The following is a 54,199-nucleotide window of genomic DNA, read 5'->3' as shown; positions in this document are numbered from 1 at the left end:
ACCGTGCGCTACATGAGCGCGCTGGTCCTGTTCTCGATCGTGCTGCTGGTAGCGCTCGTTATCGTCCGCTCCAGGTATGGCCGTGTGCTGGTCGCCATTCGCGAAAACGAGGAGCGGACCAAGATGCTCGGCTACGACATTTTTTCCAACAAGCTCGCCGCGGTCGTCCTCTCCGGCACGATCTGCGCGGCTTCGGGCGCCGCCTACGCGCTGCTGTTCGGTTATGTCGGCTCGACCTTCGCCTCGGTGCAATATTCCATCCTGCCGCTGCTCTGGGTGCTGCTCGGCGGTGCTGCCACCACGCTCGGTCCGCTGATCGGCACGCTGTTCATGTACTATGTCGTCGACATCACCAGCGGCTACACCTCGGCCTATCTGCTGATCGTCGGCATCGCCCTCATCCTGCTGGTGCTGTTCTTTCCCAAGGGCATTCTCGGCACCGTCCGCCAGCGCTGGCTCGGATGGCTGCCATGATGCCGCTGCTGACGACCAAGGGCCTGTCCCGCAATTTCGGCGGCCTGCGCGCCGTCGACGGTGTCGACTTCGCGCTGATGCCGGGCGAGATCCGCGCCGTCATCGGCCCTAACGGCGCCGGCAAGACCACCTTCGTCAGCCTGGTCAGCGGCCGCATCCAGCCATCGTCGGGCATGATCGTCTTCGACGGCGCCGACATCACCAACCTGCCGGCCTACGCCAGAGTCCGCCTTGGCATTGCCTACACCTTCCAGATCACCAGCGTCTTTGCCAACCTCACCGCTTACGACAACGTTGCGCTGCCGGTGCAGCGCACGCTGACCGATGGCCGCTCGAAAGGCGCCGTGTATGCCGGCGCCATGGCGGCGCTTGAGCGCACCGGCCTTGCCGACCGCGCCCATATGCCGGCCGGTCAACTGTCCTATGGCCATCAGCGGCTGCTCGAGGTGGCGATGGGGCTGGCGCTGAAGCCGCGCCTGCTGATCCTCGACGAGCCGACGCAGGGGCTGGCCGACAGCGAGATCGACAATTTCATCGGGCTGGTGCGCGAGATCGCCAAAAGCGCCACCGTGCTTCTGATCGAGCACAACATGCCGGTGGTCATGCAGCTCGCCGACCGCATCACCGTCTTCAACGCCGGCAAGATCCTGGCCGAAGGCACGCCCGAGCAGGTCCGCGCCAATGCCGAGGTGCAGGACGCCTACCTGGGGACGGCCCCATGACTGAACCACGGTCTGAAGCTCTGACCATCTCCGGGCTCGACTGCTTCTATGGCGAGGTCCAGGTGCTCTACGGCCTCGACCTCATGCTGAACAAGGGCGAGGTGCTTTGCCTGTTCGGCCGCAACGGCGCCGGCAAGACGACGACGCTGAAGGCGATCATGGGCCTCGTTCCCTCACGCGCCGGCTCGATCAGGCTCGACGGCAAGGAGTTGACCGGCCTGCCGGCGCATGACGTGCCGAAGGCCGGCGTCGCCTATGTGCCGCAGGGCCGGCGGCTGTTCGCCGAGATGACGGTGGCGGAAAACATCGAGATCGGCCTGATAGCCCGCGGCAAGGGCAAGGCGACGCGCGAAAAAGTGCTCGACCTCTTCCCATTGCTGCGCCAGCGGCTGAGACAACGCTCCGGCACGCTATCGGGCGGCGAGCAGCAGATGCTGGCCATGGCGCGGGCCCTGTGTCTCGAACCGCAGGTGCTTCTGCTCGACGAGCCGACCGAAGGGCTGATGCCGTCGATGATCGCCAGGATCCGTGAGACGGTGTCGAAGCTGCGCGATCTTGGCGTCTCGACGATCCTGGTCGAGCAGCGGGTCGATGCGGTGCTGTCCGTCGCCGACCGGGTCTCGTTCATCGAGAACGGTCGCAACCGCGAGACCGTCGATGTCGAGGAGCTCCGCGCCGATCCGTCGGCGGTCCGCCGCTATGTCGGCGTGGGTTGATCAGCCAAAGAACAGAAAACCCGCGATCAGGAATATCGGGATCAGCACCGCGCCCGACCATGCCATGTAGCCGAAGAAGCCCGGCATCTTGACGCCGCGATGTCTGGCAATGGCGTACACCATGAAGTTCGGCGCATTGCCGATATAGGTGTTGGCGCCCATGAACACCGCCCCGGTCGAGATCGCCGCCAACGTCGAAGCGAAGGTGGTCATCAGATGCTGCGGATCGCCGCCGGCGAGCTCGAAGAACACCAGATAGGTCGGCGCATTGTCGAGGAAGGATGACAGCGCTCCGGTCATCCAGAAATAAGCGAGGTCGTTTGGCTCGCCAGTCGGCGAAGTAACAAGCGAGACCAGCGGCGCCAGCGCCCCGTCGGGGCCGGCCCTGAGAATGGCGATGACCGGCACGATGCAGATGAAGATGCCGGCAAACAGTTTCGCCACTTCGGCGATCGGCTCCCAGTGGAAGTTGTTCGCCTGCCGGTGGCTCTTGGGCGAGACGCCGAGGGAAAGGAAGGCAAGCGCCAGGATGACGGCGTCGCGCACGAGGTTCTGCAATTCAAGGCTCACGCCCTGCACGGAGAAAGCCACGCCCGGCTTCCAGGTCGCGGAAAGCAGGATCGCGCCGATCACTCCGGCCAGCAGCGGGAGGTTGGGCAGGCCTTGGATGCGCACCTTCGTATCCGGTGTCGGATCCTTGATCTTCGGCGCGCCTGCCTCGCGGCGATGCAGGACTATGTCCATAGCCAAGAAGGCGGCCAGCACCAGGCCGCCGACGAACAGTGTCTCCTGATAGAGGTTGGTGGTGGTCCAGAAGAAATCGACGCCGCGCAGGAAGCCGACGAACAGCGGCGGATCGCCGAGCGGCGTCAGCGAGCCGCCGATGTTGGACACCAGGAAAATGAAGAAGATGACGACATGGGCGTTGAAAGGCCGGTTGTCGTTGGCGCGCAGGATCGGCCGGATCAGGATCATCGAGGCGCCGGTCGTGCCGATGACCGAGGCGAGCATCGCCCCGATCAGCAGCAGTCCGGCATTCACCAGCGGCGTGCCATGGATGTTGCCGGCAACGAGGATGCCGCCCGAAATGGTGAACAGCGCAAACAGAAGAATGATGAACGACATGTATTCGGTGAGCAGGGCATGCAGCACCGCCTCCGTGGCCGAAGGCATGCCGAAGGCCACCGCCAGCGGCACGACCGCAAGGGCCGCCCAGAAGAAGGTGATCTTGCCGTAGTGATGCTCCCAGACATGGTGGAAAAGCAATGGCCCGGTGGCGATCGACAGAAGCAGGCCGGCAAAGGGCAGCGCCCACCACAGCGACATTGTTTCGCCCGGCAGTTCGTGGGCCTCGGCTGCAAGCGCCATTCCCGGAGACAAGGTTGCGACTGCCATCACAGCGCCCGCCGTCAAAGCCGCCGCAAACCGCATAATGCCCCCCTCTGGAATTGTGTCGAATGCGATTGGTGATGTTCAAGCCAGCGTCACGCCGGCATCGCGCATTCGGTTCAGCATCGTCTCGACGGAGCCATTGAGATCGATGCCGCGGCAGGCGTCGAGCCGCACCGTCGTCTTGAAACCCTGCTTGATCGCATCGAGCGCCGAAAAGGCGACACAGAAATCGGTCGCAAGACCAACCAGGGTCAGCGTGTCGATGCCGCGCTCCCTGAGATGGCCGGCAAGACCGGTCGGCGTCGTGTGGTCGTTCTCGAAGAAGGCCGAATAGCTGTCGATCTCCGGGCGGAAGCCCTTGCGGATCACCAGTTCGGCCTTGGTCCAGGCAAGGCCCGAATGGAAATCCGAACCCAGGCTGCCCTGGATGCAGTGGTCGGGCCACAGCGTCTGCTTGCCATAAGGCATGTCGATGGTCTCGAACGGCTGCTTGCCGGGATGACTGGAGGCAAAGCTCGAATGGCCGGCGGGATGCCAGTCCTGCGTCAGCACGACATGTTCGGTCCGCCGGATCAGGTCATTGACCAGCGGCACGATCTCGTCGCCGCCGGCCACCGGCAGCGCGCCGCCCGGGCAGAAATCGTTCTGCAGGTCGATGATGACAAGCGCTTCGTCGACCATGGAGCCTCCCTCTTGTTTGTCCCGGAGGCATGACCCGAACCGGAAGTCCGCCAAAACGTGGAATCCGGTGTTCGAACCCAGGCTCCACCGAAAAATGCCGCTAACGCGACCGGATGCAGAAACTTGACCAGATGGCCGGCTGCGTCAACCTCCAACGGCATAACAAATGCGTACCGTCGCGCCGATACGGGCGCCGACGCAAAACTCTGGCTTTGACAATTCCTGCCGGCTTGATATCATTTGCATACGAATGAATTTGACCGGTTTCGGATACCGGAAGAATCCGTCGGGAGTCCATTTCGGGAAGGCCCATTTTTTTGGGAAGGCAAGCGTGATCCGTTACGCGAAACCCACCACGGTCGACGAGGCGCTCGCTTTGCTTGGCGAGGCTCCGTGGCGCATCCTCGCCGGCGGCACCGATTTCTACCCGGCACAAGGAGCCAAGCCTTTCCGCGAAAATGTCCTCGACATAAACGGTCTGGCAACGCTGCGCGGCATTGACGAAACCGAGGACCATTGGCTCCTCGGCGCGCGCACGACCTGGACCGATCTTGTCCGTCATCCGCTGCCGGCGGCTTTCGATGCGCTGAAGCAGGCGGCGCGGGAAGTCGGCTCCGTGCAGATCCAGAACGTCGCCTCTGTCGCCGGCAATCTCTGTAATGCCTCGCCGGCCGCCGACGGCGTGCCGGCGCTGCTCGTTCTCGACGCCGAGGTCGAACTGCGCTCGATTGAGGCGACCCGCCATCTGCCGCTGCAAAAGTTCATCCTGGGAAACCGCCGCACGGAACTGCAGCCGGGTGAAATGGTCACCGCCATCCACGTTCCGAAAAACGCGGCCACCGGCATGTCGGCTTTTGTGAAGCTTGGCGCGCGCCGCTATCTCGTCATTTCCATCGCCATGGCGGCGGCCCGCTTGACCATTGAGGATGGCGTAGTCAGCAACGCCGCCGTCGCCGTCGGCTCCTGTTCGGCGGTCGCCAGGCGTCTCTCCGGTGTCGAAGCAGCTTTGCGCGGCCTCCCGGTCAACGACACTCTCGCCGCTGCGATTCAGTCAGCACCGATGGACGAGCTTTCGCCGATCGATGATGTGCGCGGCAGCGCCGAATACCGGCTGGACGCCGCGCGCGAGATTGTCGCCCGCGCCGTGCTCGGTGCCGCGGGTCACGCGCCAACGGAAAGGGTGGCATGAGCAAAGCTCAGACTGACATGACCGAAGCTCAGCCTGGCATGAGCAGGGCTCAGCCTAGCATGAGCATGGCTCAGCCCGGCATTAGCATGGAACGCGTCGACATCGCCTTCGAGGTCAACGGCATCGCCGTTTCTGTCTGCGTGCCGCCGGTTCGCCGTCTCTCTTCGGTGCTGCGCGACGAATTGCACCTGACCGGCACCAAGGTCGGCTGCGACGCCGGCGACTGCGGCGCTTGCACGGTGCTTGTCGATGGCGAACCGGTCTGCGCCTGCCTCATGTCAGCGGCTTCTGCCGCCGGCACCGTGGTGACCACGGTCGAGGGGCTCGCCAACGGCAGATTGTCGGCGCTGCAGGCCTCCTTCCTCGACCATGGCGCGGCGCAATGCGGCATCTGCACGCCCGGCCTGCTAATCGCGGCGACAGCTCTTCTGGACAGCAATCCCAATCCAACCGAGGCTGAAACACAGGATGCACTGGGCGGCGTCCTCTGCCGCTGCACCGGCTATCGAAAGATCATCGCGGCGGTGCTGGATGCTTCGCGGCATGCCGATGACCTCGATTTCCGTTTGCCTCGATCCGGCCACGCCGTCGGTTCCTCTCCGATCAGGCTCGACGGCCTGCCGAAAGTTACCGGCGGCGAAAAATTCGGCGGCGATTCCTTTCCGGCCGATGCACTGGCGGTGCTGGTGGTTCGCTCGCCGCATTATCACGTCCGCTTCGCCTTCGGCGATCTCGACGCCTGGGTGAAAGTCCATCCCGGCATCGTCGGCGTCTTCACCGCCGCTGACATTCCGGGAAAGAACTGCTTCGGCGTCATTGCGCCTTTTGCCGACCAGCCGGCGCTGGCTGAAAATTTTTCGCGCTTTCGTGGCGAGGCGGTGGCGCTGGTTGCCGGCGAGCGCGAGGCCATCCTCGATCTCGATCTTACGGATTTTCCTGTTCGTTGGACCGAGTTGCCGCATGTCCTGCAGTCTTGCGAGGCACAGGCCGGCGGCGTGCAGCTGATCCACGAGAACCGACCGGCAAACCTGCTCACATCAGGCTTTGTCGAGCGCGGTGACCCGGAGGCCGCCCTTGCCGGCGCTGCCTTCATCGTTTCGGGCGCCATCGACACGTCCTATGTCGAGCACGCTTACATCGAGCCTGAGGCCGGCTATGCCTATATGGACGACGGCACGCTCGTCGTCGTCGCCTGCACGCAGGCGCCCTACATGGACCGCGACGACGTGGCCAAGGTGCTTGGCCTTGCTGTCGACAAGGTGCGTATCGTGCCGACCGCCACCGGCGGCGGCTTCGGCTCCAAGCTTGACGTTTCGTTGCAGCCGCTGATCGGCCTGGTCGCGATGAAGACCGGGCGGCCGGCGGCACTCGCTTATACCCGTCATGAATCGATGATCTCGACCACCAAGCGTCATCCCGCCGAAATGAAGGCGACGATCGGCGCCGATGCCGATGGCCGCGTCACCGGCATGGTCTTCGCAGGCGATTTCAACACCGGCGCCTATGCGAGTTGGGGACCGACCGTCGCCAACCGCGTGCCGGTGCATGCCTCCGGTCCCTATGCGACGCCGAATTATCGGGCCGAGGGCCGCGCCATCCATACAAATGGCCCGATCTCCGGCGCCTTCCGCGGTTTCGGCGTGCCGCAGGCGACGATCATGCAGGAGACGCTCTATGACGAGCTGGCCGAAAAACTTGGGCTGGATCGGCTCGATTTTCGAGCGAAAAACTGTCTTCGTAACGGCTCCGAAACGGTTACTGGCCAGCGGTTGGAGGCGGGTGTCGGCATCGCCGAGTGCCTTGAAGCGTTGCGGCCGCATTGGACGCGCGCGCTTGCCGATGCCGATACATTCAATAGCGCCCATGTCAGCAGGAAACGCGGCGTCGGTGTCGCCTCCTGCTGGTATGGCTGCGGCAACACCTCGCTGCCCAATCCGTCGACCATCAGGGTCGGTATCTCCGCCTCTGGCGATGTCGTCCTGCATCAGGGTGCGGTCGATATCGGGCAAGGCTCGAACACGGTCATCACCCAGATCTGCGCCGATGCGCTTGGCTTGCCGCTCGAAAAATTCACACTGAAAAGCGCGGACACGGCGATCACACCGGATGCCGGCAAGACGTCCGCCTCGCGCCAGACCTTCGTGACCGGCAAGGCCGCCGAAAAGGCTGGCCGCGCCTTGCGCGAGACCATGCTGCGCTTCGCCAATGTGTCGGAGAAGGCGGCGATCGCTCTCGATGGCACAAGCCTGATCATCCGCGAGGGCGAAGCGACACGGCATATCGATTTGTCCACGCTGAAGGCCGATGCCGACGGCTTGGTCTTTCGTGCCGAGGAAAGCTATGACCCGCCGACCCTACCGCTCGACGCCAAGGGCCAGGGCAAGCCCTATGCCGTTTATGGCTACGGCGCGCAGATCGCCGAACTGGAGGTCGACCTCAAGCTCGGCACGGTCAAGCTGATCAAGATCACCGCCGCACATGATGTCGGCAAGGCGATCAATCCGCTGCTCGCCGAAGGCCAGATCGAGGGCGGCATCGCGCAAGGCATCGGCATGGCGCTGATGGAGGAGTACATCCCCGGCCGCACCGAGAACCTGCATGACTATTTGATCCCGACCATCGGTGACGTGCCGCCGATCGAGACCATCCTGATCGAAGTTCCGGATCCGGAAGGACCCTTTGGCGCCAAGGGCCTGGGCGAACATGTGCTGATCCCGACGGCTCCCGCGATCCTCAATGCCATCCGCCATGCCACCGGCGTCCTGGTCACCAAAATTCCGGCGACACCGACCCGCATCCGCGCCGCGATCCGGGAGAAGGAGGCGCGCCGATGAGCGAGCTTGCCGAACGCTTCGAGACGCATGATCCCGGCGAGAAGCAGGTGGCGGAGAAGATCCGCTGCGATGCCTGCCCGGTCATGTGCTACATAGCAGATGGCCGCACCGGCGCCTGTGATCGCTACGGCAATGTCGGCGGCAGGATCGTGCGGATGGATCCGCTGACCATCCTCGACCATGCGACCGAGACCGGTGGCGCGGTTGTTCCTTTCATCGCTGAAGGCGAGGCCTGGGACGGCGAACTGGTCAACACCGGCCGCCGCTTCGTCACCGCGATCGGCGCCGGCACCACCTATCCCGACTACAAGCCGGCGCCGTTCATCGTCAGCCAGGAGGTCGAAGGCGTCGATCTCGTCACCGTCGTCACCGAGGGCATCTTCTCCTACTGCGGCGTCAAGGTGAAGATCGATACCGACCGTCATATCGGCCCCGAAACGGCGACGGTCCGCGCGGCGGGCGAGGCGATCGGCCATGTCACCACAGGCGAATATGGTTCGCAGATGCTGTCGCTGGGCGGCGTGCATCATCTGACCGGCGGTTCCAAAGCTGAAGGCCGCGCCACCTGCGATGCGCTGCTCAATCTGTGCAACCGCAAGCCGGTCGAACTCACCATCGACGGCGGTGCTGCGGTCATCGTCGAAGCCGGCAAGCCGCCGGTCATCGACGGCAAGGTCGAACATCGCATGCGTGTCGGCTGCGGCTCGGCCACCATCGGCATGTTCGCCACCCAATGGCGCGGCCTGGTCGACGAGGTGGTGGTGGTCGACGACCACATCACCGGCGTCGTCTCCGAGCATCAGGCAGGCAAGGTGCTCGGCTGGCAGGACACGGGGATAAAAATCATCGGCCGCCGTTCGACGCCGGGCCGCTATTTCAAGGTGTCCGAGCCCGGCCTCGGCTGGGGCGGCACCAGCATTTCCGACCCGCTGTCGATTCTTGGCGAATGGAACGCGAAGAAAGGCGCGCGTCCCGGCCTGTCGCTGCTGATGGTCTCGACCACCGGCGAGCAGTTCGCTTACTACGAGCTCGACGACGCGTTGAAGCCGGTCCAGAAACCGTTCCCGGAGCGACTGCAGAAATCCGTCGGGCTGATCGAGGAAAATTGCGAGCCGGCGCTGTGCACCGTGCTGTTCGTCGGCGGTGCCGGCGGTTCGCTGCGCGCTGGCGTCACCGAGAACCCGGTCAATCTGACCCGCTCGGTGCAGGGCCTGACGACTTATGTCACCGTTGGCGGCGCGCCGGTCTATGTCTGGCCGGGCGGCGGCATCACGCTGATGGTCGATGTCACCCGCGTGCCGGAAGGCGCCTTCGGCTATGTGCCGACGCCGGCGCTGGTGGCGCCGATCGAGTTCACCCTGCGCCGCGACGACTATGTCAGGCTCGGTGGCTACGAAGCCGAGATCCGCAGCGTCGAGGATATTCTAGCCAAGGGCGGTGAGTACCTCAATCCGCGCCGCGGCACGGGCGCGCCGGCCAGTAATCCGTGGCCGCCGCTGGCGCAGTTGCGGCGTGCAGCGGGCAACGGGGACGGGTGATGAACGGGCCGCAGGTACATTGGCTTGAGGACGGCAGGCGGCTGCATCTCAATCATGGCCCGATCGACCTGATCATCGAGGCATTTGGCGATGCGGACGAATGCCGCGCCGCCTATGGCCAGGCGGTGGCGCGGTTTCAAACAGTCCTGCAGGAGCTCGTCGACGAACTGCCGGAACTGCGCCGCCCGTCCTCGTCGCGACCACGTGCTTTCGCTGGCCCGACGGCGCGACGTATGGAAGCAGCGATTGTTCCGCTGGCGAAACAATTCATCACGCCGATGGCTGCGGTCGCCGGTTCGGTAGCCGACGAAATGCTCGGCGCGCTGCTGGCCGGGCGCCGGCTCGATCGCGCCTACGTCAACAATGGCGGCGACAGCGCGATCCATCTCGGCAACGGCCGGTCCATGACCGTCGCCATTGCCGGGACGGGCCACGGACTGGCAGACCGGATCACCATCCGCGCCGAAGACGGGATCCGCGGCGCCGCGACAAGCGGCTGGCGCGGCCGTTCCTTTTCGCTCGGTATCGCCGACGCCGTCACGGTGCTGGCGCGGACGGGTGCTGAAGCCGATGCCGCCGCGACCCTGATCGCCAACGCCGTTGACCTGCCCGGTCATCCTGCCATCGAGCGCATGCCGGCGCGCGATCTGGCGCCGGACAGCGATCTTGGCGATCGTCTGGTCACCCAAGCCGTCGGTGTGCTTTCATCAGGCGAAATAGCCGCCGCGCTCGACAGCGGGCTCGCCGTCGCCGAAGATTTTCGACGACACGGCCTGATTGCCGCTTCAGCGCTGTTCCTTGCCGGTCAGGCACGGATCGCCGGTCCCATGGCGCTCATTGCGTCCAACGAGAAATCAAGGAAGGAAATTGCCCATGCCTGAGTTTGCGATCCGCAAGGTTGCGGTGCTGACCGAAGAGATATTTCACGAGGGCGGGCCGGTGGCGAAAGTGCCGCGCCGCCGCGCCGCCGCCCTGGCGGTGGTGAAGAACCCGTTCGCTGGCCACTACGTGGAAGACCTCCAGAGCGCCATGGACGACCTGAAGCCGCTCGGGCTGCTGCTCTCCGACAAGCTCATTGCCGCATTGGGCGGCGACGTGAAACAGATCGACGGCTACGGCAAGGGCGCCATCGTCGGTATCGCCGGCGAGCTGGAGCATGGCGCGCTGTGGCATGTGCCTGGCGGCTATGCCATGCGCGAGCGGCTCGGCGATGCCAAGGCGATCGTACCATCGGCAAAGAAGGTCGGCGTCTTCGGCGCGCGGCTCGACGTGCCGCTCGGGCACATCAACGCCGCCTATGTGCGCAGCCATTTCGATGCCATGGAGGTCGGCATCAGCGACGGGCCTCGTCCCGACGAAATCCTGTTCTGCCTCGCCATGACCTGCGGCCCGCGCGTGCACGACCGCATGGGCGGCCTCGCGGCAAAAGACATCAAGGCATGGGACGGGCTGCGGTGAGCGCCGAAGAGGTCAAGCTCAAGCTGGTCGAGGCCGAGGAGCCCGACGAAAACGATTACCGCTTGCAGGAGCAGGTCGGCTTCATCCTGCGCAAGGCGCACCAGCGTCATGTCTCGATCTTCGCCGCCCACATTGCCGACCTGACACCGCCGCAATTCGCCGCCCTGGCCAAATTGCACGATGTCGGCGAGACCTCGCAGAACCAGCTTGGCAGCCTGATCGCCATGGACGCGGCGACCGTGAAAGGTGTCATTGACCGGCTCAAGGCGCGCGGCCTGGTCGAGCTTTCCAAGCATGAGGTCGACAAAAGGCGCCTGCTGGTCAATCTGACCGCTGAAGGACGCAATGCCGTCGAGCGGCTGATCCCGATCGCCCGCGAGATCACCGAGGAAACGCTGGCGCCGCTTTCGGCCAAGGAGGCCGCGATTTTCATGAGGCTTTTGGCCAAGCTGGCGTGAGCGCGGCCTTGGTCAGCGCTGGCCCTCACCTGCCTGCCGGCATCCTCTCCCCGTAGAACGGGGAGAGGGGCGCCGTCATCGACGACTTCGTCTCAGAGCCCATTCTCCTTCAGGATCTGGGCGGCATTTTCCTTGGTGATCTTCTGCGTCGGCAGCGTGATGGTCTTTTCGACCTTCTCGCCGTTCAGAAACTTGATCGCCTGCCGCAGCCCTTCGGCACCAGGCGTCACATAGGTGAACGTCGCCGTCAGCTCACCATTGGCAACAAGCTGCACGCCTTCATTGGGCAGGCCGTCGATGCCGATGAACTTGATGTCCTTTTCGCGCCCGACATCCTTGGCGGCAAGATAGGCGCCGTAGGCCATCGGGTCGTTGTGACCATAGACGAGGTCGATCTTCTCGTTGTTGCGCAGTGCCGTGGCCATGATGTTGTAGGCCTGGTCCTGTTTCCAGTCGCCCGACTGCTGGTCGAGCAAATATTTGATGCCCGGCTCCTTGTCAGTGAATTCATGGAAGCCGTCATGGCGGTCATGTGCCGGCTGGGTGCCCATGCCGCCCCAGATCTCGACGACATTGCCTGATGCCTTGCCCTTGCCGCCGAGCAGCTCGACGGCGTATTCACCGGCAGCCCGGCCGATCAGCTTGTTGTCGCCGCCGACGAACTGCGTGTAGTCCTTGGTCTCGACGTTGCGGTCGAGCACGAAGACCGGGATCTTGGCGTCGATCGCCTGCTGCACGACGCCGGTCAACCCAGCGGATTCCTTCGGTGACACCAAGAGCGCATCGACTTCCTGACGGATCAGGTTCTCGACATCGGCGACCTGCTTTTCCGTCTTGTCCTCGCCGTCGGTGACGATCAGCTCGACTTCCGGATGCTTGGCGGCTTCGGCCAGGATGTCCTTGTTGAACTGCGCGCGCCAGGGCTCGATGGTCGTCACCTGCGAGAAGCCGATCTTCCACTTCTTGTCCTGCGCGTAGGCATTGCCGCTGGTCAAAAGCGCGGTCGTGGTCAGCAGTGCCGCGGTGACAGCGGCGAGCTTCAGCAATTCACGTCGTTTCATTTCTTGTTTCCTCCAAGATTTAGAGACGGGGTCTCTTTTGACGGCCGCTTTGCTGCGGTCGTTTCCTTGTGCGCCTGCCCGCCCCAGAGAGGCGCAAATACCAGGCGCAGATAGAAGAGAAGATCAACGGCATTGCGCTCTTGCACGAGCACGGTGCCGATGATGATCATCCCTTTCAGCACGAGCTGAAGGTTCGAATTGATATTGTGCAATTGCAGGATGTTCGAGAGCAGTCCGAAGATCAGTACGCCGCAGAATGTGCCGATGAGGCTGCCGCGCCCGCCCATCAGGCTGGTGCCGCCAATGACCACGGCGGCGATGGCATCGAGCTCCAGCCCGGCGCCGGCATCCGGCTTGCCTTGCCTGTATTGCGCGACATAGAGCACCGCCGCCACGCCGGCCAGCAGACCGGACATGGCGTACGTGGCGATCTTGACGCGGCCGGCGGCGATGCCGGACAGCCGTGCCGCCTCTTCGTTGCCACCGATGGCGTAGACATAGCGGCCGAACGGGGTGAAGCGCAGCACCGCGCCGTAGATCAGGATCGCTCCAAGGAAGAACAGGCCCGGCATCGGGATCACGCCGAAGACCAGCGAGCGCAGCATTTCGAAATCGGCGGTGGCGTTCGACCCGGTGTAGACCGGCAGCACCGCATTGTTCTGGCCGGCGGTCAGCCGGGCGATGCCGAGCGCCGTCACCATCATCGCCAGCGTGACGATGAAGGGTTGCAGCCGCCCGGCAACGATGATGAAGCCGTTGAGCGCGCCGAACAGCAGGCCGACGCAAGGCGCTACCAGCAACACGCCGATCACGCCGAACTTTGAGCCAACCTGCGGCAGCAGGAACCACAGCACGAGACTGCACAGGATCACCCCGACTATGCCGGGCGTGACCAGTCCACGAAAGCTATCCAGCCTGATGCTGTGCGTGGCCTGCGGACCGGCGCGGGATTTTTCGATGTTCAGGAAGAGGAAGCGGGTGACCAGAATGCCGAGGCAAAGGGCGACTACGGCAACTGTCGGCACGCCCAGCACCACCGCCGGCGTGACGCCCGGCACCGTAAGCAGCATGGCGCAGACCACGGTGCAGATCGCCATCAGCGAGCCGACGGAAAGGTCGATGCCGCCGGTGATGATCACTGCCGTCATGCCGGTGGCGATCAGGCCGGTGGTCGACACCTGGCGCAGCACATCGAGCAGATTGCCGTAGGACAGGAAGATGTTGTTGCCCTTGGAGCTGATCGGCGAGCCCAGCACGCCGATCAGGAAGATGGCGATCAGGCCCCAATAGAGCTTCGTCCGGGACAGGATGTTCAAGATGCTCATGCCGCAGGCCTCGTCATCGTCCGGCGCGGCGCCGCAAGCCGCATGATGGCCTCCTCGCTGGCTTGCGCACGAGAAAGGATTCCCGTCTGGCGACCATCGGCCATGACCAGGATGCGATCGGAAAGATGCAGCAGCTCCGGCAATTCCGAGCTGATGACGGCGATGGCGAGGCCGTCTCGCGCCAGCTTGAAGATGAGATCGTAAATCTCGCGCTTCGCGCCGACATCGATGCCGCGTGTCGGCTCGTCCAGCAACAGCACCCGCGGCCGCGTTGCCAGCCATTTGCCGATGACGACCTTCTGCTGGTTGCCGCCGGACAGTGTGCCGGCCGGCTGCTCGATGGACCCGCAGCGAATGCCGAGCGCCTTGACCGCGTGCCGCGCCAGGCCTTGCTCGGCGGCCCGCGAGCGAAGGCCGAACCGCGCCAGCGCGCCGACCAGCGGCAGCGCGACATTGTCAGTGATCGAGGCCTGAAGATGCAGGCCTTGCGTCTTGCGGTCCTCGGTCACCAGGGCGATGCCGAGCCGGCGGGCGTCGCGCGGCGAACGGATTTCCACCGGCTCGCCGTCGAGCCGGATTTCGCCGCCGGCACGGCCGCCGCTGGAACCGAAGATGGTCTCCAGGATTTCGGTGCGTCCCGAGCCCAGCAGCCCGCCTATCCCCAAAATTTCCCCGGCAGCAAGATCGAAGCCGACGCCGTCGAGCGCGGTGCGCCAGCCGTGGCGGTCTGGTTTCGACAGCGATAGGCCGCTTACGGAGAGGACGACTTTGCCGCTGGGGCCACGCTCTTCCTGGGAAGAGGCAAGCAGGCTTCGCCCGACCATCGCCGAAATGATGGTGTTTTCGTCGAGCTTTGCCATCGCCTCGGTCAGCACGTGGCGTCCATCGCGAAACACGGTGACCCGGCTGGCCAGCTGCATGACCTCGTCGATGCGGTGCGAGATGTAGACGATCGCCACGCCGCTGTCGGCAAGCTGACGGATGATCCGGAACAGCCTTTGGCATTCGGCCGGCGAAAGCGCCGAAGTCGGCTCGTCCATGATCAAGATGCGCGCCGACATCGACAGTGCCTTGGCGATCTCGACCAGCTGCTGCTCGCCGACGCGCAGGCTGCCGACCCGCGCTTCCGGGTTGAGCTCGATGCCGAGCCTCTGCAGCAGCGCACCGGCGGCATGGCTGCTTGCCTTGCGGTCGACGATAAGTCCGGCGATCAGCTTCTCGCGCCCCAGGAAGATGTTATCGGCAAGGCTGAGTTCGGGGACGAGATTGAGTTCCTGGTGGATGATGGCGATGCCGGCGTGCTCGGCGTCACGTACGCCGGCGAAACGGATCGGATTGGCATCGACGTTTACCGTTCCGTCGTAGTCCGTATAGATGCCGGAGAGAATCTTCATCAGCGTCGACTTGCCGGCGCCGTTTTCCCCCATCAGCGCATGGACCTCGCCGCGCCGCAGCTCGAAGCCGACATCGACAAGTGCGGCGATGCCGCCAAACATCTTGGAGATGTGCTCGGCGCTCAGAACGACAGCCGGGCCGGCGGCAGCCGCAACATCTCCGAACGTGCTGGAATTGCCAGGCTCCATGACAAGAACGGCCTCCCTTCCGTCGTCGTCGAACGTCCCAAACGCTAATCTAAACGTTTCGATCATGTCAAGCCGGTATCTGACGAGGCGGGATTGATGCATTTCAATTCTTGCGCAATTCTGCGAGATTCCGTAGGTATTGCAGCCAGAGGGCGGTGAAACGTTTCGAAAATGATGGCGTCAGGGCGAAAAAAACAGCGAAAGTCCACGGCCCCGACCATGCTGCACGTGGCTGAAGCTGCGCGTGTTTCGGTCGCCACCGTCTCGGCGCTGATCAACGGCACCGCGACCGTCAGTCCCGAGCTCAGCCAGCGCATCGAACAGGCGATCCGCGACATCGGCTACAAGCGCAACGCGATCGCCCGCAGCCTGAAGATGGGCACGACCCGCACCATCGGGCTTACCGTTCCCCACATCACCAATCCGTTCTTCACCGATGTCGTTTCGGTCATCCAGCAGGCATTCGACCGCGCCGGCTACGCGGTCATGCTGTGCTGCACGGACGAGGATCTGAACACGCAGGACGACCAGATCAGGCTGCTGCTCGACCGGATGGTCGACGGACTGATCGTTGCGCGCGTTGGCGACGGCGGGATCCTGAAGAGAATTGTCGACGACGCCAATGTCCCGGTGGTGCTGCTCGACCGGGTTTGCGAAGGCGTCGATACCGACACCGTCGTTCTCGACAACCAGCGCGCAGTGTTCGACGCGATCACCTATCTAATCGATCTCGGCCACAGGCGGATCGGCTACATCTCCGGCTCGTTCGACATCTCGCCCATGCATGATCGCATGACAGGGTATCGCGAGGCACTCCAGGCTGCCGGCCTGCCGATCGAGAGCGAGCTTGTCCGGTTCGGCAATTTCCATGAAGTCGACGGCTACAACGCGACGATGCAGCTGCTTTCGCTGCACGACCGCCCGAGCGCGATCTTCTCGGCCAATAATCCGATGGTGATTGGCACCATGAAGGCAATCCGCGACATCGGGCTATCCTGCCCCGAGGATATTTCGGTTGCCTGCTTCGATGACTTTCCGTGGTCGGACGTGTTCCAGCCGCAACTGACCACGGTCGCGCAGCCGGTGCAAGCGCTCGGCGAGCAGGCGGCCAATCTGCTGCTCGACCGGCTCGCCGGAAACAGGGACGCGCCGCCGCGCAAGCTGACGCTCAAGGGACGGCTGATGATCCGCAATTCATGCCGGCCAGTGGGGGCGCCCTTGGGGGCGATCGCACAAAGCGTCAGCGCGTGACACGCCTTTAGCAGCCTCGAAAAGAACGTCAGGCCGCTTCCGACAGCGATTTGTGGACGTCGGCCAGGATATCGAACGATCGCACCCGCGCTGTGTGGTCGAAAATCTGCGCGGTGACCATCAGCTCGTCGGCGCCGGTGCGTTGCACGAACGCCTCGATGCCTTGCCTGACCGTTTCCGGAGCGCCGACGACGGCGCAGGACAGCGCCTGGCCAAGCATGGTTTTGGCCATCGGATCGAGGTCGCGCTCATATCCCTCGACCGGCGGCGGCAACCGGCCGGGCTGGCCGGTGCGCAGATTGACGAAGGCCTGCTGCAGCGAGGTGAACAGCAGCCGCGCCTCGGCGTCGGAGGGCGCCGCGAACACGTTGAGACCGAGCATGACATAAGGCTTGTCGAGCTGCTTTGACGGTTGGAAGCGCGAGCGGTAGATCTCTAGCGCGTGGTCGAGTTCGGCCGGTGCGAAATGCGAGGCGAAGGCGTAGGGCAGGCCGAGCATGGCTGCGAGCTGTGCGCCATAGAGGCTCGAGCCCAGGATCCAGATCGGCACCTGCTCCCCCTCGCCGGGCACAGCTCGGATACGCTGACCGTCTTCGGCCGGCTGGAAATAGCCCATCAGCTCGACGACATCCTGCGGAAAACTGTCGGCGCCGGCCTCGAGGTTGCGGCGCAGCGCGCGCGCCGTGCCCATGTCGGTGCCCGGCGCCCGGCCGAGGCCGAGGTCGATGCGGCCGGGATGCAATGCGTTAAGCGTGCCGAACTGCTCGGCGATGACCAGTGGCGAATGGTTGGGCAGCATGATGCCGCCGGCGCCGACGCGTATCGTCCTGGTGCCGCCTGCAACGTGGGCAATGACGACAGAGGTGGCGGCGCTGGCGATGCCCGGCATGTTGTGATGCTCGGCCAGCCAGTAGCGTTTGTATCCCAGCCGCTCGGCATGGCGGGCGAGATCGAGCGAATTGGCGAGTGATTGCGAAGCGTTGCTGCCGTCGACGATCGGCGACAGGTCGAGAACGGAAAGAGCGGTCATGGGTGGGGATCCTGTGGACGGGAGGGATGTAGGAAGCGACCGCCACAGCCACAAATTCAAAAAATTGAACAGACGCCGCGCGTCCAGGCAGGCGCAAAGGACGCTCTGGAATTTTGAATTCGAGGGGTCGCTTCCGGAACTTATCCAGGTTCTCGGATCATGCGCCCGCCGCCTTCTCGGTTTCTGAAGTCTCTTCGTCCTCAACCGCCGTATGCTGCGCCGCCAGGAAATTGCCGACATGGCTGAGCCCGTCGAAATGATCGCAGAACACCTTGATGACGACCAGCAGCGGTACCGCTATCAGTGCGCCGACAAAACCCCACAGCCAGGACCAGAAGGCAATGGCGATGAGGATTGCCACTGCATTGATCTCGAGGCGGCGGCCAACCACCGTCGGCGTCACGAACTGTCCTTCGATGATGACGCACAAAATGACGAAGGCTGGCGCCAGCAGCGCATAGGAGATCGTCTCGAAGCTGATCAGCGCGATCACGGTAACCAGCGTGATCGTAATCAGCGCACCGATATAGGGCAGGAAATTGAGCAGAGCCGCTGCCGCGCCCCAGACCTGCGCGTTGGGCAGGCCGAGTGCCCACAGGCCGAGCCCGATGACCACGCCGAGACATGTATTGATGACCGTGATAGTAAGCAGATAGTGCGAGATCTCACGTTCGACGTCATGGACGACGCGCAGCGCCCGCTTCTTTTCGCTGAGGCTGGAGAAGGACTGGACAATCTTCTCATAGAACATCGTGCCGGAGGCGAGCAGGAACAGCGACAGGACGAAGACGATGGTGATGCTGGTGCCGGCCGACAGCAGATTGCCGGCGGCCTGTGAGAGAAGGCCCGATGGCGCCATGGCCACCCTCTGAACGCCGGGCTCCTGCGAGGTCTGCGTCAGTCCCTCTATCTGACGCGAAATCTCCACGATCCTTTCGAACGGACGGCGCAGTTGCGCCAGACGTTCCGCAAGCTGCTGGCCGATCGACGAGGTGTTATTGATGAGGTCGATGACCGGGCCGCTGAGCAAATACCCTGCGACCGCGATGACGCAGAACGACAGCAGCACCAGCAATGTCGCCGATATGGGATCGGGCATGCCATGCTTGCGCAGGAAGCGGACAATCGGCGTCAGCGTCAGTGCCAGCAGGAAAGCCAGAATGACCGGCATAAAGAAGGCACGGGCGAAGTAGAGCGCGTAGATCGCCATAAGGATGAAGATGCCAACGAGCAGCGAACGCATCAGATGGGTATCCGCACGCGCCTTGGCGCGCGAATCCGGGCTATCGGCAGCGCCTGCGCCCGAAGCGGCGGGTTCGGCTTTCATTCTGGCCCTCGGCGGCACACCGCGATTGGCGTAGACCGTGGGCGGAAACGCCTTTGCGGCTTCAAAGTTCCGTTAGAGCGACGGGCGTCCACTTGGACGCACAAAGTGCGCTCTAACACTTTGAATCTACGCATCGTGCTTTCCGAAAATCGGTTCCGATTTTCGGGCCGATGCGGTAGCCGGCGTTGACGACGACCTTGGCCCTACTACGACCTGGCCGACGAATCAGGCGGCCGGCGCTGCCACGGCAGGGATGGCCTTCGCCGTTTCCTTGCGCACGGTCGGCGCCACCTTGGTGCCGTAAAGTTCGATCGCCTTCATGACCTTGGCATGCGCCATGGTGCCGATCGCCATTTGCAGCAGGAAGCGATCGTTGCCGAATATCCTGTGCTGGGCAACGATCTTTTCGGCGACCTGTTCGGGATTGCCGACGAACAGCGCGCCGTTCGGGCCGCGCGACTGGTCGAAATGTGCCCTCGACGTCGGACCCCAGCCACGCTCGCGGCCGATGCGGTTCATCACCTCGGCCTGCGGCCCATAAAAATCGTCAGCCGCCTGGTCGGCGGTCTCGGCGATGAAGCCGTGCACGTTGAGGCTGGTGGCGAGAACAGCCGGATCGTTGCCCGCCCGTTTGGCCGCTTCCCTGTAAATATCGAACAGCGGCGCGAACCGCGCCGGCTCGCCGCCGATGATGGCCAGCGCCAGCGGCAGGCCGAGCGCGCCGGCCCGCGCGGCGGATTGCGGCGTGCCGCCGATCGCGATCCAGATCGGCAATCGGTCCTGGAACGGGCGGGGATAGACGCCGCGATCGTTGATCGGAGCGCGCAGCCTGCCCGACCAGGTCACCTTGACGCTGTCGCGGATGGCAAGCAGCAGGTCGAGCTTTTCGGCAAAGAGCTCGTCATAGTCTTCGAGATTGTAGCCGAACAGCGGAAAGGATTCGATGAACGAGCCGCGCCCGGCCATGATCTCGGCCCGGCCGCCGGATAGAAGGTCGAGTGTCGCAAACTGCTGGAAGACGCGAACCGGATCGTCGGAGGATAGCACGGTGACCGCGCTGGTCAGCTTTATGCGCCGGGTGCGTTCGGCCGCCGCGGCCAGGGCCACGACCGGCGCTGAAGCCGCATAATCGGGAAGGTGATGCTCGCCCAGCCCAAACACGTCGAGGCCGACCTGGTCGGCCAGCTCGATCTCCTCGATCAGGTTGCGCAGCCGTTCATGCGCACCGATGGCACCAGAGCCTGGTTCAAGGCTGACGTCGGCGAAGGTGTAGAGACCGAGTTCCATCATGTGTCATCCCCGTGTTTTGGCTTTCGCGCTACAGGTAGCGACCGGTCCGCTGCGTCGCCAGAGGGCCGGATGGTGAACAGTGCATGTCCGTTTCAGCCGATTCAGCCGAAAAGGCGTCTCCCGACTGCAACAGCGCAGAATTTCATGGCTGGCATACCGTTTTGGCGCTTGAACTCTTGGTTTTCACGCGTATGTAAGCCTCGCAAATTGACTCCAGGGAAGTGGACTTGGCTATCTATAGGGAAAAAGACGTTTTCGAGCGGCGCAATGCCGCAAACGAGGCAAAGAAGGCGCTTCTCGAGCGCTTCAAGGCAAAGCCGGCAGCAGACGATCCAGCGGTGCTGGCACGACAGGCCGAACGCAAGGCAATCCTCGAAGCTCGTGCAATACGCGAGGCCGAAAAGGCCAGGCGGAAGCAGGAAAAGCTGGCGCGCGAAGCGGCCGAGAAGGCCGAGCGCGAAGCTGCTGCCGAAGCAGCGCGTATTGCGGCGGAAGAAGCGGCGCAGGCGGAAGCGAAGATCCGGGAAGCCGAAGAGAACGAGCGCATCGCTCGTCTGCTTGCCGACGAGGCCGAGCGCAAGGCCAAGCGCGACGCGCGCTATGCGGCGCGCAAGCAGCGCACCGGCAGGACGCCTCCGGGCTTTTCCGCTCGCTAGCGCTCCTACAGCGCGACTCACGAATCAAATTCAGGGCCGCCTTGCAGCGGCCCTGAAGGCGTTTGTGCTGCGGCCTTGCAGCAAAACTAATGCATGTCGCCCAAAAGTGCGCAGCGGTTTTGGGACGACGACATGCATAAAAACAAGAACTTAAAGCGCGTCGCGTGAATCCTTCAGACGCTACGCGCTTTTAGGCCGCGAGTTTCAATCCCATGATGCCGCAGACGATGAGTGCGATGCAGCCCAGCCTGATCGCGGTCGCAGGCTCGCCGAGCAGCCAGATACCAAGCAGCGCCGTGCCGACGGTGCCGATGCCGGTCCACACCGCATAGGCCGTGCCGACCGGCAGCGTCTTCAGCGCCAGTCCGAGTAAGGCGAGACTGACGACCATCGAGACAACCGTCAGGACCGTCGGCAGCGGCTTCGAAAAGCCATCAGTGTATTTGAGGCCGATCGCCCAGCCGATCTCGAACAGGCCAGCGAAGAAGAGAAGAATCCACGACATCGGAACGCTCCATTGGATTGCGGGTCGTCCCGGTCTTTCGGAAAAGCGCGAAGTCGTCTTCGCTGCATCGATATAGAAATTGCGGGTGCCCAATCAACAGCAGCGCCGGCGGCATTTCAGCACCAACCGCTGAATGTCGATTGGCCCTGAAATGCCGCCGGTCATGACCTCGCGTCGAAACGCCCAGGCTTACCTGTCCTTGAGTTTGGTCGCCTTGACGGGCGGCGCTTTCAGGGTCGGGGCAGCGGCGGGTTTCTTCGCGTCCTTCTTCGGCTTGCGGGCTTCTTTACCCGCCTTCATCGCACCTTTAGCCATGATTCGTTTCCTCCGGTTGTGGCGAGCGAAATGAACCAAGAGAAACGCGCGACCGCAAGAGCCATAATCTGGCGCCAGCCGGCGGCCGTCGACCGGTTTCTAATTCGCTCGTAAACCGCGTTGGTCCGTGCGATGATCTTTTTGCACTGCAGCAGCCCGTGCGTTCGCCGGGTGGCGATCCGGCAGGCCGGTCAGGACGGACAATGCGAATCCATATCGGCTGCGAGATGAGCTTCGATTTTCCGCAGGAAACGCCGCTGATCGCGATGCTCAACGTTCACTATTCCCGCGCGTCCGATCTCGAGCGGCCGGATTTTCTGACCTCGAACCCACCGGTGCCGATCGAGAGCTACCGCGACAGTTTCGGCAATTGGTGCAACCGTCTTGTCGCCCCGCCCGGGCGCTTCACCTTCGGCACGGACGCGGTGATCCGCGATACCGGCACTTTCGAGATGGGCGATCTGATGGCGTGGCAGCACGAGGTGCGCGACCTGCCGTCCGACACGCTGCTGTTCCTGCTGCCAAGCCGCTATTGCGAGAGCGACGTGCTGGCGAGCGAGGCGTGGCGGCTGTTCGGCCACACACCGCTCGGCATTCCACGCGTGCAGGCGGTCTGCGATTTCGTCCACAACCACATCATCTTCAATTACGGCAATGCGCGGCCGACGCGCACCGCGGCCGAGGCCTATCGTGAGCAAAGCGGCGTCTGCCGCGACTTCGCCCATCTCGCCGTCGCCTTCTGCCGCGCCTTGAACATCCCAACGCGCTACTGCACCGGCTACATCAGTGACATCGGCCTGCCGAAACCGTGGTCGGACATGGATTTTGCCGCCTGGATGGAGGTCTATCTCGGCGGCCGCTGGCATGCCTTCGATCCGCGCAACAATGCGCCGCGCATCGGCCGTATCCTGATCGCCTCCGGCCGCGACGCTGCCGATGTGCCGCTGACCCATATTTTCGGGCCGGGCACGCTGGCCGGTTTCAAGGTCTGGACGGAAGAGATCGTCGACTAGGCAGTGTGGACCGTTATCCACACGGCATGGAGATCACTTCGTTGAAGTCTCAAATGCGGTCAGACGTTTAAAACCTAAAAAGCGGCGGGCTTGCTTCGGATGGTTAAGGCCAGAAGTGCCTCCGAAAGTCGTTTCTTCGCCCGCTCGACCCCGTTCTCGTCGATTGCCTCAACGTCGAGGAACAAGTCGAGGCCGGTCGCGTGCTCGCTGATGACCTGAGGGCGCTGGGCCAGTTCACCCAGGAGGCCCTCGACTTCGTAGGGGACAACCTCCCGGCTGATCCCCTTCATGGCAATCGGTGCTAACGGACGCGCCCGGACAAGGTCGCGGACGAGCGCGTAAGTCTCATAGCTGAGGCAGATGCCGCCGGGCTCGGCGATCGACTGCAGACGGGCCGCCAAGTTCGCTTCGGCTCCGATGATCGTGTAGTCCATCCGATCATCGGAACCGAAGTTCCCAACATTGCAATAGCCCGTGTTGATGCCCATGCGAACTCGGAAGGGCCGTTCAACGCCGCGGTCATGCCACACCCTATTCAACTGCTCCAGCCGACGCTGCATGTCGACAGCCATGCGCAAGCAGGCTCTCGCGTCTTCCTCGACGCCTTGCGTCTCGGGGTCGCCGAAGAACACAAGAAGCGCGTCGCCGATGAACTTGTCGATGGTGCCGCCGTGTTTGAGCGCGATCGTCGACATCTCGGTGAAGTACTCGTTGAGGAGAAGTGTCAAGTCCTCGGGCTGGAGCCGTTCCACGATCGCGGTGAAATCCTTGACGTCGGAGAAAAAGATCGTGAGCTTCTTGCGCTCGGTCGCGATGGTGACGTCCTTCTGGCCGCTGAAGATGCTTTTGTAAATTTGAGGCGAAAGGTATTTGGCGATCTTCAATGAAATCGCGGCCAGGAAGTCGTTTGCCTCGGAAAGCTCTTTATTGATGCCCTGAACCAAGGCGGACTGCCGACGCTGCAGGAGAATGAACGTCAGGCCCGCCGCCGCCGCGAAGCCGAAATATAGGAGCAGATATTTGAAAGCGAGGACGTTCGCAGCGATGGGCTGATTGACTGATATCTCCTGGATCCCTCGGACATCCCCTACCTTCCAGTCCGTCTTGGGGCTGTCCGGGTGTGAGTTATGGCAGGTCACGCAGACTTGTCCCATTACAACCGGGGCCGCCGCGCGGACGTGCCGGTCAAACAGCGAACCCGAGACTTCGATGATCGGCTCCCTCGGGTTGGCGCGCAAAGCAAAGATTGCATTCCGCTCGAATGCATCGAGCTGATGGGGGTCGCGACCTTTGAAAGGTAGATCCGAGACGAACCGATATTTGACGGACCCGTCGTGAGCGCTGATGCGCTTGCCGAGTTCGATCGAGAGGGTTGCTGGAATAGGGATCGCGCCTGGCACGTCCCGGTAGTTGTGCGTCGCGGTCACGGCGTCGTCTGCTTGCAGGACGCGTCCCACGACTTCGCTGCCGTAGAATCCGCGCATTTCGTCGATGATCCGGCTGATTTCTCTGGCTTGCGTGCGCAGCATCCGTTCCGATAAGTCTCGGAGGTCGAGCCAGGCTGCGATGGGCAGACCTATAAGGCCGATGACCACTGCCGCCACCAGGAGCGGTCCCATGGTGCGCTGCTGACGCGCAATCTGTTCACCCAGTCCAGCCATTGTGCAAGCGCCCGGCAGTCATTGGTATCTGAATTATAGCTCATTCCCGGCACGGTACCTAGCGTCAGTCTTGGCTCGATGAAACACGTCAGCCCCCGCGACGACGGACCGACCTTGATCGGTTGTTGCTAAGCCCCACCCTCACAGCGGATTTCGCATTCTGGCGCTAGACGGGCAGTGAATCAGTGAGGGGGATGTGGCGAAGTCGGTGTGGCCCGGATGCGCTCCGCGATAACGGCTCAGGGGGTCAGAAGTTCACCTCCGGCAAGCTTGAGACTTCTGCGGCCGGAGAGCGCGTCGGAAAGGAAAGTGTCCCGCGAAGCGTATCCTTCGGCGTCCGGCCAACTGCGGACTGTTCTCACGCTTGGAGAAGGAACGCTCAAAGCCACCGTCCGACTCTCTAGGGCTTTGGCCTATCGCTTTGAACGACTGGACGGCTCGTGCGTTGTGCTGCGTGTGGAGCTTCGGCGCATGGATCGATAGGCTCACAGCGCATAGAACGAGGCAGCACACCATGGCGGCGTATGGCGGTTCCGAAAAGTGATCTACGCGGCGCTCGCGCACCATACTATCTATCCAAACGGGCGCACCTCGCTCAAGCATTGCCGAACGGATTTTGGGAGGAATGAAGATGAAGATCCACGGCGAGTGCCATTGCGGCGCCATCACCTATGAGGCGGAAGTCGATCCGGAAAAGACCACTATCTGCCACTGCACCGATTGCCAGCAACTGACGGGCACGGCCTTCCGCGTGACCGTGCCGGCGCCGGAGGACCACTACCGGATCACCAAGGGCACGCCGAAGATCTACATCAAGACCGCACCGAGCGGCGCCAGGCGCGCCCAGGCTTTTTGCGGCGAGTGCGGTTCGCATCTCTATGCCACGTCGGTCGGCGACGGGCCGAAAGTCTACGGCATCAGGGTCGGTACGGCGCGGCAGCGCGAACAACTGATCCCGAGAAAACAGATCTGGCACCGCTCGGCGCTGCACTGGCTGCCGGAATTCGAAGGCACGACGATCGTGGAGGAGCAGTAGCCTCTCAGTCGTCGCCTTCGACCACCCTTAGCCTCAGCTGTCCGGTCTTGGAGTCGGCGACGCGTGCGCCTGCTTCGGTCCTCGCGCCGGTCCCATGTGTCGTCCCGGCAGATCCGGCGTCTTCCTCCGTCGGCTGCGCGCCGAACTCCAGCGCCTCGATCTTCTGGCCGCGCTTGGTCACCTTCGACGTCGAGACGAGAATATCGTCGATATCCTTGGCCGACTGGCCGAAATGGCTCTGCAGCTTGCGCACCCGCTCGTCGAGGCGCGAGACATCCTCCATCAGCCGGATGACTTCGCCCTGGATCAGATGCGCCTGCTCGCGCATGCGGGCGTCCTTGAGAATCGCCTGGATGACCTGTATCGACAGCATCAGCAGCGACGGCGAGACGATGACGATGCGGGCGCGGTGCGCCTTGTGGACAATCCCTTCGAAATTCTCGTGGATCTCGGCAAACACCGATTCCGACGGCACGAACATGAAGGCGGTGTCCTGCGTCTCGCCCTGGATCAGGTATTTTTCGGAAATATCGCGGACATGCACCTCGATATCGCGCCGAAACGCTTGTGCGGCGACCTTCTGCAAATCGGCGCCTTCGGCGGCACGGATGGCGTTCCAGGCTTCCAGCGGAAACTTAGCGTCGATGGCAAGTGCGGGCGCGCCGTTCGGCATCTTCACCAGGCAGTCGGGGCGGCTGCCATTCGACAAAGTCGCCTGGAATTCATAAGCGCCGTGCGGCAGGCCATCGGCGACGATCGCCTCCATGCGCGACTGGCCGAAGGCGCCGCGCGTCTGTTTGTTGGAGAGGATTGCCTGAAGTTGCACGACCTGGCTGGCGAGCGACTGAATGTTGCCTTGCGCGGTATCGATGACCGCCAGCCGCTCCTGCAGTTTGGCGAGGCTCTCATGCGTCGATTTCGTCTGCTCGGTCATGGTCTGGCCGAGACGGCCGGTCATCGCGTCGAGACGCTGGCCGATCGACTGTGTGAGTTCCGCCTGCCGCGCCCCGAACACTTCGGCGATTGCGCCCATGCGGCCCTGCATCTCGGCCTGGCTTTGCAAGATGCCGGCCATCCGCGCCTCGGCGTCACGGGCGTGGTCGGCGGCCTCCGCAGCCGCCACCGTACGCGCCTTGGCCGAGCGCCAGAGCGCGACGATGAGTGCCACGAACAGGCCCAGAAACAGGGCCGCGCCGAGTGCCAGTGCGTGGCCGAGCGTGATCGTGGTGGCGCCGAGCCGGGCGATCGGTTCGGACAGGATGGTGGTCAAGTCGTTCATATGGGACAGCATAGATGATTCGGCCTGACGGCACAGATCAAAACGTGAACGCGCTTCGAATGCCCCGGTTGACGCTTTTCGTGCGAGGTCTTAGGTGAGACGCCATGTCGATCAAGCCGCTCATCATCCTTCCCGATCCCGTCCTGCGCCAGGTTTCAAAACCGGTCGAGCGCGTCGACGGCGCTTTGCGCAAACTGGCCGACGACATGCTGGAGACCATGTATGATGCGCCGGGCATCGGTCTGGCGGCGATCCAGGTCGGCGACCCGCTGCGCATGCTGGTGATCGACCTCGCCAAGGAAGACGAGACGCCGGCGCCGCATGTCTTCATCAATCCCGAGATCCTTGAGAGCGCCGATCAGCGCTCGGTCTACGAGGAGGGTTGCCTGTCGATCCCCGATTACTATGCCGAGGTCGAGCGCCCCGCCGCCGTGCGGGTGAAATATCTCGATCGCGACGGCAAACTTCAGGAGATCGAGGCCGAAGGGCTGATGGCGACCTGCCTGCAGCATGAGATCGACCATCTCAACGGCGTTCTTTTCATCGACCACATCTCGAAGCTGAAGCGCGACATGGTGGTGAAGAAGTTCAAGAAGCTCGCCAGGGAGAAGACGCCGGGCAGCAAGGCGCCGGGCAAGTTGGTGGGATAGGGCATTGTTCGAGTAGTTTGATGCTGAACCTTGCGAGACGTTGGGCGGGACAGCGCCCCCCTCTGTCCTGCTGGACATCTCCCCCACACGGGGGGAGATCGGCCGTCATCTCCGATTTCACCAATCTCCGAAATTGAAAGAAAGGCAGGACGGTGAAGCTGCCAATCTCCCCCAAGTGGGGAGATGCCCGGCAGGGCAGAGAGGGGCGCGAAGGATCGCCTTCCGCTTGAGTAAGGCCTCTCGCTATGATGTCATTGACAAGATGGAGACGCCGATGAGCGACTTGCTGGTCAGAAATATTCCCGAATCCTTGAAGCGGGAAATCGAGCAGGCGGCGCGAAAGAGCGGCCAGAGCCTGTCGGGCAAGGCGATCGCGCTTCTGCGCAAAGCCATGGTCGCCGAAAGGCAAGCCAGGCTGGAGCCGGGTCTTTCGGCATGGGACGCTATTCGCGCGACTTTCGCTGCTGAAAACGCAATTGGCGACGAATTCGCCAAGATCATGGACGAGATCGAAGCCGAAAGGAAACGCGACTTCGGTCGCCGACCCGCAATATCAGAGACTTCGACGGGCTTGAAGCGCGTGCCTGAGCCGACTTGACGGGGCAGGCAGAGGCCAGGATCAAGGAAAAAATGCCCCTGCGCGTCATCTTCATGGGTACGCCTGAATTCTCCGTGCCGACGCTGCGGGCGATCGCGGACGCCGGACATGAGATAGAAGCCGTCTATACCCAGCCGCCGCGCGCCGCCGGACGCCGCGGGCTGGAACTGACGCCGTCGCCGGTGCAGCGCGAGGCGGAGCGGCTGAGCATCGAGGTGCGGACGCCGGTGTCGCTGAAAAGCGAACCCGAGCAGCAGGCGCTCCGCGCCTTGCGGGCCGATGTTGCCGTCGTCGTCGCCTATGGCTTGCTGTTGCCCATACCCATTCTCGAGGCGCCGCGGCTCGGCTGCCTCAATGGTCACGCGTCGCTGTTGCCGCGCTGGCGCGGCGCCGCCCCCATCCAGCGCGCCATCATGGCCGGCGATACCGAGACAGGCATGATGGTCATGCGGATGGAAGAAGGCCTGGACACCGGCCCGGTGGCCATGGTCGAAAAATGCGCCATCGGACCCGATATGACGGCCGGCGACCTGCACGATCGATTGATGCTCATTGGCGCCTCGCTGATGGCGGAAGCGCTGGCACGGCTGGAACGGGATGCCCTGACATTTACGACTCAGGCGACGGTGGGGGTGACCTACGCCAAAAAGATCGATAAAGCGGAGACGCGCGTGGACTGGACGCGGCCTGCTGGCGAAGTCCACGATCATATTCGCGGCCTGTCGCCCTTTCCCGGCGCGTGGTGCGAGACCGAAATTGGCGGCCGCTTGGAGCGGCTGAAACTGCTTCGCTCGACGCTTTCGAATGGCGCCGGCGAGCCGGGAGGAATTCTCGACGACCGGCTGACGGTCGCCTGCGGGTCAGGCGCGATCAGGCTGGTCGAAGTTCAACGTGCGGGCGGAAGGCCCATTGCCGCGCAGGAGTTTCTGCACGGGGCCAAGCTCGAAAAAGGAATGAAATTCTCATGAGCATGATGTCGATACGCGCGGCAACGCCGCGGGACCGCGAGGCGATCCGCCTCGTCGAGGAACACGCCTTCGGCCAGCAGGCGGAGGCCGGACTGGTCGATGCGCTGGTCAGCGGCGGCGATGCCGTCGTCGAACTGGTGGCGGAAGAAGATGGACAGGTGGTCGGCCATATCCTGTTTTCGCGGCTTTTCGTGCAGAACGGCGGCAAGAGCTTTCCGGCGGTGGCGCTGGCGCCTCTGGCGGTCGAGCCTTCATTCCATGGCACCGGCATCGGCGGTGCGCTGGTCCGCGAGGCGCATATCCGCCTGAAGGACGCCGGCGAGGTGCTGGCGGTTGTGCTTGGCGATCCCGCTTATTATGGCCGCTTCGGCTACAGTCATGCGCGCGCCGAAAAGTTCGAAAGCGAGTACCAGGGCGACGCGCTGCAGGCACTGGCCTGGGGCGAGGCGCCTCAGACCGGCAAGCTGGTCTATGCTTCGGCCTTTAGCTCCGCGCTCGCCGCCTAACCTCATCCTGCTTAGGAATGCCGCGTTTTCGCCTCGACATCGAATATGACGGCAGCCTCTATGCCGGCTGGCAGCGCCAGGCAGACCAGCCTTCGGTGCAGCAGGCGATCGAACAGGCGATCGAGAAATTCTGCGGCGAACGGGTCTCGCTGCGCGGCGCCGGCCGCACCGATGCCGGCGTCCATGCGACCGGTCAGGTGGCGCATGTCGATCTCGTCAAGGCATGGCCTGATGACAAGGTGCGCGATGCCGTCAATGCGCACCTGCAAACGGCCAAGGCGCGCATCGCCATTCTCAAGGCGGCTGTCGTGCCTGATAGCTTCGACGCGCGTTTCTCGGCGATTGGCCGCCACTATCTCTATCGCATCGTCAACCGGCGCGCGCCGGCGGCACTCGACAAGGGCAAGATCTGGTGGGTGCCGAAGCGGCTCAACGCCGAGGCCATGCACGACGCGTCAAAGGTGCTGCTGGGGCGGCATGATTTCACCACGTTCCGCTCGACCCAGTGCCAGGCCGACAGCCCGATCAGGACGCTCGACCGGCTGGATGTCAGTCGGCTGGGTGATGTGATCGAAGTGCGAGCCTCGGCGCGCTCGTTCCTGCACAATCAGGTGCGCTCGATGGTCGGTTCGCTGAAGCGCGTCGGCGAAGGCGGTTGGACAATTGTCGACCTGAAGGCGGCGCTCGATGCGCGCGACCGTGCAGCCTGTGGCCAGGTCGCGCCGCCCGACGGACTTTTTCTTATCGGTGTGGATTACCCGCAGGCGTCCGGATGACGCGGCTAGATGTGCCGATCAGCCACCTAGGCCAGATCGTCCTGCCAATCGGCCCCGCCGTAGAACACGCGCAAAATCACCACGCGCTCGGACTCTACAATGAAGGCGATGGTGACGCGGCGTTCGAATCCGATGATGCGAAGCTCCTGCCGCACATCGTCGCGGCGCGTGCCTCGTTCGGAGCCGTATTCGAGCCGTTCGCAGAATGCCCGGATACGCTGGTCATAACGGTCGGCCGTGGCGGCACTGCTGGCTTCCGCAATGATGTCGTAAATCCGATCGAGATCGCCGCCTGCCTCCAGCGCATAAATGACGGCTCGACGCTTCACGCATTTCCCTGCAAGCGGGCCTTGTGGCGCTTGCGCGCCCGTTCGGCCATCTCCTCTGGCGAAATACCCCTACCAGGGTCTGCCTTCCAGGCGTCATAGGTCGGCGCGACTTCCTCGCGCAGCCAACGCTCCACGGCGGCATCGCGCTCTTGCAAGGCGCGAAGCCCAGCGCGGATGACTTCGCTGCTGGTTGCATAGGTCCCGGACTGAACGAGCCGATCGATAAAAGCGGCTTGCTCGGCCGGTAGGCTGAAAGTGCGTTTTTCAGTAGCGGACATTATTCCTCCTATGAGGGACCAGTATGATATTATCATACCCGTCGCGAAACCGCACCAGGATTTCGGATAAATCCACTTAGATGCTTCAAGTCCCGGTCGCGCTCGGCGCACCGATGCCGAGCAGCGCCTGCAGGCCGAACAGAACGACCAGCGACGCCACGAACATGCCGGCGAAGACGGCGGTGCCGACAGCCGCGCCCCTGCCGATGGCGACGTTTGTCATCCGCCAGGTCAGTATCATCGACAGCGCAAACAAAAGCAGCGACGCCAATACGGCGAACTCGTTGGTGGACGGCAGGAAAAGCCTGATCAACGCCGCTGGCAGCATCATCCAGGCGATGATCGCCGACGCCCAGTTGCTGGCGACGACATAGTGGACGAAGCGCCCGCCAATGCCGGCCCGCGGCGCGACCAGGGCAAGACCGGCGAGCGGCAACACCCAGGCGCCGATGTCGACCGTCGCCAGCCGGATCAGCATGCTGAAGCGCCCCGCGAATGCATTCGGATCGCCGATCTCATTGGCAAGGCCGACCCAGCCGACGATCAGCGCCGGTGCCGCGACGATGATGGCGAAGAAGGAATTCCAGAAACCGTCGGCCGAAAGGTCGAGCTGGCGCAGCCCGTCGGCCTTACCTAGCATCAGTCGCCAGGCGCCGGTCAGCGAAGCATAAGTTTCATCCGACGAAAGCATGATTACGATGCGCCTTGATCGAACCAGTCTTCGATGAAGCGCTGATAGATCTGCGTCAGCGTCTCGAGGTCGGCAAGCGCGACGCGTTCATCGACCATGTGCATGGTCTTGCCGACCAGCCCGAACTCGACCACCGGACAATAGTCCTTGATGAAGCGCGCGTCGGAGGTGCCGCCGGAGGTGGAAAGCGCCGGCTTCCTGCCGATCACCGCCTTGACCGAACCGCTGAGCGCTTCGATCAGCCGGTCGTCGCGGGTGAGGAAGACGTGGCTCGGCCGATCGCGCCAGACGAGCTCGTAATCGACTGGCGTCGTCTTGCCGGCCCGATACTTCTTGCGCTTCGCGGCCTTGTCGAGACGGTTGTGGATTTCCGCCTGTATGGTCTCGGCGGTCCATGTGTCGTTGAAGCGGATGTTGAAGGTGGCGGTCGCCTTTGCCGGAATGACATTGGTGGCTGGATTGCCGACATCGATCGAGGTCACCTCCAGATTGGTCGGCTGGAAGTCCTTGGTGCCTCTGTCGAAGACCGGATGCAGCAAGGCGTCGACCAGCGTCATCAGCCCGCGCACCGGGTTGTCGGCAAGCTGCGGATAGGCCGCGTGGCCCTGGCGGCCGTTGACGATGATGCTGCCGGACAAAGAGCCGCGCCGACCGATCTTGATCATGTCGCCCAACGCGTCGGGATTGGTCGGCTCGCCGACGATAGACGCGTCCCATTTCTCGCCCTTGGCGGCCGCCCATTCGAGCAGCTTTGTCGTGCCGTTGATGGCCGGCCCTTCTTCATCGCCGGTGATCAGCAGCGAGACCGAGCCTTTCAGGCCGCCTTTCGACTCGAAATGGCGCGCCACCGCGGCGATGAAACAGGCGATGCCACCCTTCATGTCGACGGCACCGCGACCGAACATCTCGCCTTTGACGATCTCGGCGGCGAAAGGCGGATGCGTCCATGAGGCCTCGTCGCCGACCGGCACCACGTCGGTATGCCCGGCGAACATCAGGTGCGGACCATTGCCGGAGCGCCGCGCATAGAGATTTTCGATATCGGGTGTGCCGTCCTCGGAAAACACCGGGCGCTCGACGGAAAAGCCGAGTGGTTTCAGCATTTTTTCCAGTGTGCTCAGTGCCCCGCCCTCAATGGGCGTCACCGAGGGGCAGCGGATGAGGGCGGCGAGATTTGCAGCGGGATCGGTCGGCAACGTCATGGCAAAGCGATAGTCGAAAGCGCAAGGCCTGTCACGGCCAGACATAAGGGCCAGCCATCCCGCCAAGATTATGGTTTTCATGCCGTATAGTCGCAGGCCAAGGCAGCATCATCGGATGGCTAGGAGCTGACCGCTACCGTAACGTCGCCGCATTCTTGCTCGTCACTGCTGACCGAGATGGCGATCGGGCCGGATCACGCCCACGGGATCACCATCATGACAAGCCACAGTCGCCTGTGGGGACGGTGGCTTATGGAATCGAACGGCTTTGAAATGGAACGCCTTTGGCGATCACAGGCGTTCGATGGCCTTAGGCGCGTGCTTGTTCGGGTTATCTGAGGTCGGGCAAGTTGCGAGCTCTCATTTAGGAGCCAGACCATTTTCCTCCGCCGGATAAACTCCCTTCAGCACATCATCGAAATGGCGGCTCGTGGCGGAATTGCACTCGCAGGCAAGTGCGCGGAGCCCATCGACATCGCGAATATTCATTCTGGCGCGCCGTGTTTCGACGACTCCTCGCCGTCTGAGATCATGAATGATGCGGCTCAAGTAGCTGCGGCCCACGCCGAGCATCGCCGCGAGTTGCTCCTGGGTTAAGGCTATATCGGAATCGCCGGATCGCTCGATAGCGGCGAGCAGCCACCTTGCGGTGCGCTGTTCAATCGAATGTGCGGCATTGCAGGCAACCGACTGGAATACCTGCGCCATGAGGCAATCGGCGTAACGCGCGAACAGGTGGTGTAGCGTCAGTGAGCGTGCCTTCGCATCTTCGAGATGATGCAAGCCGATCCGAAAAAATGAACCGCCCAACTGCACTTCAGCGCGAGAGTAAGCCGGCAGCCTGCCCTGACTCACGATACCACCGATTGCTCCTTCACGGCCTACGAGAGCGGTCTCGATCGCGCGACCGTCGGCGAGAACCACCAGATATGAAATCAGGCTAGACCCGCGAGGGAAGTAGGCGTGCCGAACGGTGTCACCCGGCTCATGCAAAATCGTGCCGGTCGGAGCTGTCCAATCTTCCAGCTTTGGCTGTAGAATTGCCCAATCATCCGCTTTGAGCGCCCGAAGCAGGTTATTTCATGCAATATCAGACGCTTCCTGGATCCGAATATTCATCACACCACCCGCACCACGCTTCTTACCAATAACGCACATACGGCAGAAGTGTCCACTAGTGCGCAGACGGGGTCCATCCTTTGTGTCAACAGGTACAACAAGGGCGCTGATCAGGCCTGGTGTGAGCGCGCGCGGCGGCGCGGCGACTTCCAAGACGCGACCTGTTTGGAAGACAAGAATGCCTATGTGGCACTTGGCGGGCCGCCCTCAGCACGCCGCAAGAACCCTTATGCAGGCGGGCCTGAAACATGAGCTTGAAACATCTTGCCGGCCCGCAATTCAGCAGCCTGCTGCGGCTGTATGTGGCCGGAGATTCGCCCGGTGCCCGCCGAGCCCGGGAGAGTCGGCTTCAAATTCTCGAAGAGTTGAAGGGCAAAATCGAGATTGAGATTATCGACATTCTCGTCCGGCCGGAGGAGGCAGAGAAGGGGGGCATCCTTGCCACACCAACCATTTCCGATGAATCCGTCAGCCCGCCCCGCCGCCTGGTCGGCGACATCAGCAACGTCGCACAGGTTCTCGAGTATTTCGGTTTCCGCAAAAAAGGACAGTGAACCATGACCGCAGAGGAAACTCTCATCGATCCTGTGCTCCAACGCGTCAAGACCGGCATTGAGGCATTCGACGACTTGGTGATGGGCGGATTGCCGCGTGGCCGCACCACTGTTGTCGGGGGCACGCCCGGCAGCGGCAAAACAGTGTTTGCCACGCAATTCCTGGCTCATGGCATTACTGATCTCAACGAGCCAGGCGTCTTTGTCACGTTCGAGGAATCACCTGCCGAGATCGAGGTCAACATGGCAAGCTTTGGCTGGGAGATAGGCCGGTGGCGCGAGCAAAACAAGCTCGCCTTTGTCGATGCCAGCCCGCGCCAATCGGACCAGATCGTAGTGGGTGATTTTGATCTAGCGGGATTGCTGACGCGTGTCCTGCACGCCGCCAAGAGTGCCAAGGCCAAGCGAAATCGTGCTCGATTCGATCACCCAGCTCTTTGACCATTTCGTCGGCGATCAGAAAACGGTGCGCCGGGAACTCCTACGCATTGCGACCGCCCTAAAGAAGGAGGGCTTAACTGTCCTTATGACGTCCGAGCGCAACAGCGAATATGGGGAAATCTCGCGCCACCGGATCGAGGAGTTCGTGGCCGACGCCGTGGTCATCTTGCGCAATGCGCTCGACCGTGAACGCCGCCGCCGCACGATCGAATCAAGATGCGCGGCAGCCGACATGTCGAAGGCGAGGTGCCGATCACGCTGGTCAGGGAGCAAGGAATTGTGGCTGTGCCTCTGTCGTCGCTGCGTCTTGAACAGCAATCCAGTACGAAGCGAGTGACCAGCGGCAACTACGAACTGGACAAGATGAGCAGCGGTGGCTTTTTCCGAGATAGCGTGACGCTTGTCAGCGGCGCGACTGGAACCGGCAAGTTTCTTGCCGGCGGTGTTGCGGCTGGCGAGCGTGCCTTGCTGGTCGGCTATGAGGAAAGCCGTGGCCAGCTCTTCAGAAACGCACACAGCTGGGGGGGTCGACTTCGAGGCAATGGAAGCGGAAGGCCGCCTCAAAGTGGTCTGCCTCTATCCGGAAGCCCAGAGCTTGCCCGATCACCTGCTGATGATTCGAGAGCTTGTCGAGGAGTTCAAACCTGATCGACTAGCCATCGACAGCCTCTCGGCTTTGGAACGCGTCGCGCCCGAAACTGGATTTCGCGAGTTCCTGATCAGCGTCACCTCTTTCGTCAAGAAGCGTGAGATTGCGGGACTTTGCACAGCCACTGACACATCGTTGGTGGGTGGCCATTCCGCCAGCGAACAACACATCTCGACGCTCACCGATTCTATCATCCTGTTGCGCTACATTCAGGAAGCTGAGTTCATGCATCGCGGCCTAATGGTGTTGAAGATGCGTGGCAGCGAACACGACAAGCAAATCCGACGCTTCACAATCGACGGCAAAGGGATGCACCTCGGAGCGCCCCTGACTGGGGCGCCGGACGTGTTCCAGGGTCCTCCGATAACCAAGGCTTGATCAACATGAGCGGTTGTAGCGCGCTTAAGCAGACAGTGGCCGAAATTCTACGCTGCGAGGAGAATCCAAGCCAGACGAGCATCAGTCAGCCGAGCTTTCGGCTGCTGATCGAAAATACGGCGGACGGCGTGTTGGTTGTCGATCTCGCTGGCGCGGTGCTTTACGCCAATCCAGCCGCCGCACGGATCTTCGGCAAACGACCCGAACACCTTCTTCACGTTCCGCTCGGTCGTCCGTTGTCTCAGGCGAGACGGCCGAAATCACCGTACATCGTCCGGTCGGAAAGCCAGCAGACGTAGAGATGCGGGTGGTAGAGGTAACTTGGGACGGCAAACCGGCGCTTCTGGCGAGCCTCCGTGATGTATCGGCGCGACGCGCGCAGGAAGAGCGTCAGCGTCAATCACAGAAGCTGGAGCGATCGGCCGCCTAACGGCCGGCATTGTTCATGATTTTAAGAATCTGATCGCCGCGTTCGAGTCTGGGCTGCGGCTGCTGGAAAAGCAGATCGCTTTAGATCCAAAGGATCCCAACGTCGCCATGCTCATCGAAGAAATGCACAGACGAACCCAAAATGGCAGTGCATTGACGCAGCAGTTGCTCGCATTCTCGCGCCGACAATCTATCGTCCCTCGGACCGTCGATCTCAACGAAAGGATCAGCTCTCTTACCAGTCTTCTCGAGCGGACTCTTGGCAGCGGCGTCAAGGTCCAATGCGACTTGGATCCGACGCTCGGCCCTATTCCCATCGACGCGAACCAGCTCGACGTTGCCATCCTCAATCTCGCCGTCAATGCCAGGGATGCCATGGCGGGCAGCGGCACGCTTACGATCGAGACAAACGATGTCCCAGACGATCTAGAAGACATGCCCGCTATTGCTGCACGTCAAGAGCGGCGCGACTGAAGCGATTGCGGCGCTCATTGTCGGCCCATGCCCTGGTGCGCAAGGCAGAGCAGGAAAGGCGTGGATCGCCCGGCTTGACGTCCGAGGCCATCATGGCGGACGGCCGCCCAATAATCGCTGTGATCGTCAGTTCGCGGCCCGCACATGCGCCCAGTAACGGCCCTTGCCGGTGCGCTTGGCTTCATAGAGCGCGTGATCGGAACAGGTGAGAAGAATTTCCGGCTCGCCGCCATCGGCAGGCGCGAAAGCGCTTCCAATGCTCAACCCGATGGGTATTGCGGTGCCCAGGCCAAGGTCGAAAGGAACCGAAATCTTCTCAATAGCCCGCTTTGCCAGGTAGGTGGCTTCGATCTCGGATGTGTTGGGCAGCAGGATGACGAATTCGTCACCGCCGATCCGAAAGACCACATCCCCCGCTCGGAAAGCGCGTTTCAATCGTTCGGCCACCTTGCGCAGCAGCATGTCGCCGACCGCGTGGCCGAACCGGTCATTGACGTGTTTGAAGCCGTCGAGATCCATGCTGAGAACGGCAAACGGCCTGCCGCCATTTGCGGCCGGCGCGGCAAGCTCGCTGCACATGCCGCGCAGTTTCTCCTGAAGGAAGATGCGGTTTGGCAGGCCGGTCAGCGCGTCCTTGATCGCCAGATCGCGATTGTCCAGTTCGGCGCGGATCATGCGGGCGTTGATCGCATGATTTTGAAGCAGCACGATGATGACGCCGGCCACATAGAACGGTACTTGAATTCCGACGATAGACATTCCGGGCGCCGGCGAAAATAGCGCGCCCGCCAGAAAAGGCAGGCTTACGGCCAGCATGACGAATATGGCATAGCGCGGGGTGGCTGCGTTGCGGGACGACACCACGCCGACGACGCCTGCGACATTCAGCGCAGCCAGCACGGCGAGCGCCATATGCCCGCTGACGACGCAGCCATAACAGCCGAGGCCGAAAATCACCGACCATGGGCCGCCGGCGGCCATGAGGCCTGCCAGCGGCCCCGTTCCCCCGCGCTTGCGAGCCCGCTCACATTCCCGCATCAGCAGGAAGCGGACGGCAAACAGGATGAGGTCGGCCGCGATCCAGGCGTAAGGCCACCGGTCGCCGGTGACGACCGCGGCGCTGACTGCCAGCACCAGGACGCTGATGGTGCCGAACAGGACAGCGAATTTGCGGTCGAAGGTGGTATCGAGAAGCCGTGCGCGGACGGCTTCCGGTTCCGCTCGCATCGGCGAAGAAAACCAGGCGAACAGCCGCGCGCCGGCGCTTCGCTTTCCGCGCGTTTTCGGGTTGGACAAGGGTTCGTCGTGTGCCAGTCGAGTGCTCCGTGTCAGGCGACACAGTCTCCACGGGCATGCTGGACCAAGGTGATTAAGATTAGCTTAGGTACCTGGACGAGCCGACCGCAACGAACCGTCGATCAGGGTGATCTTTTGCCAGATCTTCCGCGACAGGTTGGAGCTCAGGGTCTCGATGTCGTTGACACCATCGACGACCACATCGTCGTTGACCGACTGGGCGAACAGCGCGGCGATCTTGCCGGTGATCGACAGCATTTCGGAGCAATAGTCGAGATAACGGGCGAGGTCGGCACGGTCGGTTATGCGTGCTGGTGAATGCGATGTCGGCTTGAAATCGGTTGAAAGCGCTGCCGGATCCTTGGTCAGCTGATGCATGTCGATGACGTGGATCAGCGATCGCAAGCCGTGAAGCTTGTGAAACACCTGCTTGCGCTTGATGCGCTCCTCGGTCCGGATCAAGGCCAGGAAGCCGAGCACCGCGAGGATGATCATGTTGATCAACGATTCGATGCCTTGCACCGACTGGACGGCATCGTCGGTGCCAGAGATACGGCCGAGCGGCAGGATGGTGCCGACGAACAGGAACATCAGCGCGCCTGCGGCAATGGCGGCGATGACGACGCCGCGCAGCCACCAGATCGGCGCTTCCAGCGCCTTCGCTGCCTTGGCCAGATCACGCGACAGCGACACGAGTTCAATGGCGACGCCACGCAAGCCTGCATCGGGAAAACGGTCGGCGACGCGTTTTTCCAGTCGCTCGGCGGTTTCGATGATCAGTTTCGAGTCAAGCGTGCGGTAGCGCATGGCTGGATACCCGGCGCTCAGGATTCGGCGGGCGCATTGGTGCGTTTGCCATAGCGGTTGGGTCCGGGATCACTTTTGAAAAAGGCCAAAATAATAAGGAGAATGGCGCCGACGATGAGAGAGATCAACGCATAGTAGGTAGGCTTGCCGAAATCATGGAACCGCTTCGCCGTTAGCGCAAAGGTCGACCATGTTGAGACAACCACAGCGATCCACCAGGCGAGCGCCCAGTACTGACTTGCGGCAGTGCCTAGCGGCGTTCGCGAGAACTGGTAGAGCAGAAAAAGCTGAACCAGGAGGGGCAAAAGACCGGCCAAAACGTAGGCACTGGGGTTCACTCGCCCGGAAAGGCTGAAGAAAAGCCATAGAAATCGAGGTCTGTCGAGCAATCGGGTGCGTCCGTTTTTTGCGAAGGATCAATCGCGAAGCAGTTCATTGATCGAGGTTTTGGAACGGGTCTTGGCATCGACCCGCTTGACGATGACCGCGCAGTAGAGGCTCGGACCGGGCTCACCACTGGGCAGCGGCTTGCCGGGCATCGAGCCGGCGACGACGACGGAATTGGCCGGCACCTCGCCGTAGAAAACCTCACCGGTGGCGCGGTCGACGATCTTGGTCGACTGGCCGATGAAGACGCCCATGCCGAGCACCGAGCCCTCGCGCACGATGCAGCCTTCGACCACTTCGGAACGTGCGCCGATGAAGCAATTGTCCTCGATGATGGTGGGGCCGGCCTGCATCGGCTCCAGCACGCCGCCGATGCCGACGCCGCCCGACAGATGCACATTCTTGCCGATCTGGGCGCAGGAGCCGACCGAGGCCCATGTGTCGACCATGGTGCCGCTGTCGACATAGGCGCCGACATTGACGAAGGACGGCATCAGCACGGCACCTGGCGCGACATAGGCGGAGCGCCGCACGATCGACGACGGCACGGCGCGGAAACCTGCCTTCTCGAAATCGATGGCGCTCCAGCCGTCGAATTTCGACGGCACTTTGTCCCACCACACGGCCTGGCCGGGACCACCCTTGATGATCTCCATCGGGTTGAGCCGGAAGGACAGCAGCACCGCTTTCTTCAGCCACTGGTTGACATGCCATTTGCCGTCGGCCTGGCGCTCGGCAACGCGGACGATACCCCGGTCGAGCAGGTCGAGCGCCGACTGAATGGCGTCGCGCGCCGCGCCGCGGGTTGCCGTCGAAATCGTCTCGCGTTCCTCGAAGGCGGTTTCGATAGTCTTTTCGAGGCTCGCCAGATCGGGCTTCGACATGAATTCGCTCCATTACCAAGCTGTTAAGGGGCCGCACCTTAACCTGTTTTGAAAGTCGCCGGACCCTATGTGAAGGCTTGGTGAGGGTCAATCGCGGCTGCGTCACGGGACGGCGCCAGTGAATAATTGGGCCAGTGAATAATTGGGCCAGTGAATAATTGGGCAAGTGAATAACTGGACGGGCAGGTAATATGACTCCTATGGAAAAGGCGGGGTGGACGCCGCTGCCGCATTCGGACGAGGATCTGGAGCGGTCGAAAAGCGTGCCGGACACGCCGCAGACGCGTGCCGAGACCTACCGGCTGGCCTGGAACGATCCCGACTTCATGACGCGGCGCGAATTGCGCGCGGTCAGGCTGCAGCTCGAACTGTTGAAGCCGGAGATGATCCTGGCCGAGCGCGGCATCCGCTCGACGGTCATCCTGTTCGGCGGGGCGCGCATCCCCGAGCCGGACGGCGAAGCCTGGGCGGCCAAGAACGAGACGCAGAAGAAGAACCTTGAGAAAAACAGTAAATATTACGAGGAAGCGCGAAAATTCGCCCGCCTCTGCTCGCAGCAGTCGGCCACCTCTTATTATCGCGAATTCGTCGTGGTGACGGGCGGCGGACCGGGCGTCATGGAAGCCGGCAACCGCGGCGCCGACGATGTCGGCGCACCGTCGATCGGCCTCAACATCGTGTTGCCGCACGAGCAGGCGCCGAATGCCTATGTGACGCCGGAGCTCTGTTTCAACTTCCACTATTTCGCGGTCCGCAAGATGCATTTCGTCATGCGCGCCAAGGCTGTCGCGGTGTTTCCGGGCGGCTTCGGCACGATGGACGAATTCTTCGAGACGCTGACCCTCATCCAGACCGGCCGCATGGAGCGCGTACCAGTGATCCTGTTCGGCAAGGCGTTCTGGAAAAGGGCGATCGACCTCGATTTCCTCGCCGAGCAAGGCACGATCACCCCCGGCGACCAGGACATCATCGATTTCGTCGACACCGCCGACGAGGCCTGGGGGATCATCAGCCGCTTCTACAAGCTTTAGGCCGCGGGCTGAGGTACTGCGCGAAGCAGCCGCCTCAAGCGGTTACGTCGACGATCGCGGTGAGGAATTCGGCAAGATCGTCGGTGACGAAATCCACATCGTCCTCGTTGGCCGGGTCACGTTCCCAGATCTCCGAGAAGGTCGGCTCGAAGTTGCGCGGCACGACCAGCACCGTGGTCATGCCCAGCGATTTCGGCACGGACAGGTTGCGGGCCAGATCCTCGAACATCACCGCATTGTGGCCGGTGACGGCGTGGAGTTCCGCAAACTTCTCATAGGTCTGGCGCGCCGGCTTGGGGTTCAGCCCGGCAGCGACGATATCGAAGATGTCATCGAAATGGTCGAGGATGCCGAGTTGGCGCGCGGTGCGTTCGGCATGCCTGCGGTCGCCATTGGTGAAGATGAACTTGCGGCCGGGAAGCTGGCGGATCGCGGTGCCGAGAACGGGATCGGGAACCAGCCAGGAATAGTCGATATCATGAACCTTCTCGAGAAAGTCGTCTGGATCGATGCCGTGGCGCGCCATCAGACCGTTCAGCGTCGTGCCATATTCCCGGTAGAGTTCCTTCTGCAGCTTGCGGGCATCGTCGCGTGGCAGCGTCAGCAGTTCTCCGACATAGGCGGTCATCTTCACGTCGATCTGCGAGAACAGGTTCGAATGGTGCGGATAGAGCGTGTTGTCGAGGTCGAACACCCAGTCGGTGACATGGGCAAAGCGGGCGGGATCCGGGAGCGTCGTCATGCAATCCTTATGGCACGAAACACTCCCTTTGGCAGAGGCTTTATCCACAACTTATGCGCGTTGCGAGTGGCGGAAATGGCGCGATAGTTCAAATTTTAGGCATCGCCGAAAGGTGCCATTCAGGGCTTGCTGGCACAGAGACGGTTCAGGGGGAACAAGCGATGAGCCGCATATTTCTGAAGTCTGCCGCCGTCGCTTTCGCCTCCCTCGCGGTCTCGCTTTTGTTGACGCTGATCGTCGTCCCGGCAATGGGCTTTCCGATCAACCGCACGATCTGGCTGACTTCCACGGTCTGCCCGCTGGCACTCGCCTGGATCGCCGGCGCTTATACGTTCTGGCAGGGCGAGAGGTTGAAAAGCGCGCATCGCGACCTCGCCCGCGCTCATGCCCAGCTCGCCGCAGCGCATCGGCGCCTGTCGGAAAAAGCGAGCCGCGACGACATGACCGGCATGCTCAACCGCGAGAGCTTCTTTGCGGCGCTCGACGCCTCCCGGCGTAAATCCGATCGCGGTGCGTTGCTGATCATCGATGCCGACCACTTCAAGATCATCAACGACAGCTACGGCCACCTAACCGGCGACGAGGCGTTGCTCCTCATTGCAAGCGCGATCGAGCGCGGCGTGCGCAGCGGCGACGTCATCGGCCGCATCGGCGGCGAGGAATTCGGTGCGTTTCTGGTCGACGCCACCGAACAGGAAGCCAAACGCGTCGCCGAACGCATTCGCCGTGAAGTCGAGTTGATCCGCTTCCGTCCCGTCGATGAGCGGGTCATACCCCTCACCGTCAGCATCGGCGGTGTCACCTGCGGCGAGGATGCCGGCGTATCGGATCTGATGCGTGCCGCCGACCACCGCCTTTATCAGGCCAAGCATCGCGGCCGTAATCTGACTATCCTGGACAGGGACATTTCCGAAGCGGCCTGAGCGGTCTCGCGCATTAAGGAAATCCTAACGCTGTTTGGACTCAGCCGGGCCGCTTACACGGCTTAAGCAAAGTGTGCCGCTAGGTTTGGCACGGAATTGGCTTCTCCTGGCGAGCATGTGCCGTTCAGGGAACGCCATGCGTGGATCGAAGCCCATCGAGAGACGTGCCCGAGAGACGTGCCATGAGTTCCTTAACCAAGAAAATATCGCGCCGGACGATCATGCAGGTGCTGATCGCATTGCCGGCCCTGTCGCTGTTCCGCAAGCCGCCCGATACCGATCCGGACGCGATCGTGGAGGTCAATGGTTGGATCCTCAAAAGGAGCGACCTCACTTGATCTTCGACAGCTACGAGGCATTTCGCGCTGCGAATTTCACCGCCAAGGTCTGCATTCTCGGCTCCGGGCCAGCCGGCATCACGATCGCCAGGAAACTCGGCGCGGCCGGCATTCCGGTTGTGGTGCTGGAGGCCGGCTCTCGCGAGTTCGGCGACGATTCGCAGGATTTCTACCGCGGCGCCACGGTCGGCGACCCCTATTTCGATCTCGAAATCACCCGGTTGCGCTTCATGGGCGGCAGCTCCAATCACTGGGCCGGCTGGTGCCGGGTGCTCGACAGCCAAGATTTCGAGCCCAAGGCCTGGGCGCCGGATACCGGCTGGCCGATCAGCCGTGCCGACATCGAGCCCTATCTGCCCGAAGTCCAGGACATCCTGGAACTTCCCGACTTCCGGCCGGATGTGCCGATCTCGGACGATATTCGCTGGGTGCAGCTGATCAAGAGCCCGGCCGTACGCTTCGGTGAAAAATTCGCCGACGAACTCGACAGGAGCAGGAACGTGGCCGTGGTGCTCAGCACCTATGCCACCGAGCTTACCGGCGACGGTAAGAGGGTGACCGGCGCCAAACTGTGGTCGAGCGGCCAGGATGCCGGCTCTTTCACCGCAGACTATTTTGTCGTCTGCACCGGCGGCCTGGAAAACTCGCGGCTGCTTCTGTGGTCGAACCAGCGCTCGAACGGCGGCGTGGTGCCGAAGGCGACAGCGCTCGGCCGCTATTGGATGGAGCATCCGACCTTCGAGGGCGGCAATGCCATCCTCGCCGACTATGGCGAGTTTGAGGTCGACGCCACCAACGAGGCTTTCTTCTCGCCGACGCTGGCGGCCATGGAGCGCCTCGAGATCATGAATTTCGGCATCAGGCTGATCGAGACGCCGTACCCCGGCATCAAAAGCGTCATCGCCGACCTCGCCTGCACGGCACCCGAGATGGCCGAATGGGTGTCCTTTCAGCTCAGCCAGAACCTGCGCTGCGCCGCCCAGCTCTATGTCGCTTGGGAACAGGCACCGCAGGCTTCCAACCAGATCCGGTTGTCGAAGACCGATGTCGACCCTGCCGGCGTGCCGCGCATCGCGCTGCACTGGAAAAAGTCGGAGCTGGAGCGCCGCACGCTCCTCGAGGGTTTGAGGCTGTTCGGCAAGACGCTCGTCCGGAAGGATCTCGGCCGGGTGCGCATCGCCGACTGGCTCGCCAGTGGCGGGGACTATCCGACGAATGAGGAACTGGCCGGTCACCACCATATGGGCGGCACGCGTATGGGCACGGATGTGACCAGGAGCGTGGTGGACGCCAACTCAAAGGTGCACGGCATGGACAACCTCTATGTCGGTGGTTCCTCCGTGTTCTGCACGTCCGGCGAATGCAACCCGACGACGACAATCGTCGCGTTGGCCTGCCGGCTGGGCGACCACCTCGGCAAGCTCATTGGCGTGTAGAAGGCCGGCTCAGCCGCCGAGGGGTCGTCATTACAGTGCACCACCAATAACGCCCGCGCCGATCGGCTGCGAGCGTCCGAGCCTGCCAGTGTCTAAAGTTTCGCTGGGTCGAGCGCCGGCTTGCCCTTGTGGCGTCCGACGATCGCCGCCATCTCGGCGATGTTCTGGAATCCATCGCGCAAAACGTCGAAGGACGGCAGCACGAAATAGGCGCGCTGGAACTTGTCTATCTCGTAGCTGGTGCGCATCACCGTTTCCAGATCGAAGGGGACATGGTGCGCGTCGTTGCTTTCAATCGCGAATTGAAGTTCCGCAAAGGACGACATCAGCCCGGCGCCGAAAGCCTTCAGCGGTTGGCGTGCTTCCTGGATCAGCCCGTATTCGACAGTGTACCAGTAGAGACGGCTGATCATCTCGTCGCCGCCGAGCGCGATAAGGTGCTCGGCCTTCTCGCCATACATCTGCATGAAATCGGCAAAGACCGGCTGCGTCAGCGCCGGCACATGGCCGAAGAAGTCGTGGAACATGTCCGGCTCGACGATGTAGTCGAGCTCTTGTTTCGTCCGCAGCCAGTTGGTCACCGGGAAGCGCCGGGCGGCGAGGTGGACGAAAAAGGCTGGTGCGGGAATGAGGCCCGGCACGGCGACGATTTCCCAACCGGTAAGCTTGCGCAGCTTTTCGCTGACGACACCGAAATCCGGAATCTTGTCGAGCAGGCCCAGCGTGGCGACGCCGTCGAGATAGGACTGGTGTGCCAGCTTTTGCGTAAGCTTCGTCTGGCGGTCACACAGCGTGCGCCATACGGCCTGCTCGTCAGCAGTGTAGTTGTAGCTCTGCTCCACGGTGAAGTCGGCACGGCAGACCGAATAGTCGCCGCGAAGGCCTTGCGCTGCGCATTCGCGGGCGTAGTCGGCAACGCTCATGGTCATGGCTGTTCTCCCTGGAAATCACGACTAACATTATAAAAGTTTAGCCGGGTCCGGTGAGGCAAATCCGCTTTGATGATGGCTCGAATACGCTATTTGAGGTAAAAGTCACTACAGCGAAGCTGTAGGAGAGTGAAAGTGCCTCAGTTTGACGATTTTGAGATCAAGATGCTCGATATCTTGCAGCGTGATGGGCGCAAGCCGGTGTCCGAACTGGCGCAGGAGATCGGCCTGTCGACGACGCCATGCGCGCGCCGCTTCGAGGCTCTTCAGAGCGCCGGCATCATTAAGGGCTTTGCCGCTGTGCTCAGCCGCCGCGCCATTGGCCTGATGGTCGAAGTGTTCATTCAGGTGCGCCTCGTAACCCACAGCGACGGTTCGCCCGAAACCTTCATCGCCGCCGTGCAGCGCATGGACGAGGTGTCGTCGTGCTGGACGATGACCGGCGACTACGATTTCCTGCTGCATGTGATGGTGCCGTCGGTTGACGAGCTCAACGCCTTTGTCATGCACCGGCTGATGCGGCTCGACGGCGTGCGCGACGTCCACACGCAGCTCGTGCTGCAGAACATCAAGGGGCCGGGCCACGTGCCGCTTGGGCACCTCAGGCGATGAGTTCGCCCTGGCGCCTGCGCCGCCCGTGATTTCTGGCCGACAAGCTGTCAGCCTGCGCTCACGGCACGATCAGCGTGCCGGCGCCGTGTTCGGTAAACAGTTCGAGCAGCACCGAATGCGGCGTCTTGCCGTTGAGGATGACGACGCCTTCGACGCCGCGGTCGATCGCCTCGATGCAGGTCTCGACCTTGGGGATCATGCCGCCCGACACCGTGCCATCCATGATCAGAGCCTTTGCCTCGGCCACGGTCAGCTCATCGATCAGCTTCTTGTTCTTGTCGAGCACGCCGGGCACGTCGGTGAGGAACAGAAGGCGTGTCGCCTGGCAGGCGCCGGCAATGGCGCCGGCAAAGGTGTCGGCATTGATGTTGTAGGTGTGGCCGTCGCGGCCGGGCGCCACAGGCGCCAGCACCGGGATCATTTCGGAGCGCGCCAGAAGGTCGAGCAACGTGCGGTCGACCTCGACCGGCTCGCCGACAAAGCCGAGATCGAGTACGCGCTCGATATTGGAGTCCGGGTCGATCAAGGTCTTGCGTGCTTTTTCGGCGAAAACCATGTTGCCGTCCTTGCCGCACAGGCCGATCGCCCATTCGCCCTCGGCGTTGATCAGCGCCACGATTTCCTTGTTGATCGAGCCGGCCAGCACCATCTCGACGATCTCAACCGTCTTCTGGTCGGTGACGCGCAGGCCCCCTTCGAACTTCGATTCGATGCCCATCTTGCTCAGCATGGCGCCGATCTGCGGCCCGCCGCCATGGACGACGATCGGATTGACGCCGGATTGTTTCAGCAGAGCGATGTCGCGGGCGAAGGCCTTGCCGAGCGCAATATCGCCCATGGCATGGCCGCCATATTTCACCACCACCGTCTTGTTCTCGTAGCGCTGCATATAGGGCAGTGCCCTCGAAAGCAGCGCGGCCTGCATTTCGGCGGTGGCGGCGAGGTCCGTCATCGGCATGGTTCCCAGCTTGGCATGAACGGCGGCGTCTTAGCGGGAATTGCAGCGGGCCGCAAACGGCTTTGCTGTCACATCAGGTGAAATCGGCCCGCCTCTATGCCGGAATTCGCAGCGGCGCCCGCCGCGCCTGCCATCCCGAAATCTTCTCCATCTGCGCGGCGAAGGACAACAAGGTCTCCTCGTCGCCGGGGCGGCCGGCGGCCTGGATGCCGAGCGGCAGGCCGGCATCGGTGACATAGACAGGCAGCGCGATCGACGGCTGGCCGCTGACGTTCTGGATCGCCGGCCAGTGCGTGAACCACAGGCTTTTGTCCATCAACTGGCCGAACAGCGGCTTGAATTTCAGCAGACGGGCCAGGCGCAGCCTGTCGAGCACGTCCTCTATGAACGCATCGGCGCCCTTCGGGTCCATGGCGCCGCAGGCGAGCGGCGGATGCGCGATAACAGGCATCAGCACGGCATCGTACGGCGCGGTCTCGGTGATCAGGCGGCGCGACGTGGCATGCAGCCGCTGCAGGCCGGCGTAGATCTCGCCGGCCGAGACGATCTCGCCGAAGCGGCTCATCAGACGCGTGGCGCGCTCGACGTCGCCCGAAACGGAACGGCCGATGCGCAAGACTTCAATGCGCATCGCGCCGGCGACTGCCGCAGCCACGGTCCTGGCGAAGTCGGCGATGAAGTCGCGACCGATATAGGGCAGGTCGATCTCCTCGATCGTGTGGCCGCCTTCGCGCGCCAATGCAACAGCCGTGTCCAGCGCCGTCAGCGTCTCGGCCGATATCGGCAGGCCGAGCGGCGATCTCTGGTAGACGGCCAGTTTCAGCTTGCCGGGGTCACGCACTGCTGCGGCGGCAAAAGTTCCCCTCGGCGGCGGCGCCGCATACGGTGACAGCGGATCGGGTCCATGCGTCAGGTCAAGCAGCAAGGCCGAATCGCGGACCGAGCGGGCAACGGCGTGGTCGACGACCAGACCGTACCAACTTTCGGTGACGAGCGGCGACAGCGGCACACGGCCGCGCGAGGTCTTCAGCCCGACCAGCCCGGTGCAGGCGGCGGGAACGCGGATCGAGCCGCCGCCATCCGAAGCATGTGCCACCGGCACGACGCCGGCCGCGACCAGCGCCGCCGCACCTCCAGACGAGCCGCCGCTGGTATGGGCCGTATTCCACGGATTGCGGGTGATGCCGAAAGCGGCGGATTCGGTCATCAGCCTCAGCCCATGTTCGGGCGAGGTGCTGGTGGCGATCGGGACAAGGCCGGCGGCCAGATGGCGTTCGGTCATCACCGAATCGAAATCGGCAACGAAAGCCGGAATGCGGCTGCCGCCATGCGTCGGCACACCTTTCATAGCGATGCCGAGGTCCTTCAGTGCAAAGGGCACACCGGCCAGCGGCAGCTTGCGGCCGATGGTTTTCGCCCGCGTCCGCGCCGCCTCGTAAGCGGCTCGGCGATGGCGTTGATGTCCGGGCGGGTGGCCTCGGCTCGCGCAATCGCCGCATCGACGAGCTCCTGCGGCGCGATCTCGCCCTTGCGCACCAAGCTGGCAAGCCCGGTTGCGTCGTACTCCCACAAGACCCGTTCAACCGACATTGCCGCTCTCCCCGCTGTGAGAAGGCTAGCGGTTGCGGATTTTCTTGGCAATCGAAGTCCACGACGCTCCCGGTGCACAAGAACGCTTCCGCCGTTGCAAATACATTGCAATTGCCTAATTTGGCAGCCGATGACGCCGCAGGACATCAGCAACCTGATCGTCCGGACTTCGATGAAGGACCGGGCTGCGTTCGATCTGCTCTACCGGCAGACCAGCGCGAAACTTTTCGGCGTCTGCCTTCGTGTATTGAAGGACCGGGGAGAGGCAGAAGAGGCGCTGCAGGAGGTCTTCGTCAAGATATGGACGAAGGCGGACCGTTTCGCCGTCTCGGAGCTAAGCCCGATTTCCTGGCTGGTGGCCATTGCGCGCAATCACGCGATCGATCGGATAAGGGCGCGGCGAGAGCCTGCCACCTATATCGATGCTGCGCTCGAGGTGGCCGATCCAGCACCGGGGCCGGAGGCTGCGGTTGTTGCGGGCGGTGAATCGGAGCGCATCTACCGTTGTCTCGATGAATTGGAAAAGGACCGGGCGGCGGCCGTCCGGGGCGCCTATCTGAACGGCGAAAGCTATGCCGAACTGGCCGTACGCCATGGCGTGCCGCTGAACACGATGCGAACCTGGCTGCGGCGCAGCCTGTTGAAGCTCAGAGAGTGTCTGGAAAGATGACGCTGGCAGAGGATGACGGACCAGAATCTGGGGGCGACGACCTGTTCGCCGCCGAATACGTTCTTGGTGTGCTGGACGCGGACGAACGCGAGATCGCGTCACGCCGCATCGACGCGGACGCCGCTTTCGCGCGGCTTGTCGATGCCTGGGAGGCCCGTCTTTCGCCGATGGCCGCCACTTATCCGGAAACAGAGCCGCCGATCAGGGTCAAGGAGGCATTGGATCGCCGGCTGTTCGTCGCAGGGCCTCGCGCCGGTCTGTGGTCGAGCCTTGCCTTCTGGCGTGGCCTTGCCGCCGCTGCTGTCGCGGCGCTGGCGATCTATGTCGCCGTGCCGTACTTCAATCCGCCGGTCGAGCAGCCGCGGCTCATCGCCTCGCTGGCTGCCGACGGCAGCGACGTCAAATACCTTGCCGTCTATGACGCCGCCCATCGCGAAGTCGGCTTGTCGCATATCTCCGGCGAGCGCGCCGCGGGCAAGGATTTCGAGCTGTGGATGATTGAGGGCAAGAACCCGCCGGTCTCGATCGGCGTCATCCCGGCCGGCCAGACCGCGCATATGGCCATCTCCCCAGCCATGCAGGAAAAACTTGGGCAAGGCGCCGTGCTTGCGGTCAGCCTCGAGCCGGCCGGCGGTTCGCCGACCGGTCAGCCGACCGGCCCTGTGGTCGCTGCCGGCGATTTGAAGAGCATCTGATCGCCCTATCTTCCCGCTTTTCGGGAATATTTTAAATCTATCTTCTCTGGTGGGGTGAGCTTAGGAACGCGCCCACTAGAATGGTCTCTGCTTCGAATCGCCGTTGTGAAAAAGAAATTTTCCTGAACGACGAAACTCACGCATTCACTTTCCGTATCTCCGTGCGCCCCCAAAGAGGGGAAAGATAAAACTGAGGAGATTGAAATCATGCGTAAATTCGCCACCCTTTTGCTTGCCGGAACGGTCGCCGTCTCCGCGCTCGCCACTGCCGCCTATGCCCAGAATCCGATGGTCGGCGGCGCCGCCATGTATGCCACCAAGAACATCGTCGAGAACGCCGTCAATTCGAAGGATCACACGACGCTGGTCGCGGCCGTCAAGGCCGGCGGTCTCGTCGACACGCTGCAGAGTGCCGGCCCCTTCACCGTGTTCGCGCCGACCAACGAGGCGTTTGCAGCGCTTCCGGCCGGCACCGTCGACACGCTGCTCAAGCCCGAAAACAAAGACAAACTGGTCAAGATCCTGACCTGCCACGTCATCGGAGCCAAGGCGATGGCCGCCGACGTCGCCAAGATGGCCATGGACGATGGTGGCGCGCACAAGGTCAAGACGGTTGGCGGCTGCGAGCTGACGCTCAAGGCCGATGGCGGCAAGGTCACCGCGACCGACGAGAACGGCAATGTCGCCAATGTGACGGTCGCCGATGTCGAGCAGTCGAACGGCGTTATCCACGTCATCGACAAGGTTCTCCTGCCCAAGATGTAACGAAGGGCCTGCTGCCAACGAAGATATGGTTGAGGCTTCATGCCGAGTGCGCGGGTTTCCGCTTGCGTGACCCGCACAATCGACAGGCGTACACTCCGCACCGCCCGCTCCAGGCGCGGTGCGGAGTGCCGTTGTCAGGGGCAGGCCGTCACTAGCTTTTGATTTCCATGTGACGGTCGAATTTGGCAAATGGACAGAGGAGGAATGGCGATGATCCGGCGCGACTTTCTTTGGAGCGGTGCCGCTGTGGCATTGTTGGCAGGCACGGCAGCAACGCTGCGCATGGGCCGGCCGCAGGGCGCACACGCGGCCGAAACCTTCGAGGTGACGAAGACCGAGGCCGAGTGGCGCGCCATCCTGTCCGACGCGGCTTTCAATGTACTGCGCAAGGAAGGCACCGAATATCCCGGCACCAGCCCGCTGCTCAACGAGCACCGCAAGGGCATCTTCGCCTGTGCCGGCTGCGACCTGCCGCTCTATTCGTCCGAGACGAAGTTTGATTCCGGCACCGGCTGGCCGAGCTTCTGGCAGGAGATTCCCAACGCCGTCGGCAAGACCGTGGACAGGTCCCTCGGCATGACCCGAACCGAGGTCCACTGCCGCCGCTGCGGTGGCCATCTCGGCCATGTCTTCGACGACGGTCCGCCGCCGACCGGCTTGCGTCATTGCATCAACGGCGTCGCCCTGACCTTCAAGCCGGCCACCGCCTGACCTACAACGCCGCGCGTCCTTTTGGACGCGCAAAGTTGCGCGATCAGTGTCCGCCACCTCCGTCCGCTGGCTCGGCCGGTTTGCGGATGACCATGGTGAAGATCGCCAGCGTGGCGAACAGCGCCGTCAAGAGATAGAACACGTCCATGAAGGACAGCAGCGACGCCTGCTGCTGGACCATAGCAGACAGTTTGGAGATCCCCGCCTTGGACGCGTCCAGGCCGGCATTCTGCTGGAAGTCGAGCGTCATGTTCTGCAGCTTGGTCTGCGCCTCGGCGCTGCCCCATTGCACATGCTCGGCCAGCCTTGCGTAGTGGAAGGCGTTGCGGTCGATCAGCACGGTGTTGATGACGGCAAGGCCGACGGCGCCACCGAGATTGCGGGTGAGATTGAACAGGCCGGATGCATTCTTCAGCCGGTCAGGCGGTAGCGTTCCCAGCGCGATGTTGTTGATCGGCACCATGCACAGCATCATCGATGCGCCGCGCAGGATCTGCGGCACCAAAAGCTCCCAGAAATCCCAGTCGGCGGTCAGATAGGTCATGCGCCAGGTGCCGGCGGCGAAGCCGAAGAAGCCGATCATCATCATCAGCCGCGGATCCATCTTGCGCGACAGGATGCCGGAAATGGGCGCGGTGACGAACATCGCAAGGCCGCTGACGAACAGCGCCTCGCCGATCATCAAGGAATCGTAGCCGCGGATGCGTCCGAGATACACCGGATAGAGATAGGTCAGGCCGTAGAGGCCGATGCCGATGACGAAGGAGAACAGCGAACCGAAAGCGAAGTTGACGTTGGTGAAGGCTTTCAGGTCGACGATCGGCTCCTCGGCGGTGAAGGCGCGCCAGAAGAACAGCACCGCGCCGGTCGTCATCAGGATGGCGCAGATGAACACGGCCTGGTCCTGAAGCCAGTCGTTGTTAGGACCTTCCTCGAGCACATATTCCAGCGAGCCGAGAAAAGCCGCCATGCCGGCGAGGCCCCACCAGTCGAACTTGCGGAACAGGCTGAGATTGGGCTTGTCGAAGTCGATCAGCGACCACGCCGCGGCGGTCACCAGGATGCCGGGCACCACATTGATCAGGAACAGCCAGTGCCAGGACGTGGCATGGCTTATATAGCCGCCGACGGTCGGGCCGATGGTCGGTGCCAGCGTCGCCACCAGGCCGATCATCGGCGACACCATGGCGCGGCGCGACGGCGGGAAGATGGTGAAGGCGGCAGCGAAGACGCTTGGGATCATGCCGCCGCCGATGAAGCCCTGGATGGCGCGGTAGACGATCATCTGGTCGATGTTGGTGGCGGTCGCCGCCAGCGCACTCGCGGCGGTGAAGCCAGCCGCGGAGACGGTGAACAGCACACGCGTCGACAGCATCCGGCTGAGAAAACCGGATAGCGGGATCATGATGACTTCGGCGATCAGATAGGCAGTCTGCACCCACGGAATTTCGTCGGAACTGGCGCCCAAGCCCGCCTGGATCTCGGCCAGCGAGGCCGAGACGATCTGGATATCGAGGATCGCCATGAACATGCCGAACACCATCGCCAGGAAGGCGATGATGCGGCGCGGCTCTATGTGGTCGACGGGCTTGGCCGGCGCCGATCCCGCGGTCAGGGTTGCGGTCGCCATGACGTTGCTCCGGGGCCTGCTTACTTTGACGCCGAAGGTGCGGTGCGGCTGTCGACGGCGACGACGACGCTGAGGCCGGCGCGCAGCTTGCCTGTCTTCAGCACATCCGCCGGCACGTCGATGCGAACCGGGACGCGCTGCACAACCTTGGTGAAATTGCCGGTGGCGTTTTCCGGCGGCAGCAGCGAGAACACCGCGCCGGATGCCGGCGCCAGCGACGAGACGGTGCCTTCGAAATCCTGGCCGTCGATCGCGTCGACCGAAATCCTGACCTTTTCGCCAGGCACCAGCTGGGCAAGCTGGGTCTCCTTGAAATTGGCGACGATGTAGAGCTTGTCCATCGGCACGATGACGGCGAGCTTTTGTCCGGGGCTGATCAGGTCGCCCTGCTCGACGGAGCGGTTGCCGACGACACCGTCATAGGGCGCGCGCAGCACGGTGAAGGACAGGTCCCGCGCGGCCTTGTCCCGGGCAAGCTGCAGCGACGCCAGCGTGCTCGCCGTCTCCGCGCGCTGCGCCTGAAGCACGCCGATATTGGCCTCAGCCGCCGCGATCTGGGCGTCGGCGCCTACAAGGGCGGCATTAGCCTGCTCGACCGCGGTCTGGGCATCATCCAGTTGGGCCTGAGTGCCGACATGTGTCTTGAGCAATTGGGCGGCGCGCGCTTGAACGCGCGCCGCATTGGCGGCGGCGGCCTGGTCGGCGGTCTTCTGCGCCTGCGCCTGTTCGAGCGATGCGCGCGCCGCCTCGGTCTGGGCGTCGATCCGGTCTAGCGTCTTGCTCAAGGTGGCAATCTGCGCTTCGGCTTGGGCGACCGCTATTTTGTAGTCGCCATTGTCGACGACCAGCAGCGGGTCGCCGGCCTTGACCTGCTGGTTCTCGGTCACCTTGACCTGATCGACATAGCCGGAAATTTTCGGCGATATGAATGCCATGTCGGCCTGGACATAGGCGTCGTC

61 protein-coding genes and 1 pseudogene (2 of these 62 cut by a window edge) are annotated in these 54,199 nt (G+C 62.8%); 34 read left to right on the top strand and 28 right to left on the bottom strand.

Going from position 1 to position 54,199, the window contains the following annotated elements:
- The 3 genes in view from AC0L25_RS04655 to AC0L25_RS04645 are tightly spaced (each overlapping or abutting the next) and all read left to right on the top strand, a layout consistent with a single transcriptional unit that may run on beyond the window.
- Positions 1 to 474, top strand: the end of a protein-coding gene (locus AC0L25_RS04655; protein WP_473594390.1) for a branched-chain amino acid ABC transporter permease. The gene continues 489 nt to the left of window position 1, outside the view; the window shows 474 of its 963 coding nt (coding positions 490-963); its start codon lies off the left edge, out of view; the stop codon is at positions 472 to 474.
- A complete protein-coding gene (locus AC0L25_RS04650) occupies positions 471 to 1,196 on the top strand; it encodes an ABC transporter ATP-binding protein (RefSeq protein ID WP_473594389.1) in 726 nt (241 codons plus the stop codon). Before AC0L25_RS04655 ends, AC0L25_RS04650 begins: the two co-directional genes overlap by 4 nt.
- A complete protein-coding gene (locus AC0L25_RS04645; protein WP_473594388.1) occupies positions 1,193 to 1,912 on the top strand; it encodes an ABC transporter ATP-binding protein in 720 nt (239 codons plus the stop codon). Before AC0L25_RS04650 ends, AC0L25_RS04645 begins: the two co-directional genes overlap by 4 nt.
- Here the strand turns inward: AC0L25_RS04645 and AC0L25_RS04640 are convergent, their stop codons facing one another.
- Both AC0L25_RS04640 and pncA read right to left on the bottom strand, forming a co-directional pair.
- Positions 1,913 to 3,307: a sodium:proton antiporter gene (locus tag AC0L25_RS04640; protein WP_473594387.1), complete on the bottom strand. Its 1,395-nt coding sequence runs from the start codon at positions 3,305 to 3,307 to the stop codon at positions 1,913 to 1,915.
- A gap of 78 nt (positions 3,308 to 3,385) precedes the next feature.
- Positions 3,386 to 3,985 (bottom strand): bifunctional nicotinamidase/pyrazinamidase, encoded by a 600-nt coding sequence (gene pncA / locus AC0L25_RS04635; RefSeq protein WP_473594386.1) that lies wholly within the window; start codon positions 3,983 to 3,985, stop codon positions 3,386 to 3,388.
- Between the two features lie 331 nt (positions 3,986 to 4,316).
- Here pncA and AC0L25_RS04630 point away from each other — a divergent pair, with 331 nt between their 5' ends.
- The 6 genes from AC0L25_RS04630 to AC0L25_RS04605 are packed head-to-tail and all read left to right on the top strand — an operon-like array spanning position 4,317 to position 11,462.
- Complete coding sequence (locus AC0L25_RS04630; protein WP_473594385.1) at positions 4,317 to 5,174, top strand: FAD binding domain-containing protein; 858 nt, start codon at positions 4,317 to 4,319, stop codon at positions 5,172 to 5,174.
- 59 nt (positions 5,175 to 5,233) lie between these two features.
- Positions 5,234 to 8,008 (top strand): molybdopterin-dependent oxidoreductase, encoded by a 2,775-nt coding sequence (locus AC0L25_RS04625; protein ID WP_473594404.1) that lies wholly within the window; start codon positions 5,234 to 5,236, stop codon positions 8,006 to 8,008.
- A complete protein-coding gene (locus AC0L25_RS04620) occupies positions 8,005 to 9,546 on the top strand; it encodes a 6-hydroxynicotinate reductase (RefSeq protein ID WP_473594384.1) in 1,542 nt (513 codons plus the stop codon). Before AC0L25_RS04625 ends, AC0L25_RS04620 begins: the two co-directional genes overlap by 4 nt.
- Positions 9,546 to 10,427: a UPF0280 family protein gene (locus AC0L25_RS04615; protein ID WP_473594383.1), complete on the top strand. Its 882-nt coding sequence runs from the start codon at positions 9,546 to 9,548 to the stop codon at positions 10,425 to 10,427. Before AC0L25_RS04620 ends, AC0L25_RS04615 begins: the two co-directional genes overlap by 1 nt.
- Positions 10,420 to 11,004 (top strand): amino acid synthesis family protein, encoded by a 585-nt coding sequence (locus AC0L25_RS04610; protein ID WP_473594382.1) that lies wholly within the window; start codon positions 10,420 to 10,422, stop codon positions 11,002 to 11,004. The genes AC0L25_RS04615 and AC0L25_RS04610 overlap by 8 nt, the downstream gene beginning before the upstream one ends.
- Positions 10,986 to 11,462, top strand: coding sequence for a MarR family winged helix-turn-helix transcriptional regulator (locus AC0L25_RS04605; RefSeq protein WP_473594381.1), 477 nt, complete (start codon positions 10,986 to 10,988; stop codon positions 11,460 to 11,462). The genes AC0L25_RS04610 and AC0L25_RS04605 overlap by 19 nt, the downstream gene beginning before the upstream one ends.
- Positions 11,463 to 11,554: 92 nt before the next feature.
- On the opposite strand, the gene AC0L25_RS04600 is transcribed toward AC0L25_RS04605, so the two are convergent.
- From AC0L25_RS04600 to AC0L25_RS04590, 3 genes are read right to left on the bottom strand one after another with little or no spacing between them, the layout of a single operon-like run.
- Positions 11,555 to 12,523, bottom strand: coding sequence for a substrate-binding domain-containing protein (locus tag AC0L25_RS04600; protein ID WP_473594380.1), 969 nt, complete (start codon positions 12,521 to 12,523; stop codon positions 11,555 to 11,557).
- Positions 12,520 to 13,848: an ABC transporter permease gene (locus tag AC0L25_RS04595; RefSeq protein ID WP_473594379.1), complete on the bottom strand. Its 1,329-nt coding sequence runs from the start codon at positions 13,846 to 13,848 to the stop codon at positions 12,520 to 12,522. The genes AC0L25_RS04600 and AC0L25_RS04595 overlap by 4 nt, the downstream gene beginning before the upstream one ends.
- Positions 13,845 to 15,431, bottom strand: a complete 1,587-nt coding sequence (locus tag AC0L25_RS04590; protein WP_473594378.1) for a sugar ABC transporter ATP-binding protein — start codon at positions 15,429 to 15,431, stop codon at positions 13,845 to 13,847. Before AC0L25_RS04590 ends, AC0L25_RS04595 begins: the two co-directional genes overlap by 4 nt.
- A 219-nt stretch (positions 15,432 to 15,650) precedes the next feature.
- On the opposite strand from AC0L25_RS04590, the gene AC0L25_RS04585 reads away from it, so the two are divergent.
- Positions 15,651 to 16,682, top strand: a complete 1,032-nt coding sequence (locus tag AC0L25_RS04585) for a LacI family DNA-binding transcriptional regulator (protein WP_473594377.1) — start codon at positions 15,651 to 15,653, stop codon at positions 16,680 to 16,682.
- A gap of 28 nt (positions 16,683 to 16,710) precedes the next feature.
- On the opposite strand, the gene AC0L25_RS04580 is transcribed toward AC0L25_RS04585, so the two are convergent.
- The 3 genes from AC0L25_RS04580 to AC0L25_RS04570 form a co-directional block, all read right to left on the bottom strand.
- Positions 16,711 to 17,712, bottom strand: a complete 1,002-nt coding sequence (locus tag AC0L25_RS04580; protein WP_473594376.1) for an LLM class flavin-dependent oxidoreductase — start codon at positions 17,710 to 17,712, stop codon at positions 16,711 to 16,713.
- A gap of 157 nt (positions 17,713 to 17,869) precedes the next feature.
- Entirely contained in the window at positions 17,870 to 19,039 is a 1,170-nt protein-coding gene (locus AC0L25_RS04575) for an AI-2E family transporter (RefSeq protein ID WP_473594375.1), read from the bottom strand.
- A 225-nt stretch (positions 19,040 to 19,264) separates the two neighbouring features.
- Complete coding sequence (locus AC0L25_RS04570; protein WP_473594403.1) at positions 19,265 to 20,326, bottom strand: LLM class flavin-dependent oxidoreductase; 1,062 nt, start codon at positions 20,324 to 20,326, stop codon at positions 19,265 to 19,267.
- 230 nt (positions 20,327 to 20,556) lie between these two features.
- Between AC0L25_RS04570 and AC0L25_RS04565 the strand changes: the two genes are divergently transcribed.
- Positions 20,557 to 20,985 carry a DUF6481 family protein gene (locus tag AC0L25_RS04565; protein WP_473594374.1) on the top strand — a complete coding sequence of 143 codons (429 nt, stop codon included), beginning with the start codon at positions 20,557 to 20,559 and terminating at the stop codon, positions 20,983 to 20,985.
- A 190-nt stretch (positions 20,986 to 21,175) separates the two neighbouring features.
- Here the strand turns inward: AC0L25_RS04565 and sugE are convergent, their stop codons facing one another.
- Both sugE and AC0L25_RS04555 read right to left on the bottom strand, forming a co-directional pair.
- Positions 21,176 to 21,490: a quaternary ammonium compound efflux SMR transporter SugE gene (gene sugE / locus AC0L25_RS04560; RefSeq protein ID WP_292395823.1), complete on the bottom strand. Its 315-nt coding sequence runs from the start codon at positions 21,488 to 21,490 to the stop codon at positions 21,176 to 21,178.
- A 189-nt stretch (positions 21,491 to 21,679) separates the two neighbouring features.
- The gene (locus tag AC0L25_RS04555) at positions 21,680 to 21,805 is read right to left on the bottom strand and encodes a hypothetical protein (RefSeq protein ID WP_082982715.1); all 126 of its coding nucleotides are present in this window, start codon (positions 21,803 to 21,805) and stop codon (positions 21,680 to 21,682) included.
- Positions 21,806 to 22,008: 203 nt separating this feature from the next.
- Here AC0L25_RS04555 and AC0L25_RS04550 point away from each other — a divergent pair, with 203 nt between their 5' ends.
- Positions 22,009 to 22,818 (top strand): transglutaminase-like domain-containing protein, encoded by an 810-nt coding sequence (locus tag AC0L25_RS04550; protein WP_473594373.1) that lies wholly within the window; start codon positions 22,009 to 22,011, stop codon positions 22,816 to 22,818.
- A 74-nt stretch (positions 22,819 to 22,892) separates the two neighbouring features.
- Here the strand turns inward: AC0L25_RS04550 and AC0L25_RS04545 are convergent, their stop codons facing one another.
- Complete coding sequence (locus tag AC0L25_RS04545) at positions 22,893 to 24,479, bottom strand: adenylate/guanylate cyclase domain-containing protein (protein WP_473594372.1); 1,587 nt, start codon at positions 24,477 to 24,479, stop codon at positions 22,893 to 22,895.
- Between the two features lie 631 nt (positions 24,480 to 25,110).
- On the opposite strand from AC0L25_RS04545, the gene AC0L25_RS04540 reads away from it, so the two are divergent.
- A complete protein-coding gene (locus tag AC0L25_RS04540; protein ID WP_473594371.1) occupies positions 25,111 to 25,515 on the top strand; it encodes a GFA family protein in 405 nt (134 codons plus the stop codon).
- 4 nt (positions 25,516 to 25,519) lie between these two features.
- On the opposite strand, the gene AC0L25_RS04535 is transcribed toward AC0L25_RS04540, so the two are convergent.
- Positions 25,520 to 26,794, bottom strand: coding sequence for a DNA recombination protein RmuC (locus AC0L25_RS04535; protein ID WP_473594370.1), 1,275 nt, complete (start codon positions 26,792 to 26,794; stop codon positions 25,520 to 25,522).
- A 104-nt stretch (positions 26,795 to 26,898) separates the two neighbouring features.
- On the opposite strand from AC0L25_RS04535, the gene def reads away from it, so the two are divergent.
- The 5 genes from def to truA all read left to right on the top strand — a co-directional run bounded on the left by def (position 26,899) and on the right by truA (position 30,292).
- Positions 26,899 to 27,444 carry a peptide deformylase gene (def, locus tag AC0L25_RS04530; RefSeq protein WP_473594369.1) on the top strand — a complete coding sequence of 182 codons (546 nt, stop codon included), beginning with the start codon at positions 26,899 to 26,901 and terminating at the stop codon, positions 27,442 to 27,444.
- A 274-nt stretch (positions 27,445 to 27,718) separates the two neighbouring features.
- Positions 27,719 to 28,042, top strand: a complete 324-nt coding sequence (locus tag AC0L25_RS04525; RefSeq protein WP_473594368.1) for a plasmid stabilization protein — start codon at positions 27,719 to 27,721, stop codon at positions 28,040 to 28,042.
- A 32-nt stretch (positions 28,043 to 28,074) separates the two neighbouring features.
- Entirely contained in the window at positions 28,075 to 29,010 is a 936-nt protein-coding gene (fmt, locus tag AC0L25_RS04520; RefSeq protein WP_473594367.1) for a methionyl-tRNA formyltransferase, read from the top strand.
- Positions 29,007 to 29,516 (top strand): GNAT family N-acetyltransferase, encoded by a 510-nt coding sequence (locus AC0L25_RS04515; protein ID WP_473594366.1) that lies wholly within the window; start codon positions 29,007 to 29,009, stop codon positions 29,514 to 29,516. The genes fmt and AC0L25_RS04515 overlap by 4 nt, the downstream gene beginning before the upstream one ends.
- Before the next feature lie 17 nt (positions 29,517 to 29,533).
- A complete protein-coding gene (gene truA / locus AC0L25_RS04510) occupies positions 29,534 to 30,292 on the top strand; it encodes a tRNA pseudouridine(38-40) synthase TruA (RefSeq protein WP_473594365.1) in 759 nt (252 codons plus the stop codon).
- Positions 30,293 to 30,318: 26 nt separating this feature from the next.
- Here truA and AC0L25_RS04505 read toward each other — a convergent pair whose 3' ends face one another.
- The 5 genes from AC0L25_RS04505 to AC0L25_RS04485 form a co-directional block, all read right to left on the bottom strand.
- Entirely contained in the window at positions 30,319 to 30,621 is a 303-nt protein-coding gene (locus AC0L25_RS04505; protein ID WP_473594364.1) for a type II toxin-antitoxin system RelE/ParE family toxin, read from the bottom strand.
- Positions 30,618 to 30,899 carry a type II toxin-antitoxin system ParD family antitoxin gene (locus tag AC0L25_RS04500; protein WP_473594363.1) on the bottom strand — a complete coding sequence of 94 codons (282 nt, stop codon included), beginning with the start codon at positions 30,897 to 30,899 and terminating at the stop codon, positions 30,618 to 30,620. The genes AC0L25_RS04505 and AC0L25_RS04500 overlap by 4 nt, the downstream gene beginning before the upstream one ends.
- 85 nt (positions 30,900 to 30,984) lie before the next feature.
- Positions 30,985 to 31,590, bottom strand: a complete 606-nt coding sequence (locus AC0L25_RS04495; protein ID WP_473594362.1) for a transporter — start codon at positions 31,588 to 31,590, stop codon at positions 30,985 to 30,987.
- A 2-nt stretch (positions 31,591 to 31,592) separates the two neighbouring features.
- Positions 31,593 to 32,792, bottom strand: coding sequence for a succinyl-diaminopimelate desuccinylase (gene dapE / locus AC0L25_RS04490; RefSeq protein WP_473594402.1), 1,200 nt, complete (start codon positions 32,790 to 32,792; stop codon positions 31,593 to 31,595).
- Between the two features lie 360 nt (positions 32,793 to 33,152).
- Positions 33,153 to 33,716: a Crp/Fnr family transcriptional regulator gene (locus tag AC0L25_RS04485; protein ID WP_473594361.1), complete on the bottom strand. Its 564-nt coding sequence runs from the start codon at positions 33,714 to 33,716 to the stop codon at positions 33,153 to 33,155.
- Positions 33,717 to 34,159: 443 nt separating this feature from the next.
- On the opposite strand from AC0L25_RS04485, the gene AC0L25_RS04480 reads away from it, so the two are divergent.
- The 7 genes and pseudogenes from AC0L25_RS04480 (at position 34,160) to AC0L25_RS04450 (ending at position 36,836) form a co-directional block, all read left to right on the top strand.
- Complete coding sequence (locus AC0L25_RS04480; protein ID WP_473594360.1) at positions 34,160 to 34,465, top strand: circadian clock KaiB family protein; 306 nt, start codon at positions 34,160 to 34,162, stop codon at positions 34,463 to 34,465.
- Between the two features lie 3 nt (positions 34,466 to 34,468).
- Entirely contained in the window at positions 34,469 to 34,906 is a 438-nt protein-coding gene (locus AC0L25_RS04475; protein WP_473594359.1) for an ATPase domain-containing protein, read from the top strand.
- Entirely contained in the window at positions 34,878 to 35,243 is a 366-nt protein-coding gene (locus AC0L25_RS04470; protein WP_473594358.1) for an ATPase domain-containing protein, read from the top strand. The genes AC0L25_RS04475 and AC0L25_RS04470 overlap by 29 nt, the downstream gene beginning before the upstream one ends.
- A gap of 26 nt (positions 35,244 to 35,269) precedes the next feature.
- A pseudogene (locus tag AC0L25_RS04465) lies at positions 35,270 to 35,371 on the top strand (hypothetical protein); the annotation flags it as partial.
- A 25-nt stretch (positions 35,372 to 35,396) separates the two neighbouring features.
- Entirely contained in the window at positions 35,397 to 35,933 is a 537-nt protein-coding gene (locus AC0L25_RS04460) for an ATPase domain-containing protein (protein ID WP_473594357.1), read from the top strand.
- A 5-nt stretch (positions 35,934 to 35,938) separates the two neighbouring features.
- Positions 35,939 to 36,232, top strand: coding sequence for a PAS domain-containing protein (locus AC0L25_RS04455; RefSeq protein ID WP_473594401.1), 294 nt, complete (start codon positions 35,939 to 35,941; stop codon positions 36,230 to 36,232).
- Between the two features lie 238 nt (positions 36,233 to 36,470).
- Entirely contained in the window at positions 36,471 to 36,836 is a 366-nt protein-coding gene (locus tag AC0L25_RS04450; RefSeq protein WP_473594356.1) for a hypothetical protein, read from the top strand.
- A gap of 126 nt (positions 36,837 to 36,962) precedes the next feature.
- On the opposite strand, the gene AC0L25_RS04445 is transcribed toward AC0L25_RS04450, so the two are convergent.
- The 4 genes from AC0L25_RS04445 to dapD all read right to left on the bottom strand — a co-directional run bounded on the left by AC0L25_RS04445 (position 36,963) and on the right by dapD (position 40,210).
- Positions 36,963 to 38,132 (bottom strand): GGDEF domain-containing protein, encoded by a 1,170-nt coding sequence (locus tag AC0L25_RS04445; RefSeq protein ID WP_473594355.1) that lies wholly within the window; start codon positions 38,130 to 38,132, stop codon positions 36,963 to 36,965.
- An 84-nt stretch (positions 38,133 to 38,216) separates the two neighbouring features.
- The gene (locus AC0L25_RS04440) at positions 38,217 to 38,939 is read right to left on the bottom strand and encodes a hypothetical protein (protein WP_473594354.1); all 723 of its coding nucleotides are present in this window, start codon (positions 38,937 to 38,939) and stop codon (positions 38,217 to 38,219) included.
- Between the two features lie 17 nt (positions 38,940 to 38,956).
- A complete protein-coding gene (locus tag AC0L25_RS04435; RefSeq protein ID WP_029347278.1) occupies positions 38,957 to 39,328 on the bottom strand; it encodes a DUF805 domain-containing protein in 372 nt (123 codons plus the stop codon).
- A gap of 27 nt (positions 39,329 to 39,355) precedes the next feature.
- Entirely contained in the window at positions 39,356 to 40,210 is an 855-nt protein-coding gene (dapD, locus tag AC0L25_RS04430) for a 2,3,4,5-tetrahydropyridine-2,6-dicarboxylate N-succinyltransferase (RefSeq protein WP_473594353.1), read from the bottom strand.
- A gap of 191 nt (positions 40,211 to 40,401) precedes the next feature.
- On the opposite strand from dapD, the gene AC0L25_RS04425 reads away from it, so the two are divergent.
- Complete coding sequence (locus AC0L25_RS04425; RefSeq protein WP_082982714.1) at positions 40,402 to 41,241, top strand: LOG family protein; 840 nt, start codon at positions 40,402 to 40,404, stop codon at positions 41,239 to 41,241.
- A 34-nt stretch (positions 41,242 to 41,275) separates the two neighbouring features.
- Here AC0L25_RS04425 and AC0L25_RS04420 read toward each other — a convergent pair whose 3' ends face one another.
- On the bottom strand, positions 41,276 to 41,983 hold the full coding sequence (locus AC0L25_RS04420; RefSeq protein ID WP_127315467.1) for a pyrimidine 5'-nucleotidase: 708 nt from the start codon (positions 41,981 to 41,983) through the stop codon (positions 41,276 to 41,278).
- A 161-nt stretch (positions 41,984 to 42,144) separates the two neighbouring features.
- On the opposite strand from AC0L25_RS04420, the gene AC0L25_RS04415 reads away from it, so the two are divergent.
- The 3 genes from AC0L25_RS04415 to AC0L25_RS04405 all read left to right on the top strand — a co-directional run bounded on the left by AC0L25_RS04415 (position 42,145) and on the right by AC0L25_RS04405 (position 44,680).
- Positions 42,145 to 42,906, top strand: coding sequence for a GGDEF domain-containing protein (locus tag AC0L25_RS04415; protein WP_473594352.1), 762 nt, complete (start codon positions 42,145 to 42,147; stop codon positions 42,904 to 42,906).
- A 182-nt stretch (positions 42,907 to 43,088) separates the two neighbouring features.
- Entirely contained in the window at positions 43,089 to 43,244 is a 156-nt protein-coding gene (locus AC0L25_RS04410; RefSeq protein ID WP_473594351.1) for a hypothetical protein, read from the top strand.
- A complete protein-coding gene (locus tag AC0L25_RS04405; RefSeq protein ID WP_473594350.1) occupies positions 43,241 to 44,680 on the top strand; it encodes a GMC oxidoreductase in 1,440 nt (479 codons plus the stop codon). The genes AC0L25_RS04410 and AC0L25_RS04405 overlap by 4 nt, the downstream gene beginning before the upstream one ends.
- Positions 44,681 to 44,772: 92 nt before the next feature.
- On the opposite strand, the gene phhA is transcribed toward AC0L25_RS04405, so the two are convergent.
- Positions 44,773 to 45,609: a phenylalanine 4-monooxygenase gene (gene phhA / locus AC0L25_RS04400; RefSeq protein ID WP_473594349.1), complete on the bottom strand. Its 837-nt coding sequence runs from the start codon at positions 45,607 to 45,609 to the stop codon at positions 44,773 to 44,775.
- A gap of 135 nt (positions 45,610 to 45,744) precedes the next feature.
- Between phhA and AC0L25_RS04395 the strand changes: the two genes are divergently transcribed.
- Complete coding sequence (locus tag AC0L25_RS04395; protein WP_029347288.1) at positions 45,745 to 46,221, top strand: Lrp/AsnC family transcriptional regulator; 477 nt, start codon at positions 45,745 to 45,747, stop codon at positions 46,219 to 46,221.
- A 58-nt stretch (positions 46,222 to 46,279) separates the two neighbouring features.
- On the opposite strand, the gene argB is transcribed toward AC0L25_RS04395, so the two are convergent.
- The 3 genes from argB to AC0L25_RS04380 form a co-directional block, all read right to left on the bottom strand.
- On the bottom strand, positions 46,280 to 47,173 hold the full coding sequence (gene argB, locus AC0L25_RS04390) for an acetylglutamate kinase (protein ID WP_473594348.1): 894 nt from the start codon (positions 47,171 to 47,173) through the stop codon (positions 46,280 to 46,282).
- 100 nt (positions 47,174 to 47,273) lie between these two features.
- Positions 47,274 to 48,560: an amidase gene (locus AC0L25_RS04385; RefSeq protein ID WP_473594347.1), complete on the bottom strand. Its 1,287-nt coding sequence runs from the start codon at positions 48,558 to 48,560 to the stop codon at positions 47,274 to 47,276.
- Positions 48,545 to 48,769: a hypothetical protein gene (locus tag AC0L25_RS04380; protein ID WP_473594346.1), complete on the bottom strand. Its 225-nt coding sequence runs from the start codon at positions 48,767 to 48,769 to the stop codon at positions 48,545 to 48,547. The genes AC0L25_RS04385 and AC0L25_RS04380 overlap by 16 nt, the downstream gene beginning before the upstream one ends.
- 130 nt (positions 48,770 to 48,899) lie before the next feature.
- Here AC0L25_RS04380 and AC0L25_RS04375 point away from each other — a divergent pair, with 130 nt between their 5' ends.
- The 4 genes from AC0L25_RS04375 to msrB all read left to right on the top strand — a co-directional run bounded on the left by AC0L25_RS04375 (position 48,900) and on the right by msrB (position 51,610).
- Complete coding sequence (locus tag AC0L25_RS04375; RefSeq protein ID WP_473594345.1) at positions 48,900 to 49,439, top strand: sigma-70 family RNA polymerase sigma factor; 540 nt, start codon at positions 48,900 to 48,902, stop codon at positions 49,437 to 49,439.
- Positions 49,436 to 50,134, top strand: coding sequence for an anti-sigma factor (locus tag AC0L25_RS04370; RefSeq protein WP_473594344.1), 699 nt, complete (start codon positions 49,436 to 49,438; stop codon positions 50,132 to 50,134). The genes AC0L25_RS04375 and AC0L25_RS04370 overlap by 4 nt, the downstream gene beginning before the upstream one ends.
- A 207-nt stretch (positions 50,135 to 50,341) precedes the next feature.
- The gene (locus AC0L25_RS04365) at positions 50,342 to 50,899 is read left to right on the top strand and encodes a fasciclin domain-containing protein (protein ID WP_473594343.1); all 558 of its coding nucleotides are present in this window, start codon (positions 50,342 to 50,344) and stop codon (positions 50,897 to 50,899) included.
- Positions 50,900 to 51,109: 210 nt separating this feature from the next.
- Complete coding sequence (gene msrB, locus AC0L25_RS04360; protein ID WP_473594342.1) at positions 51,110 to 51,610, top strand: peptide-methionine (R)-S-oxide reductase MsrB; 501 nt, start codon at positions 51,110 to 51,112, stop codon at positions 51,608 to 51,610.
- Positions 51,611 to 51,653: 43 nt separating this feature from the next.
- Here msrB and AC0L25_RS04355 read toward each other — a convergent pair whose 3' ends face one another.
- Both AC0L25_RS04355 and AC0L25_RS04350 read right to left on the bottom strand, forming a co-directional pair.
- Positions 51,654 to 53,240, bottom strand: coding sequence for a DHA2 family efflux MFS transporter permease subunit (locus tag AC0L25_RS04355; protein WP_473594341.1), 1,587 nt, complete (start codon positions 53,238 to 53,240; stop codon positions 51,654 to 51,656).
- Positions 53,241 to 53,260: 20 nt separating this feature from the next.
- Positions 53,261 to 54,199, bottom strand: partial view of an HlyD family secretion protein gene (locus tag AC0L25_RS04350; protein ID WP_473594340.1) — the 3' portion only. It continues 243 nt past the right edge of the window; 939 of the gene's 1,182 nt are visible here — the last part of the coding sequence; its start codon lies off the right edge, out of view; it ends in the stop codon at positions 53,261 to 53,263.

The sequence above is a fragment of the Mesorhizobium sp. WSM4813 genome (assembly GCF_055811555.1).
Note: the sequence above shows the minus strand (reverse complement) of the source record. Positions and strands in the feature narration are given on the sequence as shown.

Bases quoted from the DNA above. Each gene is read 5' to 3' on its own strand.
- dapD (WP_473594353.1), bottom strand. From the start codon at position 40,210: ATGTCGAAGCCCGATCTGGCGAGCCTCGAAAAGACTATCGAAACCGCC.
- AC0L25_RS04610 (WP_473594382.1), top strand. From the start codon at position 10,420: ATGCCTGAGTTTGCGATCCGCAAGGTTGCGGTGCTGACCGAAGAGATA.
- AC0L25_RS04365 (WP_473594343.1), top strand. From the start codon at position 50,342: ATGCGTAAATTCGCCACCCTTTTGCTTGCCGGAACGGTCGCCGTCTCC.
- AC0L25_RS04545 (WP_473594372.1), bottom strand. From the start codon at position 24,479: ATGGCTGGACTGGGTGAACAGATTGCGCGTCAGCAGCGCACCATGGGA.
- AC0L25_RS04645 (WP_473594388.1), top strand. From the start codon at position 1,193: ATGACTGAACCACGGTCTGAAGCTCTGACCATCTCCGGGCTCGACTGC.
- msrB (WP_473594342.1), top strand. From the start codon at position 51,110: ATGATCCGGCGCGACTTTCTTTGGAGCGGTGCCGCTGTGGCATTGTTG.
- def (WP_473594369.1), top strand. From the start codon at position 26,899: ATGTCGATCAAGCCGCTCATCATCCTTCCCGATCCCGTCCTGCGCCAG.
- AC0L25_RS04420 (WP_127315467.1), bottom strand. From the start codon at position 41,983: ATGACGACGCTCCCGGATCCCGCCCGCTTTGCCCATGTCACCGACTGG.
- sugE (WP_292395823.1), bottom strand. From the start codon at position 21,490: ATGTCGTGGATTCTTCTCTTCTTCGCTGGCCTGTTCGAGATCGGCTGG.
- truA (WP_473594365.1), top strand. From the start codon at position 29,534: ATGCCGCGTTTTCGCCTCGACATCGAATATGACGGCAGCCTCTATGCC.
- AC0L25_RS04650 (WP_473594389.1), top strand. From the start codon at position 471: ATGATGCCGCTGCTGACGACCAAGGGCCTGTCCCGCAATTTCGGCGGC.
- AC0L25_RS04625 (WP_473594404.1), top strand. From the start codon at position 5,234: ATGAGCATGGCTCAGCCCGGCATTAGCATGGAACGCGTCGACATCGCC.
- AC0L25_RS04550 (WP_473594373.1), top strand. From the start codon at position 22,009: ATGCGAATCCATATCGGCTGCGAGATGAGCTTCGATTTTCCGCAGGAA.
- AC0L25_RS04415 (WP_473594352.1), top strand. From the start codon at position 42,145: ATGAGCCGCATATTTCTGAAGTCTGCCGCCGTCGCTTTCGCCTCCCTC.
- AC0L25_RS04355 (WP_473594341.1), bottom strand. From the start codon at position 53,240: ATGGCGACCGCAACCCTGACCGCGGGATCGGCGCCGGCCAAGCCCGTC.
- AC0L25_RS04615 (WP_473594383.1), top strand. From the start codon at position 9,546: ATGAACGGGCCGCAGGTACATTGGCTTGAGGACGGCAGGCGGCTGCAT.
- AC0L25_RS04640 (WP_473594387.1), bottom strand. From the start codon at position 3,307: ATGGCAGTCGCAACCTTGTCTCCGGGAATGGCGCTTGCAGCCGAGGCC.
- pncA (WP_473594386.1), bottom strand. From the start codon at position 3,985: ATGGTCGACGAAGCGCTTGTCATCATCGACCTGCAGAACGATTTCTGC.
- AC0L25_RS04455 (WP_473594401.1), top strand. From the start codon at position 35,939: ATGAGCGGTTGTAGCGCGCTTAAGCAGACAGTGGCCGAAATTCTACGC.
- AC0L25_RS04500 (WP_473594363.1), bottom strand. From the start codon at position 30,899: ATGTCCGCTACTGAAAAACGCACTTTCAGCCTACCGGCCGAGCAAGCC.
- dapE (WP_473594402.1), bottom strand. From the start codon at position 32,792: ATGACGTTGCCGACCGATCCCGCTGCAAATCTCGCCGCCCTCATCCGC.
- AC0L25_RS04600 (WP_473594380.1), bottom strand. From the start codon at position 12,523: ATGAAACGACGTGAATTGCTGAAGCTCGCCGCTGTCACCGCGGCACTG.
- AC0L25_RS04555 (WP_082982715.1), bottom strand. From the start codon at position 21,805: ATGGCTAAAGGTGCGATGAAGGCGGGTAAAGAAGCCCGCAAGCCGAAG.
- AC0L25_RS04595 (WP_473594379.1), bottom strand. From the start codon at position 13,848: ATGAGCATCTTGAACATCCTGTCCCGGACGAAGCTCTATTGGGGCCTG.
- AC0L25_RS04535 (WP_473594370.1), bottom strand. From the start codon at position 26,794: ATGAACGACTTGACCACCATCCTGTCCGAACCGATCGCCCGGCTCGGC.
- AC0L25_RS04440 (WP_473594354.1), bottom strand. From the start codon at position 38,939: ATGCGCTACCGCACGCTTGACTCGAAACTGATCATCGAAACCGCCGAG.
- AC0L25_RS04380 (WP_473594346.1), bottom strand. From the start codon at position 48,769: ATGTCGGTTGAACGGGTCTTGTGGGAGTACGACGCAACCGGGCTTGCC.
- phhA (WP_473594349.1), bottom strand. From the start codon at position 45,609: ATGACCATGAGCGTTGCCGACTACGCCCGCGAATGCGCAGCGCAAGGC.
- AC0L25_RS04585 (WP_473594377.1), top strand. From the start codon at position 15,651: ATGCTGCACGTGGCTGAAGCTGCGCGTGTTTCGGTCGCCACCGTCTCG.
- AC0L25_RS04375 (WP_473594345.1), top strand. From the start codon at position 48,900: ATGACGCCGCAGGACATCAGCAACCTGATCGTCCGGACTTCGATGAAG.
- AC0L25_RS04410 (WP_473594351.1), top strand. From the start codon at position 43,089: ATGAGTTCCTTAACCAAGAAAATATCGCGCCGGACGATCATGCAGGTG.
- AC0L25_RS04605 (WP_473594381.1), top strand. From the start codon at position 10,986: ATGGGACGGGCTGCGGTGAGCGCCGAAGAGGTCAAGCTCAAGCTGGTC.
- AC0L25_RS04620 (WP_473594384.1), top strand. From the start codon at position 8,005: ATGAGCGAGCTTGCCGAACGCTTCGAGACGCATGATCCCGGCGAGAAG.
- AC0L25_RS04525 (WP_473594368.1), top strand. From the start codon at position 27,719: ATGAGCGACTTGCTGGTCAGAAATATTCCCGAATCCTTGAAGCGGGAA.
- AC0L25_RS04495 (WP_473594362.1), bottom strand. From the start codon at position 31,590: ATGCTTTCGTCGGATGAAACTTATGCTTCGCTGACCGGCGCCTGGCGA.
- AC0L25_RS04540 (WP_473594371.1), top strand. From the start codon at position 25,111: ATGAAGATCCACGGCGAGTGCCATTGCGGCGCCATCACCTATGAGGCG.
- AC0L25_RS04590 (WP_473594378.1), bottom strand. From the start codon at position 15,431: ATGGAGCCTGGCAATTCCAGCACGTTCGGAGATGTTGCGGCTGCCGCC.
- AC0L25_RS04575 (WP_473594375.1), bottom strand. From the start codon at position 19,039: ATGAAAGCCGAACCCGCCGCTTCGGGCGCAGGCGCTGCCGATAGCCCG.
- fmt (WP_473594367.1), top strand. From the start codon at position 28,075: ATGCCCCTGCGCGTCATCTTCATGGGTACGCCTGAATTCTCCGTGCCG.
- AC0L25_RS04580 (WP_473594376.1), bottom strand. From the start codon at position 17,712: ATGACCGCTCTTTCCGTTCTCGACCTGTCGCCGATCGTCGACGGCAGC.
- AC0L25_RS04425 (WP_082982714.1), top strand. From the start codon at position 40,402: ATGACTCCTATGGAAAAGGCGGGGTGGACGCCGCTGCCGCATTCGGAC.
- AC0L25_RS04570 (WP_473594403.1), bottom strand. From the start codon at position 20,326: ATGGAACTCGGTCTCTACACCTTCGCCGACGTCAGCCTTGAACCAGGC.
- AC0L25_RS04480 (WP_473594360.1), top strand. From the start codon at position 34,160: ATGAGCTTGAAACATCTTGCCGGCCCGCAATTCAGCAGCCTGCTGCGG.
- argB (WP_473594348.1), bottom strand. From the start codon at position 47,173: ATGACGGACCTCGCCGCCACCGCCGAAATGCAGGCCGCGCTGCTTTCG.
- AC0L25_RS04515 (WP_473594366.1), top strand. From the start codon at position 29,007: ATGAGCATGATGTCGATACGCGCGGCAACGCCGCGGGACCGCGAGGCG.
- AC0L25_RS04450 (WP_473594356.1), top strand. From the start codon at position 36,471: ATGCTCATCGAAGAAATGCACAGACGAACCCAAAATGGCAGTGCATTG.
- AC0L25_RS04370 (WP_473594344.1), top strand. From the start codon at position 49,436: ATGACGCTGGCAGAGGATGACGGACCAGAATCTGGGGGCGACGACCTG.
- AC0L25_RS04475 (WP_473594359.1), top strand. From the start codon at position 34,469: ATGACCGCAGAGGAAACTCTCATCGATCCTGTGCTCCAACGCGTCAAG.